Source organism: Variovorax sp. Root318D1 (genome assembly GCF_001424835.1).
Taxonomy (GTDB): Bacteria; Pseudomonadota; Gammaproteobacteria; order Burkholderiales; family Burkholderiaceae_C; genus Variovorax.
In genome coordinates this window covers 281,328-338,998 of sequence record NZ_LMCQ01000012.1, presented here as the reverse complement: position 1 = coordinate 338,998, position 57,671 = coordinate 281,328, and the positions used below count along the sequence as shown (strand labels likewise).

Below are 57,671 nucleotides of genomic sequence, written 5' to 3'. Positions count from 1 at the left end.
CGGCCACGTCGCGCATGCGATCGGCGGCGCCGCGGTCTTGCCCGAGCACCCACGGGTCTTCCTGCGCGAGCAGGCCGGTGAGCACCGTCACTTCGTTCTGGAAGCGCTTGTGATAGCCGTCGTAGGTGAACATGCCCGGCACGCCTTCGGTCAGCGGCTTGCCGCTGATGCGCTCGAACACCAGCGGCGCCGAGGGGCCCGCGGCGGTGGCGATGCTGAAGCCTGGAATGTCCTTGGTGGCGCGCTGGCGCTTGAGGCGGCTGAACACGCGCTGCTCCAGCGGGTAGCTCGCAAGCACGGCGCGCACGCTGCGCACCAGGTTCTCGTCCATCTTGAGCGGCGAGCGCGGCGGGCCCTGGGCGATGAGCACATCGAGCTGGTCTTCCAGCGCCTGGCGCTGGTCTTCGGGAATGCCGCGGTCGAGGCTGCGCGCCCAGTCGAGCGTGATCCAGGCCTTGAGCGCCTCGGCATCGAAGTGCTCAGGCTGGTAGAGCATCAAGTAGCTCTTGAGCGCCTCGTACGTGTATTCGAGGTTGTCCTTCTGCGCGGTGCGCAGCTGGTCTTCGATGCGCTTGGCGATCTGCGGCAGAAAGGCGTCGTTGAGCGCGCGCTGGTGCGTGAGCATGGCGGCGGCGTCGAGCTTGTCGCCCTGGTAGAGGCCGAGCGTCATCGACAGCGGCTCGTCGCCCTGCCGGTTGTCGGGCGTCTTCCAGATGTCGCGCAGGCCCTGCAGCACCGGCGCCACCTCGACCAGGTTCTGCACCCGCGAAGGCAGGGCCGCGAGGTTCTGGCGCGCGGGCTCGACACGCGCCTCGACCGACTTCAAGTAGTTGACGTTCTGCAGCGTGCTGTAGCCCCAGCTCGCGAGCAGCGCGAGCGTGACCAGCGTCATGGCCGCCACGCCGGCCATGCGCAGGGCATGGCGCCGACGCTCGAGCTTCACGTTGGCACCGGCCAGGCGCTGCTCGGGAAACACCACCTCGCGCAGCAGCGCGGTGAGAAAGTAGCTGCGGCCGCTCGACTTCTGCGGCGCGAGCATGGCGCGCTCCAGGCCGAAGCTGCGCGCGAGGCTGCCCATCACGCGGTCGATCGGGCTGCCCTCTTGCGTGCCGCTGGTGAAGTACACGCCGCGCACCCACGGCGGCTGCGCAAAGCGCGAGCCGGTGAACACCTGGTCGAGCAGGTCGGACAGCATCGAGCCGATGGAACCGAACTGCGCCGGAAAGCCGAAGATCGCTGCGCGGCGCGTGCCGTCGGTCTCGCGCTGCATGCGCGCAATGAGCCCGTCGTTGACGCGGTTGTGCAGCAGCGCGAACTCGCGGTTGAAGGCGGTGGAAAGGCCCTTGTCGTCGGCTTGCACGTTCTCGTCGGCCGGCAGCGTAAAGCCGAAGACCTGCGCGCGCTGCTCCTTGCCCAGGTCATCGAAGTAATCGGTGAAGCCGTAGAGCAAGTCGCTCTTGGTGACGAGCACGTACACCGGCAGCCGCGTGGTGAGCTTCGCATCGAGTTCGAGCAAGCGCGCGCGAATCGACGCCGCCAATTGCGTGCGCTGCTCGGGCCCCTGGCTCAACAAGTCGGCCACGCTCACGGTCAGGAACACGCCGTTCAGTGGGCGGCGCGGGCGCGCCTTCTTGAGTAGGCCCAAAAAGCCTTCCCACGCGCTCTTGTCTTCCGACTGGTGGCTGTCCTGCGTGGTGTAGCGGCCGGCGGTGTCGATGAGCACGGCCTCGTCGGTGAACCACCAGTCGCAATTGCGCGTGCCGCCCACGCCGCGAATGGCGCCGGGGCCGAACTTCTCCGCCAGCGGAAACGACAGGCCCGAGTTGACCAGCGCCGTGGTCTTGCCCGCGCCCGGGGCGCCGATGAACACGTACCACGGCAGGTCGTACAGGTAGCTGCCGCCGGAAATGGAGAGCCAGTCGCGCCAGCCCGGCTTCTTGCCGGCCGCATGCAGGCGCATCTGCTTGAGCGTGGCTACGGCTTCGCTGAAGCGCGTGTCCAGGATCTTCTGTTCGCCATTGACCGGTGCGTCGCTCTTGGCGGCCGGCGCCTTCATGAGGCCGTCGGTGAGGTGTTGGCTCGCACGGCGCGCGCGCCAGCGGCGGTAGAGCGCGCGCAGCACCACGATGAGCACGATGGCGCCGATCACCAGCGCGCGCACGAGCTCGCTTTCGAGCGGCGCCCACGCGCCGATCTTCACCAGCGGTCCGATCCACCAGATCAACAGCGAGACGATGACCAGCGCCAGGATGGTCAGCAGCACCGGACTGAACAGGAAGCCGAAGATTTTCTTGATCATTTCGTCACTCCCGCCGAAGCGACCCTGTCCGGCTCGGACAACAGCACGATGTCGACGCGCCGGTTGCGCGCGCGGTTGGCCGGCGTGTCGTTGGCGGCCACGGGCTCGGCGTCGGCCTTGCCGTCGGAGCGCATGCGCGCCGGCTCGACCAGCGTCGTGAGCGAGCCCTTCACCGCGTCGGCACGCGCGGCCGACAGATGCCAGTTGGACGGATAGCGCAGCGAACGGATCGGCTGGTTGTCGGAGTGGCCGGTGATCAGCACCTCGCCTTTCACTTCGGCCAGTGCCTGGCCGATGCGGCGCAGCACCGGCAGCGATGCGGCCATCGGCTCGGCGCTGCCGGAGCCGAAGAAGGAATCGCCGCGCAGGCGCACCACGCTGCGGTCGGCCTCGTCGGTCACGGTGACGAGGCCTTGCTTGATCTCAGGCTCCAGAAAGCGCGCGAGCCGCGGCGTCTTGGCCGGCGCGGCGGGCGGCGCGATCTGGAGGTTGGGCACGCGCAGGCCCGACACCGCGGCATAGGTGGTGTCGGAGCGGTAGTTGAGCGTGAGCCGCAGGCCGAACCAGGCCAGCGCAAGCAGCAGCGCGAAGCCGGCCGCGAACACCCACAGCGGCAGCGATTCGCGCAGCCGCACGGTTCCCGCGCCCTGCCCGCGCCAATGCGGCGAAAGATCCGCTTCGAGCGGCGGGCGGTCCTTGGCGATGAGGTCGGCCAGGCGCTGGCGCACCTGATCGAGCTGGGCGCGGCCGTTGTCGACCACGCGGTAGCGGCCTTCGAAACCGAGTGCGAGTACGCTGTAGATGAGCTCCAGCAGCTGGCGGTGCGTGGGCACGTCCTGCGCGAGCTTGGCGAGCAGCTGGAACACTTTTTCGCCGCCCCAGGTCTCATTGTGGAACTGCACCAAGAGGCTCTGCTTGTTCCAGCCAGCCTGCACGCCCCACGGCGTGTTGGCCACAGCTTCGTCCAGTGCCGTACATAGCACGTAACGCGCGGCCAGCACCGACTCGTTGCTGACGCCGGTGCGGCGCGCGGCGGCATCGAACTGGTTCACCGCGTCGGCCGTGGAGGCGCGCAGGGCCGGCACATTGGGCGGCTGCACCAGGTTGCGCAGCTTGCCGATCAGCACCAACAGCTTGCCCGCCGCCGAAACCAACGGATTGAGCAGCCCGATTTCACCGAGCTCGACCGCGGGCGTCGGATCCGCGCCGCCGAAGAAAGGCGCAGGCGCGGCAGCAGGCGGCGGCGTGCCGGCCGGCGTGCGCGGCTTGGGCTTGATGACCGTGCGCTCCGACTCGAAAGCGGCGAAGGGGTCTGGTGTGGTCATGATGGTGTTCCGTTTCCGTCAGCCCGATGGGGCTAGGAACGAATGGCCCAGAACGCGAGGTCGAGGCCGGGAAAGTCGCCCGCGATGTGCATCGCGATGCCGCCCGATTGCTCCAGCTGGCGCCACAGATCGCTGTTGCGCGTTTCGAGCTCGAAGTAGTTGGCGCCGGTGTGGAACGGAATCTGTCGCGGCGCCACCGGCATCGGCGTGAGCGTGACGCCCGGCAGCGCCAGGTTGACCAGGTCGCGGATGCGCTCGACCGGGCCGATCTTCACCTGCGTGGGGAAGCGCGCGCGCAGCGCTTCGCTCGGCATGTTGGCATTCACCGCGAGCACGAAGGTCGCCTTGCGCTGCAGCTCCACGTCGGTGACCATCGCCACGCGCACACCGTGCTTGCGATCGTGCAGCTCGATGCGGATGGCCGACTGCTCCAGCACCATCGAGAGGCTGCGCCGCAAATCGTCCATCACCGGACGGAAGCTCAACGCCAGATCGTCGTGGATGTAGGGGCCGAACCGCGTGACGCGGCGCGAATCGCGAAAGCTTGCAAGGTCGCCGGCGAGCCCGAGCGCGTGCTCGAAAAAATGCTGCGGGTGCAGCATGGCGCTCTTGGCCAGGTGCGCGAAGACGGCTTCGTTGCGGTTGACCGTCTGCAGCAGCATGAAGTCCGCGATCTCGGCCACGCCGCCGGTGCCGCCCTGCGTCATGCGGCCGGCCAACGCCTCGCCGCGCTGGCGCATAAGGCCCAGCAGTTCGTCGAGCCAGGAACGGATCACGGCATGGCCCGCCACGTCGAGCAGCGGCGGCAGCATGGCGCGGTCGAGCTGCACCTGGTTGTCGACGCGGCGCTCGAGCACCCGGGCGACGCCCAGCGTGGTCCAGGCATCGGTCGCTTCGCTGGCGCGCATCAGGCGGGTATGAAGCTGGCCCAGTTGCAGCATGGCGGTGCGCTCGCCGGCGGTGTTGGAGTCCGGCACTTCGGACTCGAGCACGCGGTGGCGCACCAGCTCTTCGTACTCTTCGGCGTCGGCCTCGCGGGCCCCGGCCCGGCGCACGGGCAGTGCCAGCATCACGGCCTCGTCGCGCATGGTGGGCGGAATGTCGATGGGTTCGGGCAGCGGATCGACCGCCGGCATGTCGAACACCGTGCCGTCGCCGAAGATGCCCACCGCGCGCACCAGCGCCAGCTTGCCCAGTGTGAGCGCGGCCTGATCGATCTCGATCTCCGCGAAGCCCCACGCATAGGGCGTGGTGGAACGCAACAGCACATGCCGCGCATGGTCGCCATGACGCTCGCTCTGCTGCAGGTGCTGGGGCTGCAGCAGCATCCCCTCGCTCCAGACCACTTTTGTTCGCCAACTCATCCGCACTCCGTCAAAGGCAAGGGCTGCCCGAAAGAAGCACGGAGTTTCCAGCGCAGAGGGCCTGCGGCAAATCCGCCTAACGGCCTAGGCGGAGGGATTTGGAGCTACGGCGAAGGGACTAGATGCTCGCTCAGTCCTATCCGAGCGACACGCTCCTGCCTTGACCCTGGCTTTGCTGCGTCTCTTGCCCTAGTCTTTGCTGCAATTTCTGTTCGAACCGTTGGTCCAGCGCTTCGCGCTGCTGCTGGTTCTCGACGAAGGTTTGCGAGCTTTGCGCCAGCGGGGCGTCCATGAACGGCATAACCTCCCCACCGGCCACCTTCGAAAACACCGAGCCCGGCTTGCCCTGGGCCGCAAAGATCTTGCTGCTGTCGGTGCGATCGTTGCCATCGGTGCCCAGGCACACATGGTCGATGCGCGTGATCCCTTCCAGTGCGGCACTCGCCGCCAGGCCGGCGGCCAGCTTGTCGGTGCGCTCCTCGCTGAGGACGACGCCGAGGTTGGCATTGAGTTCGACCAAGCCTCTGCGGGCCTGCTTGAACATGTCGTGGCCGGGATGGCCGGGCTGGTCGATGCGCTCGATCTGCTGAGGTGTCAGGTGGCCGCTCGCGGGCTGCGGCGGTGCAGGCACCTGCTGGCGCGTGGCATTGGGCTCCTCGCGCACAGGGGCTGGGGTGGCATTGGTGACGGCAGCCGGCACCGGGCCGTGTTGCTTCCATCCATGCTGAGCGTAGGCCTCCTGATAGCGCTGGGCGATGCCTTGGGGGCTGTGGGCGGTGTTGTCCGCAATGACGCGCTGGGCCGCTGCGTCCAGTTGCCGGCTCTGCTCCGGGCTGGCCGTGACCGTGCGCTGAGCCGGCATGCCGTGGGTCATGGGCGTGGACGCTTCGGTAGCCTGCCGCGTCCAGGCATGGCTTTGGGGATCGCGTAGCCACGGCTGGCTGGCGCCGATGCCGGGGCGCACCGTTTCGCCGATGCTCTCGGGTGCCTGCTTGTAAGGGTCTTGGGGTGCGCGCGGGTGGGCCAACGCCAGCTCGACGGCCACGTTGCTGGCCTTGTAGTTCAGCTCATCGGCCAGGCGGGGCGGGGCGGGGCGTGCATCAGGTGGTTTTTGTAGCCCGTCCCTTCAGGGGGCCCTTGGGGTCCGAACTCACCGGGGCGAGGCAGACGGGTCCAGCCCTGCGCGGGCTGCCCGGGGTCGAGGTTCCAGTCGTTGTCGTCGCTGCCGCGGTGGGTATAGATGCGCGATTGGTCCACGGCATCCATGATCTTGTTGCCGGCCACGGCACCAACGAGGCCACCGGCCAGGCCCGCGGCAAGGGCCCCGGGCCCGGTCTCGATGCCGGCCGCCGCCGCAGCCGAGCCTACGGCCATGGCACCACCGACCATGCCGAGGTTGCGGCCCGCGAAATGCAGCACCTGTGACTGGGCACCAGTGACATTGCCCTGGTCGAGCAGGTTCTTCGTGTCCAGGCCGGTGGTGACGGCGTCGTGGGCCAGGGCGGCGGTGCCGATGACCTTCAGGCCGAGTGCAACACGAGCGGCCCCGGGGCTCGATGCGAACGCTGCGGTCGACGGCAGTGGTTTCGGTGGCGGTGCGCTCGACTCTGGGCACCACGCCCTGCGCCTGGCGTTCGGGCGGGAGGTTCTTCGCTGTCTCCAAGTTGATCTTGGGGTTGCGTTCGAGGGTGTCGGGCAAGCTTCTATGGAAGTCCTGCTGCTCACGTGCGCGCTCCGCCGTACTGCGCGTGATCTTGGGATCGGCCATGCGGGCCTCGCGCGCCTGCTCCAAAGCGACACTGGGCTCCAAAGGGCTGGTGTGGCTGTCGTACAGCTGCGCGCCTTCGCGGTTGTAAATGCGGATGCGGGCGCCGGTTTGCTCGTGCACCTTGTCGAGGTTAGCTGGCAGGGCCTTGTAGGCGGCGTCATGAAAGTCGCCGGGGACGTGACGGCCATAGCCTCGCCGTTCCAAGTCGGCCGTGAAACGCCGATCGACGCCAATTTCGCTCTCCAGCCGGTGCGTGGCGACGGCGCGCACCTCAACGCTGTAGCCCTTGGCCTGCAATCCTTTGATGGTCTGGATGGCACCGTCTGCATGACCCAATGTGGTGTCGACGATCAGGTTGCGTCTCCCTGCGACGGCCGCATCGCGCAGCTCGCCGGCCCAGCGGCTCGCGTCGTGGCGCGTGTGGCCGGACCAGGTGTAGGGGTAGGTTTCGCGCAACTCCTTGAAGTCAGGGTGAAATTTGCGCTGTGCATCGGGGTCGATGGGGACGATGTTCTTGGAAAACTCTTTCTCTGCGGCATTTACAAGGTTGCCCTTGCCGGCGCCTGGCTGGCCCGCCAGAACGATAGCGTGAGGCTGTGCCTGCGGGGATGTTCTAGGTAGAGCGCTTCCAGGCACCACAGTGTCCGTAAAAATACGGCGGTGGGTCTCGGGATCGAGTTTGCCGGTGGGGTCGCTCATTCGAACATCCCCCTGTAGGTTTCGAAGTAGTTTTGCAGCTCGTCGAAATCGGCTCCTCCTACGTGGTATGCCTCCGACACCGCATCGCCCTTTATCTTGGCCTTGTAAATCGCCTGCGAATCGCCGGTTTGCTCGGCTTCCTTGAGGGCTTCAGAGGCTTCGAAACGGTGGTGGCTGAGAGCACTTTCAAGCTCCTCCGAGACTTCGTTGAAAGGAGTGCCCCACTTTCTCTCAAGATACTTGGCCACGATCTCATTCAGGCCGTCTTGAATGTCCTGAATGATCTCCGGATAGTCCTTGAGCATCTCGCGCAGGAATTGCGGCACGGGAGGCTGGGGAATGGAATGTGTCCAGATCATGGTTTCCCTTTGCTCACTCATTGGCGCGGCTGTTTTATTGATGGATGTGTGACGATCAAGCGTACCTCTGAGAAGACACTGCTCGATCTCATTGCCTGCCCGCCAGTCGCGTTGCGCGGATGGATTTCACGATCACGATCAATCGTTCATTGGCACGAGCAGGTTCCAGACCCCCGATAAGTCCGATGCCGTCAACGGCGCTATCCAGCCAACTACCGCACACCTCGCTCAGCGGGCGGCGGTAGAAGCCGCACGCAATCTCTCGACCTGTTCCTTGTAAGTCTGCTCGACGCGCCGCAGGCGCTGCTCGCGCGCGGCCTCGTTGACCCACGCGGCGGCCATGGCGCGCTGTTTGCCGAGCTGGTATTCGAGCATGGCCTCCGGCAGCAGCGCGCTGTCGTCGGCCGTGGCGTAGCCGTAGGCCGCGCGCAGCGTTTTGAGCACTTCGCGCTCGGCTTCCGCGCGCGGGCCCTTGCCTTGGCCGTAGCCGACAAGGAAGGCTTGCAGCCGGGCCTGGAACTCGGCCGGATAGGCGCGCCGCACCACCATCTGCGCGCCGGGCGGGGGCTCGGACTCCCACACGATGTGAAGCCGTGCGGCCTCGACCGGGAACTGTTCCTTGAAGCGCTCGAAGTCGGTGGTGTTGTTGGTGGCCGCGTCGGCGTCGCCATTGGCCACGGCGAGCGCGGTGGCCTGGTGGTTGCCGACGACCTCGCCGCGAAAGCGTGTCTCCAGCTCGATGTTGCGCGGCAGGAAGAGCTGGCTCTGCGGAATGAGGAAGCCCGTCACCGAGCGGCTGTCGCCGCGCGCGAGCCGCCAGCGCTCGGGTTCCGTCAGCACGGCTTCCAGCGTGTTGGGCACGCCGGTCTTGCGCGTCAGCAGCACCGCGCGATGCGTCGGCATGCCGGGGCGGCGCGCGATCTGGGCCACCACTTTCATGCGCTGCTGCATCACGGCATCGAGCGCCATCTTGGCCGACAGAAAAGCCATGTCGATCTCGTCGCGCTTGATGGCGCGGTCGAGCTCTTCGTAGGACGCTACCGAATAAGCGTTCACTGGCACGCCGATGGCCTGGCTCATGTCGGCCAGGAGCGGCATCCACAAGGCGCGCGATTCGACCGTGCCGCCGAGCGGCAGCACGCCGAAGCGGATCGACGCGACCGGCGCCGCGCCCTTGTGAGCGCCTACCGCACCGCCCTGCGCCAGCGAACCGGCGGCCGCAACGGCCAGCGCCAGCGCCACCGCGAACAGCCGGAGGACGCGCGACAACGCCATGGGCAACATCAGGGCGACAGATCCCGCAAGACGGTGACCTGCTCCGCGTAGCTGGTTTCGATGCGATGCAGCCGCGCCTTGCGCGCCGCGTCGTTGACCCATTGCGCCGTCATGGCGTTCTGCCTGGCCAGCTGGTAGGCGAGCTTGGCGGCCGGCTGCAGCGAGCTGTTGTCCGCGGCCACGAAACCGGCCAGGTCATGCAGCGACTTGAGCACCAGGCGCTCGGCATCGCCACGCGGACCCTTGGCGCGGCCGTAGCTGACAAGAAAGGCCTGCACGCTGCTGCGCAGCTCGGGCGGATATTCGCGCCGCACCACGATCTGCGCATGCGGAATGAGCTCGGATTCCCAGAGCACCTGCAGCCGCTGCGCCTCGGCCGGGAAGCGCAGCTTGAAGCGTTCGAAGTCGGCCGTGTTGTTGGTGGCCACGTCGGCTTCGTTGTTGGCCACGGCCAGCGCGGTGGTCTGGTGGGTGCCCACGATCTCGCTCAGGAAGCGCGTTTCCATCGCGATGTGGTTGGGCAGGAAGAATTGCAGCTGCGGCACGATGAAGCCCGACACCGACTGCCGTTCCCCGCGCGCGAGGCGCCAGCGCTCCGGCTCGCCGAGCAAGCTCTTCTTCGAATTGAAAGGCGGCGTCTTGCGAGTCAGCAGCAACGCGCGGTAGCCGGGCAGCCCGTCGTGCCGCACCACCTGCGCCACGACCTTCATGCGTCGCTGGGTGACGGCGTCGAGCGCCATCTTGCCGGACAGGAATGCCATGTCGACCTCGTCGCGCTGAATGGCCTGCTCGAGCGCTTCATACGAGTTGACCGACAGCACGCTCACCGGTCGTGCAATGGCGCGGCTCAGTTCGGCCAGGAGTGGATCCCAGTCGCTGCGCGACTCGAAGGCGCCGCCGAGCGGCAGGATGCCGAAGCGCACCGGCGCATCCGGCTGCAGTGCGGGCTGGGCCGCGGCCATCAGCGGGAGGACGGCGAGCAGGGTCAACAAGGCGGCGCCGCGGCGCACCACGGCAGCGGCACGACTGAACCTCGCGCAAGGGCGGGAGGCGCGAAACGCGTCAGGAGCGCCGGATGCCTTCCGGACGCTGCGTATGGAGGCCTGCATTTTTTGACACGGAGACATGGGGCCGCTGCGTACCAGCGGGTCTAACATCGGTGAGCGACGCAATTAGATACTAGATACGGGTTATTTTCGTGATGTTTTTCCCATCTTTCGCTCGCGAAGCCAGCCTCCTAAGCTTGACTGCCATGCCGCCAATGCCCCCATGAACTGGAACTTCCACGTCCTGCGGGGGCTCGCCCGCCTCACCTTCGCGCAGCAGTTGATCCTGCTTGCGCTGGTGCCTGCCACTGCGGCCACGCTGGCAGCTATTGCCGTGCTCACCCGCCAGCACCTGGACAACCTGACCGAGCTGATGCGCGCCAATGCCCAGACGGTGGCGCTGCAGGTGGCCACGGCGGCGCAGGCCCCGCTGGTGCGCATGGACCGGCGCATCCTGCAGCGCACCGCCCAGTCGGGCACCTACCAGCCTCACGTGCAGCAGGTGCAGATCTGGTCGGACGACGGCGAGATCGTGGCCAACTCCGAAACCGTCGATCGGGCCCGCAGCGAGGGCCTGCAGGTGGTGGTGCCTATCGTGAGCGAAGAGGGCAAGCAGAACGGCAAGGTGATGGTCGAGATGAGCCTGGACGCCGTGCAGCATGCGCGGCGCTCGGTGTGGCTCAACGTGGTGCTGGTGCTGGCCATCAGCCTGGTGGGCGTGGGCCTGGCGGGCTGGTGGGCGGCGCGGCGCATCAGCGAGCCGATCCGTGCGCTGGGCAAGGCGGTCGACCGCCTGGGCGCCGGCGAGGCCGCGAGCGTGGCCATCGAAGGCACCTCCGAAGTGCGCCATCTGCAGCATGGATTCAACCAGGCGGCGCGCGCGCTGGCCGAAAGCCACCGGCTGCTGCAAAGCCGCATCAGCGAGGCTACGGCCGAACTGGCGCGCAAGAACCAGCAACTCGAAGTTGCGAGCCAGGCCAAGACTCGCCTCTTGGCCGCGGCCAGCCACGACCTGCGCCAGCCGCTGCATGCGCTCACGCTGTTCTCCGACGGCCTGGCCAACGGCGAGACCGATCCCGTGCGCCTGCAGCGAATCGGCCACATTCGCGAATGCGTGGATTCGCTCGACCGGCTGTTCTCGGAACTGCTCAACCTCTCGCAGCTGGATGCCGGCGTGCTGCAGCCGCAGTGGGCCGACTTTCCACTGGACCAGCTGTTCGACGAGATCAGCCGCAACTTCCGCCCTGTGGCCGAGCAGCAGGGCCTGCGCCTGGTGGCGCGCAAGACCGACCTCTGGGTGCGCTGCGACTACGTGATGCTCTCGCGCATTCTCAATAACCTGGTGTCGAACTCGCTGCGCCACACCATCGACGGCGGCGTGCTGATCGGCGCCCGGCGGCGCGGCCGGGGCGTTCGCATCGACGTGGTCGACACCGGCGTGGGCATTGCGGTGCAGCACCAGGCGCGGGTGTTCGAAGAGTTCTATCAGGTGGAAGGCACCGGCCGTCAGGCGCCCCGCGGCCAGCGCGGCATGGGCCTGGGACTGGCCACCGTGCAGCGCCTGGCCGACTTGCTCAACACCCGCGTGGAACTGACCTCCCGGCCGCACAAGGGCACCTGCGTGCGCGTGCTGGTGCGTTCGGCACCGGCCGCCCTGCCCGCGCTCGATGCCGCGCCCACTGTCGGCGCCATCGAGGAGGAGGCCAGCCTCGAGCAGCTGCGCATCCTGGTGATCGACGACGAGCGCACGATTCTCGAAGGCCTCACCGTGGTGCTGACCAACTGGGGCGCCGAGGTCATGGCGGCGCAGACGCGCGCCGAGGCCCTCGCGCTGGCCGACGAGTGGGACGAGCCACCCGACGTAGTGGTGAGCGACCTGCTGCTGCAAGGCGGCGACAACGGGCTCGACGTGATCGCCGCGCTCGAGCGCCATCCGCGCGGCATCGGCTCCGGAACGGCGCGGCTTCTGGTCACGGGCGAGACCAAGCCCGACCGGCTGCGCGAAGTGGCGAGCGCCGGCATCACGGTGCTCTACAAGCCGGTTTCGCCGCGCGTGCTGCGCCAGGCGATCCAGGCGCAACGTGCGGCTGCACTGCTGAACGCCGACGCCTGAGGCGCCGTTCGCGGGGCCCTAGTCCGTCGGACATAGGCCAAGCAGCTGCCGCATTGTGAACTTCGTCACGCTGGCATGCGGTGGCGGGTGCCGACATAAGCCCTCCGCCTTATCGCGCGAAGCAGGGGGCTTCCGTACATTGGGTCCTACTGCCCTTGCTGCGGAAGCAGTCCATGTTTGTCGCCGTGAACCCATTCATCTCGCTTTTCCGGAAACGGCTGCACCGCGGCGCTCTCGCCGCGCTGGCCATGGGCGTCGCGCTGCTCGGCGCCCACATGCCGGCCGCCGGCCTCACGGTGCTGATGGGCGACGAGCTTGCGGCGCACTCGGAGTTCGTTCAGCACCTTCGCGCAGGCCAGGAACCCGGGTCGCGCTTCGAGCTGATGCGGCTTTCACCGGGCGGCGCGGACATGCCGCAAGCCACGGAAACCGCCAGCGCCGATCCCGAACAACGCAGCGCCAATACCGGCGTGCGCACGCGCAGCCTGCGCGCCTCGGCATCGGACGCCAACCTCACGATGGCGGTCGGCCTGCCGGCCGCGCGCGCCGCGCTCGAACGGCCGGGCCAGCAGCCGCTGGTGCTCGCGATGCTGAGCCGGCTCGACTACGAGAATCTTCGCGCCACCAGCCCTGCGCTGCGCCGCGGCGACCGGCGCGTGGGCGTGCTCCTGCGTGACCCGGCCATGGCCGACCAGCTCGCCTTGGTGGGCGCGGTGCTGCCGCACAAGCAGCGCATCGGCATGGTCGCCACGCCCGAATCGGAGCCACTGGTGCGCGAACTGCAGCGCGCCGCGCAGGGCGGCAACCCGCCGTGGGACGTGCAGGTCGAATACGCACCCGACGCCAAGTCGCTGGCCGCCGCGCTGCGCGCAGTGGTGCCGCGCAGCGACGCGCTGATGGTGCTGCCCGACCTGATCGGCGACAGCCAGGCCGCCACGCTCTCGGTGCTGCGCGCGGGGGCGGAGGCGGGTCTGCCGGTGTTCGGCGCCAGCGAAGGGCTGGTGCGCTCCGGCGGCCTTGCCGCGGCGGTGTCGACGCCCGCGCAGTTGGCGCAGCAGGCGCGGCTGCTCGGGCAGAAGCTCGCAGGCAGCGGCGGCGGTGCAAGTCCGCTGGTGGAGTCGGCCACGCCTGCCGCCGTACGCGTCAACGTCACCGTGGCGCGCGGACTCGGCCTGCGCTTGCCGGAGGAGCGGGAACTGGCCGAACGGCTCACGGTCATGCGATGAGCGACAAGCTGTCGCCCGAAGGCACGCGCGCCGACATCAGCTCGCCGCCGCCCCAGCCCGCGCCCAAGCTGGTGGTGCGCGGCAACCTGCAGCGCGACCTGTTCCGGCTCGGCGTGGTGCCGTGCGCCGCAGTCGCCCTCGCGCTCACCGGCTGGTTCACGCACAGCCGGCTGCAAACGCTCGAGGCGGCCTTCGACGCCGAAGGCCAGGCCGTGGCGCGGCAGGTGGCGGCCATGTCCGACCTGAGCCTCTATGCCGGCGACCTGCCGGCGCTGCAGAACGTGGCCAACGCCGCGCTGCGCGGCGGGCAGGTGATGCGGGTCGAGATCAGCAACAGCGCCGGGGTCTACGTGACGGCCGGGCCCAAGGCATCGTCGCTCGCGCAGCTGCGCATGTTCACCTCGCCGGTCACGCTGCGCGAAGCCTCGCGCGCCAGCGCCTTCGCGCCCGCGGGCTCCACCGCGGCGGGTGAAACGCCCATCGGCCTGGTGCAGACCTTTCGCGACACGACCGCCTATGCGCGCGAGCGCAGCCGCTCGCTCATGGCGGGCATCGGCATTGCGCTGGTTGCCCTGCTTGCGGCCTGGGCCTCGGTGCGCCACATGGCGCGTACCGTGGCGCGGCCGCTGCGCCGCGTGTCGCGCACTGTGGCCGCACTGGAGGCCGGGCACTTCGAGGCGCGCTGCGACGTGGTCGAAGGCGATTCGCACAGCGACTCGCCTGCATCCGACAGCGGCAGCTCGCACGAGCTCGCGGTGCTCGCGCGCGACATCGACCGGCTCGCAGAGCGGCTGCAGAGCAATCGCCGCATCAGCGAGGAGCGGGTGCGCGAAGCCACGGCCGTGGCGCTTCAGCGCATGGCCGAGGCCGAGCAGGCAGCGCTGTCGCGCGCACGGTTCCTGGCCGCGGCGAGCCACGACCTGCGCCAGCCGCTGCATGCCATGGGCCTTTTCATCGACGGCCTGCTGCCGGGCGCCAGCCCCGCGCAGCGGCCCGCCGTGCTGCGCCTGCAAGAGAGCACCGAGTTCATGGGCGTGCTGCTCGACGACCTGCTCGAAATCTCCCGCCTCGATGCCCAGGTGCTGACCCCCACGATCACCAAGGTGCCGCTGGCCGCGTTGTTCGACCAGCTCGATGCGCAGCATGCCGCCACCGCGGCGGAGACCCGCGTGCGGCTGCGCTGGAGCGACCGCGGGCTGGCAGTGCGCAGCGATGCGGCGCTGCTGCAGCGCATTGTGGGCAACCTGGTGGCCAACGCGCTGCGCCATGCGCCCGCCGGCGGCACGGTGCTGGTGGCCGCTCGCCGCAGCCGCAAGGACGGCGACAACGTGCGCATCGAGGTGCGCGACGACGGCGTGGGCATTGCGCCCATCCACCAGGGCCGGATCTTCGAAGAGTTCTACCAGGTGGCCAACACCGAGCGCGACCGCCGCCGCGGCTTCGGCCTGGGCCTGGCCATCTGCGCGCGCATTGCCACGCTGCTCGGCACCCGCATCACGGTGCGCTCAGCCCTGCAGGCGGGCAGCACCTTTGCGCTTACCGTGCCCGCTGCCCGTGCCGACGAGGCCACCACGCCCGAGCCCGCGCCCGTGGCGCTCACGCCCCTGGCGGGGCTGCACTGCATGGTGATCGACGACGACCCGGTCATCCTGGACGGCAGCCGCACCCTGCTGGAGCAGTGGGGCTGCGAGGTCGAATGCGTTTCCACCGGTGCCGAGGCCATCGCTCGGCTGGGCACGGGCGACCTGCACTTCGACGCAGTGCTGTGCGATCTGCAACTGGCCGGCGACGACGACGGCATGGACGTAATCACCGCCGCCAAGCGGCTGCAGCCCGATGCGCTCGCGGTGCTGGTCTCCGGCGCCACCGGCCCCGAGGTGCTGCAGCGCCTGCGCCATGGCGGCGTGATGCTGTTGACGAAGCCGGTCGCACCGGCCAAGCTGCGCGCACTGCTCACCACGCGGCGGCACGCGCACGCGGCCTGAGCCCAACCGAGGAACCGCCACCACCGATGCTCGACCTTGCCGCACTGAAAGACATCCGGCCCTTCGTCGCCACGCCGAGCTACAGCGGGGCGCTGGCCTCGATCTACGTGCGCAGTCTGCTCGGCCTCGTGAACCTTGCCTGGACCCACGGCTTCTCGATGCAGACGCGCTTCCTCGACGGCGACAGCCTGATTCCGCGCGCACGCAACCGGCTGGTCGCCGAGTTCATGGCCGACACGCGCTGGACGCATCTGTTCTGGATCGATGCCGACATCGGCTTCGAGCCCACAGCGGCGCTGCGGCTGCTGCTGGCTGGCCGCGACGTGGTGGCCGGCGTCTATCCGCTCAAGGAAGACGGCTGGCCCGCCGGCGGCCTTCGCGAGGCCTTGCCCGCGGGCAGCACTCGCGCCGACTTCGAGGCGCGGCATGCGCGCTTTCCGGCCAACGCATATGTTGGCGCGCGCGCGGTCGACGCCGACGGGTTCGTCGAGGTGCTCGACGCGCCCACGGGTTTCATGCTGATCGCGCGCTCGGTGTTCGAGCGCCTGGCCGAAGCCCGGCCCGACCTGCGCTACACGCCCGAGCCGTCGCGCGATGCCGCGGCGCAAGCGTGGCCGCACTACCGGTTCTTCGACCTGCTGGCCGAGCCCGGCAATGGCCGCTACCTGAGCGAGGACTATGCGTTCTGCCGTCGCTGGCAGGCGCTGGGCGGCAAGGTCCACATCGATGCGCAGTCCGACCTGGCGCACCAGGGCCTGCGCACCTACACGGGCCGCTTCGGCGCTGCGGGCTAGCCCCTAGAAATCGGCGCAGCCGTTGCGCTTTTCGGAGTCGACGCAACTCGTGAGATTGGGCCGCGAGCGCACCCGCGACCATTCGCGCGCCAGCACGTCGTTGCCCTGCGCGCCCCGGTCGCCTTCGAGGGGGCCCGTTGCGAAGCAGATCGGAGGCGGACCCATGTTGCGGTCGTACAGCCAGGTGGTCGGCAGTTCGCGGATCACATCGACCTGCGGAATCTGCGGAAAGCCACCGACCGTGAGCGTCCCCGGCACCACGTTGACCAGATAGCCTTCGGCCGAGGTGAAGCTGCCGTTGATCGCATACGCGCCAGGCGGGCTCGACCGCGTGGCCGTGGTCCCCACTGCACCGTTGAAGCCAGCGCCGCTGTCGCCGAGGATCAGGCCCGTGATGCTCCAGGTGAAGAGCGGATTGTTCAGGCCGGCCTGTCGGGACGCATTGACGATCACGACGGTCGCGGTCGGCCGCTGCGCATAGATGAAGTGGTTGTCGCCCGGCGACACGGTCACGCCGCACAGGCCCAGATAAGCGCAGTTGTAGAGATTCGGCAGCAGGCCCGAGCCGGCGATGCCGCCGCGCGTTTCGCCGATCCAGGTGTCGGCCCACACGCGCCACGGGGCGCCGCTGAGGCTGGCACCACCGACGTTCTGGAAGCGCGCCGCAGCAACCAGGTCGGTGCCCGAAGTGCTGCTCACCGCCGTGCCGAGTTGCAGGTCGCCGCTCAGCGTGCGCACGAACACCGTGTCCGCGGCCATCGAGCCGGCCGACACCACTTGCGGCGCGTTGCCGGCGGCGTCGTAGCCGATGACCGACACGGGGCCGATGCGCAGTTCGTCCACATCCTGGTAGCGGAACGCGCCGGCAGCCCCGCCGCCCAGCGTGTTCGCGCTCACGTTGTTGGCCGCCCGGTCGAGCAGCACGCTGCCGCCGGTGGAAAGAGCCAGCAGCGTGCCGGCCGTGATCGGCGCGGCTGCGGTCTGCGTGATGTTGCCGGCCGACACCAGGCCCACGCGTGGCGCGGTGATGGGTGCCTGCAATGCAATGTTGCCGCCGCCCCCGTTTTGCAGCGAGAGGCCGGAGGCCAGGGCGAGCGGCCCGACGACGTTGATGTCGGCCGCATGCGCATTGCTGCCGGCCACGACGGCGTTGCCGGCCGATATGCGGGAGAACTCGTCGGCCGACACCGCGAAGCCCGTGTTGGCCGTGCCGCCGAGCGTGATCGGCGTCGCAACCTGGTCGAAGGCCGTGCCGTCGGCAGCCACGCCGCCGGGACGAAGGTTGACGACGTTGCCCGCGCTCACGGTGCCGTCGATCACCAGCGCGTCGGTGCCGCCGCCGTTGCTTGCGCGCAGCACCACGTTGCCACCGGCCGACGAGACGGAGACCCCCGCGAGCACCGTGGGGAACAGGCCCGGCACCGGCGCCACCGGGCCGAGGCGCACGCCAGCGCCGCCGCCGTCGGCCTGGCCGGTGAGCTCGATGTTGCCGGTACCGGTGGTCGCAATCCGCGAGCCGTTTCGCAGCAGCACGCCGTCGCCGCCCGTGCCCGGGTCGCCGGCGCCGGACTGGCGCAGGCCGCTCACCGCGATGTTGCCGTCGACCGAGCGAAGCACCGCGTTGTTCAGCACCACGCCATGGCCCGGGATCTCGCTGCTGTTGCCCGTGAAGTTGCCCACGCCGCTCACGTTGATGTTGCCGCTGGTCGTCGAAATGTCGGTCTGCCGGTTCGGAAAGCCTGTGCCCGTGAAGCGCGAGCTGAGCCGCACGCCGCTGGTGTCGGTGCCAATGCCCGTGATGTCGACGTCGCCGGTCGAGGTGGAGATCTGCACGCCGCTGATGTAGACGGCCGCTTCCGTGAAGCCGCCGCCCGAAGGCCCGGTGCTGTTGCCGTTGATCGTCACGGAGCCGCCGGACCCGGCATCGGTGCGACCGACGCGCGTGTCGATGACGTTGCCGTTGAGGCTCACGCTCGGCCCCGCTCCCGCGGCCGACCAGGCGCCGTTCATCACCACATTGCCGCCGTTGGTGTAGATGTCGCCGCTGTAGCTAACCTGCCCGCCGCCGGTTGCGGCACCGCCGCCGTTGACGTCGGTGTTGAACACCACATTGAGCGGCCCGCCAGCGCCCGAGGACTCGATCACCACGTTGTTGTCGCCGCGCACGCTGCGGTGAGCATCGAGCTGGAAGGTCAACGGCCCGTTGGCCGTGTTGTAGTTGATGCGCACGCCGTTGAACATGCGGATGTCGCCGTCCGTCGGCGAACCCGCGCCGGGGTCGCCGGTGGTGATGCGCACGCTGGTGCCGCCGTTGAGGGCGGCGTTGATGTCGCCGTCCTGGATCGTGCTGGCCGCGAGCGGCTCGAAGGGATTGGTCGGCAGCGTGCCGGCTGCGGCACCAGGAACGATGTCGACATTGAACGGGTCGATGAGCCAGGTGCCCGCGGTTCCTGCAGGCGCGGCGGCGTCCACACGCAGCCCGTCGATGCTGAAACCGCCGCCCAGCCCGTCGTCGGGCGCGGCGAAACCTCCGGAAGTTTCGATGAAGCCGCCGTTGCCGCTGCCCGCGCCGCCGCGGGCCGAGATGCTGCCGTAGGCACGCAGGGTGCGCTCGGCGAGTACGCGAACGTCACCGCCGTTGCCGGATGCAACGGCGTCCGCGCGCAGGATCGAACCGGCGCCGAGCGCGATGGCGCCGGTGTCGCCGATTTCGGTCACCGCGTTCGCATAAAGGCGGATGCGCCCGCCGCCCGCGCTGCCGCTCGCGTCGAGGACGCCGCGGTCGTCGTTCCCGGGCGGCGGTGGCGGCGGCTCCACGGGCGCGGAAACGTCGATGATGAGCGGAGGCGTGTAAGGCACCAGCCCGATCGCGAGGCCCTTGATGTCGATGGTGCCGCCCGTGAGGCCAGCACCGTTGCCCGCCGCGGACACCAAGCCGCCCGTCATGCGAACGCCCTCGGACGACAGCCCGCTGTCCAGGATGATTTCGCCGTTGCGCGAAACCATGGAGTCGGCACGCAGCACGCCACGGAAATTGACCACGCCGTTCGATACTTCCGAGCCGCTCGTCGCCACCAGCGCCACGCGGCCGCCGTTTGCCTGCATGGTGCCGCTGTTCGCCACGCCGCTGTAGAGGCCTGGCGTCACCCGAAGCGTGGTGAGCCCATCGCCGGCAAAGTCGAGCGTGACGGTCTCGCCCGACGCCATGGCGGCCGTGCCGCCGTCGGCAACGATGCTGCCGCTGTTGAACACTCGCGATCCGATGAGTGCCGCGGTGCCGCCGCTGCCCACCAGCGTGATGTTGCCCTGGTTGTCCACGGTGCCGAAACTGCCGTCCGGCTGCCTGAACTCGAGCTTGGACGCACCGGCCATGAAATCGGCGTTGCTGGTGGACATGTCCAGTGTCGATGCGACCAGCCCGCCGACGCTGACCGACGAACCCTTCGAGAAGGTCACGCCGGCCGGGTTGACCAGGAAGACGCGTCCGTTTGCGTTGAGCGATCCGGCAATGGTCGAGGCCTCTCCGCCGATCACGCGGTTCAGCAGCACGCTGCTGGCGCTCGGCTGCGCAACGTTGACCGTCGCGCCCGTCGAAATGGAGAAGGTGTTCCATTGCGCGATGGCGCGGGCCGTCGTCTGGTTGATGTTCATCGTCGCGGCGTTCGGCGTCGCGGCGGTCACGCCTCCGGCAATGGCAGAGAACCCCGTGGGCAGGGTTTGGGCCAGCGCGGGCGCCAGGCCCAGGCACACCAGCGCGAGCGCGACCGGACGCAGTTGCAGGCGCGGCTGGAATCGTGGGGAACGGTTGTGCATTGCCATGTCAGAACACCTTTTGCGCCTGCACGTACAAACGCGGGTTGCGGCCGCCGCCATCGGTCTGCGCCGGCCGGGTGCCGTCGCGCCAGGCGATCGTCGCGTTGATCGCAAAGTTGCCGGGCCGGGACCACGAAATGCCGATGCCGAAACCGCGCAGGCTGTGGCGGTTGGGGCCGGTGTCGAATGGGGAGGGATCGCGCACGATCTTTCCGCGCGCGGCGTCGTAGAACACGAAGGGGGTGAGCTCCGAGTTGACGGACCAGCGCCACTCGACGGTGCCGATCGCGCCTTCGTCCACCAGCAGTTCGCCGGATGGGTACGCACGCACCGCGCGCGCTCCGCCGAGCGAGAGCTTCTCGGAGGCGTCGAGGTTCTTGCTGGCCCGCTGGCCGCCGATCGCCACATAGAGCGAATGGTTCGGCACGATGGCCTGCAGCCGCGAGAGCTGGAAGGTCAGCTTGGTGTAGCCGCCCTCGGTGTGATGGCCCGCGATGCTCTGGTCGAATGCGCGGCTCTGCTCGTCACGGATCGACAGGTCGCCGCGGTAGAGCGTGCCCGAGCTGGCCCAGTAGCCGCCGCCGAACACCTCGTCCCGCCGCTCCCAGGCCCAGCCGAGCCCAAAGCCGTGCACGCGCTTCTTCGAAGTCAAATCGACCGCATTCATCTCGTCGGTCAGGTTCTTCACGTCGGCCCCCAGGCGCAGGAACAGGTTCTGCTGGCGCTGGCGGATGAGCGGGTAGTTGAGCGAGAAATCGAGCACGTCGGCCTTGCCCTGCGCCCCGAGCTCGGCGAACTCGCCGCCAAGCTCGTAGTTGACGCGCGCGAGGCCCACGCCAGCGCGCAGGCCGCTGGTTCCGATGGGTGCCTCGTAGGCCACTCGGCCGAACTGCAGCCCGTTGTTGTTGGACACCATCAGCCGCATGTCGAGGTTGTCGCCAATCCCGAAGGGGCTGAGCCAGCGCGCGGTGCCGCCGACGCGGAAGCGGCCCGATTCCTTTGTGCCATGGTTGTCGGCCTCGGCCGTGAAGGCCCAGCGCGGCGCTGCCGCCACCTCGACCGACAGGTCGGTGGTGCCTGGCTGCGTGCCTTCCTGCAAGGCGGACGAAACCTTGATGCCGGGCTGGTCCGACAGCAGCAGCATCGAGCGTTCGTAGGCCGGCGCGCTCACGGCCTCGCCGGGTTGCAGCGGCGCGAGGAAGCCGCGCACGCGCGCCTCGCTGAGAGGTGCATCGGGCGCGACATTGACGTCGACCTTGCCGAGGCGGCCTTCGATGACGCTGATCTCGACAATGCCGTCGCGCACCGTCTGCACCGGCACCACGGCTTGGGCGAGAAAGTAGCCATGCGCCTTGTAGCGGGCTGTGATGGCCTGCGCCAGGCTTTCGAGATCGCCGAGCGTGACGTTGCGGCCGATGTAGGGTGCGGTGATGCCCTGCAGTTCTTCGTTGGTGAGCGCCTTGACGCCGTTCAGGCGCAGGTCGTTGAGCTTGAACGAGGCGGCGGGCGGCTGCGGCGGCGCGGGCAGGCTTTGCGGCGCCACGGTGCCAGTGGCCTGGGCGACGGGCCGGTCGCAGGTGCCGCAGGGGTCTTTGGTGGGCAGAAGCGTCGTGGTATCGGCCTCGGCCGCGTGCGTCCGCTGGGCTGCCACCAGCAGCGCGGCCCCCATCAATGCGGAGACGGCAAGAGCAATTGGCGTCGAGTGTTGACAAGCGCGCATCTCGGTGCTCCACCATGGATTGATTGTTTTGCGAACGCTCATGTCAGCTTCCCACCGTGAGGCGCCAGTTGCCGATCAGGTTGAACGGGGCCCAGAAGAACGGATGCGACATCTTGGGATCCCTCAGCACGGCCAGCTGCCCGGCCTGCATCGCCTTCTGGATGTCGCGGCCCTTCGAAAGCTCGCCGTAGAGCGTGCCCATGAGCACGGCAGTCGCGTCGTCCGACACCGGCCACAGCGAGGCGATCAGGCTGGAGCTGCCGGCCGATAGAAAGGAGCGCGTGAAGCCCAGCACCTCGTCGCCCTGCGCGATGCGCCCGAGGCCCGACTCGCAAGCAGACAGCGTGACCAGCGCCGTGCCGTCCATGGGCAGGCCGAGGATCTCGTGCGCCTCGAGAAAATTCTGCTTGCCGCCTTCGTTCGCCAACAGGATGCGCGAGTAGAGCGGGTCGACCGCATCGGCCTCGGCATGGGCCGCCACGTGCATCAGCGGCGAACGCGCAGACACCTCGCGGAACTGCGTCTTGGTGGCCGCGGCGCCCATGTACACGGTGTTGCGCGGGAACAGTTGCGCGAGCTGCTTCACCTCGATCTCGGCGCCCGGCAGGTCGTACTTGTCTTCGATGCGCGGATTGCCGAAGGCGGTGAGCGTTGCGCTCACGCGCGGCGTGCGCTGCGCCAGCTGCACCGCAATGCTGATGGACGGTGCCACCGCCACCGGATGCGACTCGATCACGTAGCGCGCGTTCAGCCGCAGCGCCTGGAACGGCAAATAGTGCAGCGGCCCATGAGGCACCACGATGAGCCGCTGCCCGGACGCGAGGCCGAGCGGGCCGAGCAATGCGGCGCCCAGCTTGTCGCCATTGGTGATGGCCGCGCGGCGGCCGCGCACGATCGAGTTGCGGAACACCTCGACCAGTTCGGTCAGCTCTTCGCGGCGCACCGCGACGGTGTGGGCCTCGATGCCCGTGGGGCTGACGACCCACGCCAGCAGCCGGTCGGGCAGCGAATGGAACTGCACCACGCGCTCGTCGGGCGCCAGGGCACCCTGCAGCGTCGCCAGGTCGACGGTGCTCGCGGCCCGGTCGCTGATCTTCGCGCGGCCGCGCACCGCATCGAGCAGTGCGCGCGAGCGACTGCGCTCGCTCACCTCGAAGGCCTGGCGCGCATCGCCCGCATCGCTGTAGATCGACACGCCGCGCTCGAACACCGATTGCAGATCCGAGAACAGGCCCATCTTGAATTCTTCGCTTCGGAACTTCGCACGCACCTGGTCAATGCCGCCCAGCGCGCGCGCCATGGCTTCGGCCGCGGCCTGCTTCTGGCCCAGCGCGAGTTCGCTGCGCGCCACGCCGTCCCAAGCCCAGAGGCGGTAGTACTCGGTGTCGGTGCCCACCTGCCGCGCGGTGAGCGCGCGGTACATGTCGCGGGCCTCCGCGGGCTTGTTCTCGGCCAGCAGCAGCCGTGCGCGGGTGCGGTCCAACTGCGCCGTGAGCGGTGCGTCCTTGGGCGGCGCCATGCTGCCGAGCATGTCTCGCGCCCGCACGGCATCGCCCGATTCGATGAGCGCATTGACCAGCGAAGCCTGCACCAGCGGCGCATAGCGCGGCGAGCTGTTGCTCAACGCCTCGTCATAGCTGAGCACGGCACCGGCGAAGTCGCCGCGGCGCGTGCGCACGTCGCCGATGACCTTCTGCACCGGGCCGACCACCAGCTTGGGGTCTCGCGCCGGATGCCTGAGCGCCTCGCGTGCAAACTCCTCGGCCTTGTCGAGCTGGCCCGAATAGCTGTAGACGATGGCCAGGTCGCGGTTGGCCATGGCCATGAGGTTCGGATCGCGCGTGGCATTGGCCAGGTGCAGCGCCTTGCTGGCGGCTCGCACGCTCTGGCGAAACTCACCGGCCTCGGCCAGCGCCACCGCCTGGCTGCAATATTGGTAGCCGGACAGCTTCACGGCGTCCTGCCCGTAGAGCACCGCACCCTCGCTGGTCAGCGCCAGCAAGGTGTCGGTGTCCGCAAGCCGGGCCTGCTCGGCCTTGCTGGCCGCGGCCTCGGCATTGGGCGCCTGTTGCTGCTGCGCCGATGCCAGCGGCCCATGGCCCAGCAGAAGAATGCCAGCCAGCCCGAGGGCACCCGCGGCTCCTGCACGACGTGCCGAGCGCTCCCATCCCGTTCTCGAAAACCACGTCATTGGACCCCCGCGCGCGGCCCGTGTGCCCGCGGTTGCGGGGGTCGACGTCGCGGAAGTGCGCGCCGTTCAGGCCTCGTGGGGAAAGTCTAGAAGCGGCCCCGCGCCCCGCCTATTCGCAAGACGGTCTAGCGCAAAAGGACTATTTCATGCGGGGACCGAATCGATGTCGGTGCGGTCCCAGTGGCGGTGCTTGGCAATGGCGGCGATGAAATCCTGCGCGATCTGCGTGGCCGCGGTGGCGTCGCCGAGATTGGTCACGGGCGTGGCCGCCACCACTACGCCGGGAGGCAGGTTGGCAGGCGGCGCGTCCGCACCGATGCCCAGCGTGGACAGCAGCTGCACCCCCTCGCCCACGGTGCAGATGGCCTTGCAATGCTTGTAGGCCTCGAGCACGAAGTGCACGGCATCGCCCATGCCCGCGAGCGCCGCTGCGCCCAGGCTGCCGCCTGGCACCAGCACGGCGTCGAAAATCACCGAAGGCGCATTGGCAAAGGTCATGTCGATGTCGATCTGCCGCTTCGATGCGCTGGCCACGGTGCCCAGGCGCGGGCCGACCACCTTGCACTTTCCGCCCGCCTGCTCGAGCGCATCGCGGATCGGCTTGAGCGATGCCGAGTCGATGCCGTCCGCCACCAGGATCGCGATCTTGCGCGTGCGGATCGAGCCGTCGCCGGTGTCGGCCATGCTGAGCGCGGGAGACTCCTCGATGGGCAAGGTCATGCGGTGCTCCCGATAGCCCGCGCGTCCGGCTGCTGCCTTGGCATCGGGCGCACCGATGCCCAGAGGCTCGGCCACGCGGCGCGCAAGCTTCTCGTCGACGTGCGCGAGGTTGTCGACCATGCGCTGGCGGATCGCCGGCACGTCCACCTTCGAGAGCTCGAAGCGGAAGCCCGCGACGATGTGCTCCTTCTCGGCTGCGCTCTGGCTGTTGAAGAACAGGCGCGCCTGCGTGAAGTGGTCGTCGAACGATGGGCTGCGCCGGCGCACCTTGGTCCCCTCGACATCGTCGGGGAAGGACTGGAAGCCCACGCTGCCGCCGTCGACCCGGAACTCCTTGCCGTCGCCCAGCGAGTTGGGCTCGTAGGCCACCTGCCCGCGCGCGATGGTCTGGCGGTGCATGCCGTCGCGCTGGAAGTTGTGGAACGGGCACACGCTCTTGTTGATGGGCAGCTCGTGGAAGTTGGCGCCGCCCAGCCGAGATATCTGCGTGTCTGTGTACGAGAACAGCCGGCCCTGCAGCAAGGGATCGTTGCTGAAGTCGATGCCGGGCACCACGTGCCCGGGATGGAACGCCACCTGCTCGGTTTCCGCAAAGAAGTTGTCGGGGTTGCGGTTAAGCACCAGCCGGCCGATGCGCTGTACCGGCACCATCTCTTCGGGAATGAGCTTGGTCGGATCGAGCAGGTCGAAGCCGAGCGACTGCGCCTTGTCCGGCGCGATGAGTTGCACGCCCAGTTCCCATTCGGGGAAGTCGCCGCTCTCGATGGACTCCCACAAGTCTCGGCGATGGAAGTCGGGGTCCTTGCCCGCGATCTTCTGCGCTTCGTCCCACGCGAGGCCATGGATGCCGAGCTTGGGCTTCCAGTGGAACTTCACGAAGTGGCTCTCGCCGCGGTTGTTGACGAAGCGGAAGGTGTGCACGCCAAAGCCTTCCATCATCCGGAAGCTGCGCGGGATGGCGCGGTCCGACATCGCCCACATCAGCATATGGGTGCTCTCGGGCATGAGCGAAACGAAATCCCAGAAGGTGTCGTGCGCGCTCGCGGCCTGCGGCATCTCGTGGTGCGGCTCGGGCTTGACGGCATGGATGAGGTCGGGGAACTTCATCGCGTCCTGGATGAAGAACACCGGCATGTTGTTGCCCACGAGGTCGTAGTTGCCCTCGCGGGTGTAGAACTTGACGGCAAAGCCGCGCACGTCGCGCACCGTGTCGGCCGAGCCGCGCGAACCGGCCACGGTCGAGAAACGCACGAAAACGGGCGTCTTCGCGTCAGGGTCCTGCAGGAAGTCGGCCGCGGTGAACTGCGACATTGACTTGTAGACCTGGAAGAAGCCATGCGCCGCCGCGCCGCGCGCATGCACCGCGCGCTCGGGAATGCGCTCGTGGTCGAAGTGCGTGATCTTCTCGCGCAGGATGAAATCTTCGAGCAGCGTGGGCCCGCGCAACCCGGCCTTGAGCGAGTTGTGGTTGTCTGGAATCTGAAGACCCTGGTTGGTCGTCAGATTGGGCGCATGATCGGTCGCGAAGCCATCGAGTTGCTGCTGCTTGGCATTGCTGCCATCCGTGGCCTTCGACCGGCGTCCGGCGGCGGCCTTGTTCTGAGGCGTCATCGAGGATCTTTCATGGGGGGGTCAACTTCGTTGTCGAGAAAAAGGTCCAGCACGTTCACCAGCGCAATCAAGCAAATGAAGCCCGCCACCGCAGCCACCACCCAGAAAAGGATTTCATCTCCCCAGGCACCAGCGAATGAATCGAACAGCGAAGAAAGCTCCATGATTCGCTCCTGCAGATCAGATTTCAGTGGCTCGATGCTCACGCTGCAGCCTCCATGAAGCCACGAAAACGGTGCTCCGAGGGCGGTTGCAAGCGAATCCAAAGGTTATGGTTTTCTCACACTGTTACCCGTAGTGGCGGCTCGCCCTCGGGTGTGGGAGAGGCGGTGCGCAAGGGGTAGGAGCGCACCGACAACACATGGCCCCCGCCTACGGCGCCTGGCGTATCTGCCCGCATGCCGCAGCAAGGGGCCATCTATAGCATCGGGCACGGGCGGCATGAAGCCTGCTTGGACGACACCGACAACACACATGGTTCACACAGGGAAGAAGCAAATGCAGATCAGGATCGGTTTCGACATCGAGCTCGCCGTCACGGCACCCACGGCGTTGGTCTACATGCTGCAGGTCCATCCCTCGCGCGCGGCGGATCTCCAGAACGGCGAGCACATCACCATCACCCCGCCGCTGCACACCGACTACTACGTGGACGTCTTCGACAACCACTGCGCGCGCGTGCGCATTCCCGAGGGCGTTTCGAGCATTCGGCTGCGCAACCACGCGGTGGTGTTCGATCCCGGCTGGGCCGATCCGGTGGACTACGGCGCCATCCAGCACGCAGTGGCCGACCTGCCGGTATCGGCGCTTCCCTTCCTGCTGCCGAGCCGCTATTGCGAGGTCGACAGTGAACTGCTGCAGTTCGCCTGGGATACCTTCGGCGGCGTGGTGCCGGGCTGGCACCGCGTGCAGGCGATCTGCAATTTCGTGCACGGCCACTTGCGCTTCGACTACCAGACCGCGCGCCCCACCCGCACTGCGCTCGAAGGCTTTCGCGAGGGCACGGGCGTGTGCCGGGACTTTGCCCACCTGGCCATCACGCTGTGCCGCTGCATGAACATTCCGGCGCGCTATGTCACGGGCTATCTCGGCGACATCGGCATTCCACCCGTGCCGTATCCGATGGACTTCAGCGCCTGGTTCGAGGTGTACCTCGGCGACCGCTGGCACACCTTCGATGCGCGCCACAACATGCCGCGCATCGGCCGCATCGTGATTGCACGCGGCCGCGATGCGGCCGACGTGGCGATCACCATGGTGTTCGGCGCCAACTCGCTGCAGCGCTTCGAAGTGACGACCGAAGAAATTCCGCAGTAGGCCCTTCGCTAAGGCAGGTAGCCCAGCAACTGCATTGCGGCGCCCAGCGCCGTGCGGCTGTCTCCCATTGCGTCCCAGGGCGCGTTGCCGACCGACAGGCGCGGGCCGATGTTGGCGACGGTCCAGTGCGCAGCACTGCCCAGGTCCGGCAGCTCTTCCCAGGCCAGCGGCACCGACACGCCCAGGCCCGCACGCGCGCGCACCGACCAGGCGCTGGCGGTGGTGGCTCCGAAGCCATTGCGAAGATAGTCCGGGAAGATCTTGCCGACGCGGTTGCGCGGCCCGCTCTTGGCCACGAAGCGCTGAGGCACCGTGCGCGCCAGGTGCTCGACGATGGCGCGGGAGAAGCCTCGCACCTCGTCCCAGCCGAACTGGCGCCGAAGCGGCACCACCACGTGAAGCCCCTTGCCACCGCTGGTCTTCACGAATGCCGGCAGGCCGAGTTCGTCCAACAGCACATGTACAAGCAGCGCTGCTTCGTGCATCTGCTGCCAGTCGATACCTTCGCCCGGATCGAGGTCGAAAGTCATGCGATCGGGCTTTCCGATGGCGCGGGAGGTGGCGTTCCAGGTGTGCAGCTCGATGGTGTTGAACTGCGCGGCGCCGACCAATGCCCGCGCGGTGTCGATCTGCAGCAGCGGGTCGTGCCCCGGGTCCAGTGCGGGGTCGAGCAGCTTGATTCCGGCAATGTCGCTGTGCTGTGCATGCTTCTGGAAGAACAGCTCGCCGCCCACGCCTTCCGGTGCGCGCACCAGGGCCACGGGCCGGCCCTTGAGGTGGGGCAGGATCAGGGGCGCCACGGTCTGGTAGTAGGCCGCGAGCTCGCCTTTGGTGATGCCGCTCGCGGCGTCGATCACGCGCTCGGGATGTGTGATGCGCTGCGCGGGTGCGTTTTTCGAGACTGCCATGGACACACTCCTTCCGGTATTTTCTCCCTCCCCTCCCGGGGGAGGGCCGGGGTGGGGGCATGCGGCGTGCCCACCGAGCGCTCTGCCCGCCCCCATCCCAGCCTTCCCCCAGAGGGGGAAGGAGCGAAATGCTTCAGGCCAATGGGACGTTGGCGGCGCTTGTCACAGGCCCGAGTACGCGCTCGCTCGGACGCGCAAAGTAGAACCACTCGGCGCCGGGCAACGCCAGCGCATTGGGAAAGACGATGAATCCGTCCTCCGGCGCGCTCACCAGCGTGCCGTCGTGCCGCATGCCGATGGGCTCGCCGCGCTGCACCGGATCGAAGGTGGCCCAGTCGCGCACGAAGCTGTCTTCCTCGTCCAGCCGGTCCGTCACGCTGGCCAGGCGCAGCAGGCGGGGCGGTGCGGGAGGCACGGCCTCCATGCCTTCAGGCAGCGGCGCCATGCCGAGCAGCGCAAGAGCACGGCGAATGGCGCGCCACGCCACCTCGGGCGCCTCGGGGTCCTGGTGCTGGCCGCATTCGAGCGTGACGCCATAACCGCCGCAGTTGCGGATGTACTCGTTGGTGCCGCGGCCGAAGTCGAGCGCGCCGTCGCCCACCGCCGCGCCGGCCGCCCGCTGCGCCAGGCCAGCGGCATAGATGTCGAGCCAACCCTCCACCACGATCGGCGTGCCCAGGTGCAGTGCGAGCAGGCCTTCTTCCCTGGCGCGCGCGAAGGGTTCGAGCGTGCCGTCGTTGTCCCGCGGGCCGATCATCGCGAAAGCCTCGCCCTCGCTCTGGAAGGAATGCAGGTCGAGCAGCACGTCGTGGCGCTCGATCACCTGGCACAGCACGTTGGTGACTTTGCCCTCGTAGTCCGCGGGCTCGGCCATGGGCTTGAACAGGCGGTTGAGGTTGCGCTCGCCTTCCCGCTGCAGGCGCCGCCTTGCAAGCGGGTTGGCCACGGGCACCAGAGTCAGCTGGCCTCTCAGCAGCTGGAACGCGCCGCCGTCGAGTTCGCCCAGCACACGCTCGATGCCCGCCGTGCCGCAGGTTTCGTCGCCGTGCACGCCGCCCATCACGAGCAGCCGGGGACCGGGATTCAGCGAAGCAACGGCATGAATGCGCAGGCTGTCGGTGGCAGCGCCTGCAAAAGGATCGGAGGACATGCGGGCGATTATTGCGGAGGCCTTGCCCTTGGCGCAAAGCTGCTACTCGTTTCATAGCGGCGCAGCCAAGGTGGCCCGACATCGCATCGTCCGGCTCGGCCGCGGAGGGCCTACAGGGCATGACTCGCCTGTCCTACCGGATGCGTTTCCCGGGCCATGCAGGCTTCAGCCTGACCCTATCGAAAAGGAACAGTGCCATGACCAGCAGCAAGCCCCGTCCGAAGGAACCCAGCACCCCGGAAGATCCGGTGCGGGACGCCGGCGGCGGCGACACCAAGATCGAACAGGGCGGCGACTCGGCGCCGCGCCTGCCGCACGAACATGACCAGTCTTCGGACAGCCAGGAAGCACAGGACGGGCAGCCGCCGGAGGTGGGCCGCAGGGGCCATGACGACATCGAGCGCGGCACCGTGGACACGGACCGCGGCCCGGTGATCGACCGTGTCTACAACGACAAGGTCAAGCGCTGAGCCGGATTACTGCTTGCCCACGCCAGCGAGTTGCTCGCGCATCGACGAAATCACCGCGCCGTAGTCCTTGGCATTGAAGATGGCGCTGCCCGCCACGAAGGTGTCGGCACCGGCCGACGCCACGCGCGCAATGTTGTCGGCCTTGATGCCGCCGTCCACCTCGAGGCGGATGTCGCGGCCGCTCTGCTCGATGCGCTTGCGCGCGAGTTCGATCTTGCGCAGCGCCGAATCGATGAAGCTCTGCCCGCCGAAACCGGGGTTCACGGACATGATGAGAATCAGGTCGATGTCGTCGATGGCCCAGTCGAGCGCTTCGAGGCCGAGCCCCGGATTGAAAACCAGCCCCGCCTTGCAGCCCGCGCCCTTGATGGCCTGGATGCTGCGGTTCACGTGCGGCGAGGCATCGGGGTGAAAGCTGATGTAGTCGGCGCCCGCTTCGGCAAAAGACGCGGCCAGCGCGTCGACCGGCTGGATCATCAGGTGCACGTCGATCGGCACCGGCTCGCCGTCGGCCGTCTTGGCGTAGGGCTTCAGGGCCTTGCAGATCATCGGGCCGAAGGTGAGGTTCGGCACGTAATGGTTGTCCATCACGTCGAAATGGATCCAGTCGGCGCCGGCGGCGATGACCTTGGCCAGTTCGTCGCCCAGGTGGGCGAAATCGGCCGAAAGAATGGAGGGGGCGATGCGAAACGGCGTGCTCATGCGCCGATTGTCGCAGCCGGCGCAAAACCCGGAAAGCAGTGCAAGAGAACGCTCCAGTTACCATCGCGCGCATGCCGCAAAGCCCCATCAGTGTCCACGTAGAGCCGCGCTACCTCGCGGAGCAGTCCTCGCCAAAGGACAAGATATACACCTTTGCCTACACCGTCACCGTGACCAACGTGGGCGAAATCAGCGCGCAGCTCATCGCCCGCCACTGGCTCATCAACGACGCCTCGGGCCATGACCAGGAGGTCAAGGGCCTGGGCGTGATCGGCCAGCAGCCGCTGCTGGCACCCGGCGAATCGTTCCGTTACACGAGTGGCTGCCGCCTGCAGGCGCCTAGCGGGACCATGCACGGCAGCTATTTCGTAGTCACTGAAGATGGCGAGCGCTTCGACGTGCCGATTCCGATGTTCGTGCTGGAAGCCGACATCGGCGGCGCCCCGGTTTCAAGGGTATTGCACTAGGTAGCCCCTGTCCTGCGTCACCGCGACTGGGCCATGCGACACTGTTGGCCGGGCAGCCCGCGCTTTGGTAGGGTGGCGTTCATCCCGGAGATGGGCGCGCTCAACGTGCGCGTGAACTTTTGTCTCGCTTTCCGTCTGGCGCTGCGCGCGCGCAGCGTCAACCCCGGTGACCGCATCCGCGGCGCCGCCCAGGCACGCTGGCGCAGCCGGCCCTTCCGCTTTTTTCTACCTGCATGAATCTGACGAGTCTCTTCAACGATCTGCTGGGCTTCTGGTCCGAGTGGCTGCGCCCTTCGGCGGGCCTGCCGACGGTGCTGTGGTCGCTCCTCTTGGCCGCGGCGGCCGCCTCCGGTCACCTGGTGCAACGCTACCTGGGCTTGCCCAAGGTGGTGGGCTATTCGGTGGTCGGCGCGGTGGTCGGCCTGGCCGGCTTCGAAGGCGCCATCTGGCCGCTGCGCGGCATCAGCCTGTTCCTCTTGGAACTGGGCGCCGCCGTGGTGCTGTTCGAGGCCGGCGGTCGGCTGCCGCTGCGCTGGTTCCGCCACAATCCGATGGTGCTGGTGCAAAGCCTCCTCGAAGCCACGCTCACCTACTTCGGCGTGTACTGGATGCTGCAGCTCTTGGGCCTGCCCGATCCGGTGGCCAACCCGATCGCGCTGATGGCCATCGTGGCCTCGCCAGCGGTGCTGAGCCGCGTGATCATCGACACCCGCGCCTCGGGGCCGGTGACCGAGCGCGCCATGACGCTGGCCACGCTCAATACCTTCTATGCGCTGGCGCTCGGCTATGCGCAGGCCGGGTTGATCGAGCGGGCACCGCAAACGCTGCTGCAAAAGCTTTATCCGGTGGCGGTGGTGCTCGGCCTCTCATTCGTGATTGGCGGCATCCTGGCGCTGGGGCTGCGCATGGCGCTGCGCTTCATGAGCCCGACCAGCGAGAACACCTCCATCTTGCTGCTCGCGCTCATCGCGGCCGCCAGCGCCCTTACGGCCCACTTCGGCGGCTCCGCCCCGCTGGCCGCGCTGATCGGCGGTGTGCTGCTCAAGACGCTCAATCCCAAGCCCTGGGCCTGGCAGCGGCAGCTCGGCACGGCCTCGTCTCTGCTCACGATGCTGATGTTCGTGCTGGTGTCCATCGTGGCGGCGCAGGCCGACTGGACCTTGCCCGTGGCCAGCATCGTGCTGGCGGTGATCGGCATTCGCCTGTTCGCCAAGATCGCCGGCGTGGCCATTGCCAACCCTGGCAGCGGCGCGAGCTGGAATCAGGCTTTCTGGGTCGGCTGCGCGATGTCGCCGCTGTCGTCGATTGCACTGCTCATTGCGTCGAACTTCACCACCGCATCGCCCTTGCTCGGCACCATGATCACGCAGGTGGCCCTGCCCTCGATTCTTTTGATGGAAGTGATGGGCGCCGTGCTCGCCACCGTGGCCATCCACGCGGTGGGCGAGAGCTCGGTGCCCTGGGCACCCCAGGCCTTCAGCACCACGGAGGACACGCAGCGATGACCGCGGCCATGCCACTTACCGGCACCCCCCCTCTTTCGATCGACCCGGACAGCGACGACTTCCGCTCCGCGGCGCTTCCCGCCGATCCCGCGAGCCGCGTGGTCAAGCTCGAGCCCTTCAACCACTCCGAAGCGCTGTCGCTCGGCGTGGAACTCGAGCTTCAACTCGTCAACACGCACGACTACGACCTGGCGCCCTATGCGGAAGACATGCTGCGCCTGATGGCGCAGACGCCGCTGCCCGGCAGCGTGGTGCCCGAGATGACCTCGAGCATGATCGAGATCTCGACCGACATCTGCCACTCGGCCCAGGACGTGATCACGCAGCTCTCGCCCATTCGCGAGGCGCTGATCAAGAACGCCGACAAGCTCAACATCGCGGTGGTGGGCGGCGGCACGCATGCGTTCCAGCAATGGCACGAGCGGCGCATCTACGACAAGCCGCGCTTTCGCGAGCTGTCGGAGCTCTACGGCTACCTGAGCAAGCAGTTCACCATCTTCGGGCAGCACGTGCACATCGGCTGCCCCGATGCGGACGCGGCGCTCTTGATGCTGCACCGCATGTCGCGCTACATCCCGCACTTCATTGCGCTGTCTGCCTCGTCGCCGTTCGTGCAGGGGCAGGACACGCAGTTCGACTCGGCCCGGCTCAACTCGGTGTTCGCGTTTCCGCTCTCGGGCCGCGCGCCCTTCACCTTGAGTTGGAAAGAGTTCGAGGCCTATTTCGAGCGCATGACCCGCACCGGCGTCGTGCGCAGCATGAAAGACTTCTATTGGGACATCCGGCCCAAGCCGGAGTTCGGCACCATCGAGATCCGCGTGTTCGACACGCCGCTCACCGTCGAACGCGCGGCCGCGCTCGCGGGCTACGTGCAGTCGCTGGCCGCATGGTTCCTGCAGGAGCAGCCCTTCGAGCCGACGGAAGACGACTACCTCGTCTACACCTACAACCGCTTCCAGGCCTGCCGCTTCGGGCTCGACGCGGTGTACGTGGACCCAGCCAGCGGCCAGCACATGCCGCTGCGCGACCACATCCTCATGACGATGACGCAGCTCGAATGGCACAGCGAGGCGCTCAACGCCACGCAGGCCCTGGGCGAACTGCGCACCAGCGTCGAAGCCAACCGCAACGATGCGCGATGGCTGCGCGAAAAGCAGGGCAAGGAGCGCCTGCTGGCCGAGGTGGTGCGGCAGGCGGCGCTGCGCTTCCGCGGCGCCGCGTAGTTGATCTGATTCAGGCGGCCACGGCCTCCTGCGAGAACTGCCGGCGGTACGCCGTGGGCGAGGTCTTGAACGCGGCGACGAAGTGCTTTCGCAGCGACACCGCCGAGCCGAAACCCGCATCGGTGGCCACCCGTTCCACCGGATGGCCGGTGGTCTCCAGCAGCCGCTGCGCGAGTGCCAATCGCTGGTTCTGCAGCCATTGGCCCACGGTAGTTCCGGTGGCCTCGCGAAAGCGCCGCGTGAAGGTGCGCCGGCTCATCAGCGCGCGCCTGGCAAGGCCGTCCAGCTCATGCGGACTGTGCAGATGGCGGCCCAGCCACTCGATCAGCGGCGCGAGGCGGTCGCTCTCGGCCGCGGCAGGCACCGGCCGCTCGATGTACTGCGCCTGCCCGCCCTCGCGGTGTGGCGCCACCACCATGCGCCGCGCGGCACGGTTCGCCGCCTCAGCACCGTAGCGCACACGCAGCAGGTGAAGGCAGCAGTCGATGCCCGCGGCAGTGCCCGCGGAAGTGAGCACGTCGCCGTCGTCGACATAAAGCACCTCGGGTTGCAGCGTCACCTTCGGGTACTGCCTGGCGAAAGCTTCGGCCAGGTTCCAGTGCGTGGTGGCGGGGCGTCCGTCGAGCAGGCCCGCCTCGGCCAGCACGAAGGCGCCCAGGCACAGTCCGACCACGACGGCGCCGCGGCGATGCGCCGCCTGCAGCGCACGAATGAGCGCGGGCGGCGCGGGCCGCCCGTCGTCGCGCCATGAAGGCACGACCACGATCTGCGCCCGCCGGATGGCTTCGAGCCCGTGCGTCACCACGAGCGTGAAGCCCGCGTTGGTTTGCAGAGGGCCGGGCTCGGTGCCGCAGACTCGCAAGCGAAAACGCGGGACGCCGGCTTCGGTACGGTCTTCGCCAAAGACCATGCAAGGCACGGACAGGTGAAAGGGACTGATGCCATCGAAGGCCACGACGGCGATGGTTTCAACGGGCTTGCTCTTCATGGCCCGATTTTATCGATGAATGGCTTCCGGGCCACTTTCTCGCATGCACCGGAGCGAGAACAATCACCTCATTCCACAACACAACCAACGGAGCAGACAGACCATGAGCAACACCACCGCACCGCGCCGCGCCCTCGTCGTGATCGACGTGCAGAACGAGTATTTCGAAGGCGGCGGATTGCCGATCGAATACCCGCCCGTCGAGCAATCGCTGCCCAACATCGCGCGGGCCATGGATGCAGCCCATGCCGCCGGCACGCCCGTGGTGGTGGTTCGCCACCATGCTCCCAAGGGCGCCCCGGTGTTCCAGGCCGACACCCACAATGGCCAGCTGCACCCTGAGATTGCCAGGCGCCCGCACGACCACCTCGTGACCAAGGCCATGCCGAGCGTCTTCACCGGCACCGACTTCGGCGACTGGCTTGCGCGCCACGAGATCGACACACTGAGCGTGGCCGGCTACATGACCCAGAACTGCGATGCATCGACCGTGTTCGAGGCGATGCACCGCGGGCTGAACGTGGAGTTCCTGTCGGACGCCACCGGCGCGCTGCCTTATTCGAATGCAGCCGGCCAGGTGAGCGCCGAGGAGATCCACCGCGTGTTCAGCGTCGTGTTCCACAGCAATTTCGCGGCCGTGACGAGCACCGACGCGTGGATCGCCGCCATGCAGGCCGGCCAGGCGATCGAGAAGGACAACGTGGTGATGTCGAACCGGCGCGCGCAGGGGTGAGACCGTGCCTGCAGGTCGATCAAACGCTGCTACGAACGCAACGAGACCATTGGGAATGACGATGAGCAGCGGCTCTCCACCCGGGTTGTAGCGGTCGAACCACGGTCGATCGCGGCAATGAGAACCTAAGGCCACATCGCCAGAGCCGAGGGTGTGACATAAGCCGCGTCATCGGCCTGAATCTGTGCGGGCCACAGTTCGTTGACGTTTCCTCTCGCCCCTCGATCCCAGAATTCGCCTTGCTGTCACATGAGCGAACAGGGAAGAGGAACGCGATGAATAAGAATTTTTTTCGGGTGATCTGGAGCGCAGCGCGCGCGATGCGGGTCGTCGTGCATGAGGCCGCCGCCACCACTGGCAAAGGTTCCTCCAAGGCCACCAAGATCACCACGGGCGCGCTCGCCAGCGCAGCAGCCTTTGCACCCATGCTCATGGCCGCCGCGCTCGCGGGTTTGCTGACCGCGCCTTATGCGCATGCCCAGATCGTCGCCAACCCGATGGCCCCCGGCGCTCAGCGTCCCACGGTTCTCGTGGCGCCCAACGGTGTCGGCGTCATCAACATCACGACGCCTTCGGCTGCCGGTGTTTCCAGAAACCAATACATCCAGTTCGACGTTAATGGCCGGGGCGTCATCGTCAACAACTCACGCACCAACGTGCAGTCGGGCATTGGCGGCTGGATCAATGGCAACCCCTATCTGGCCACCGGGCCGGCGAGAGTGATCCTCAATGAGGTGAGCTCCTCCAATCCGTCGTACGTCAACGGCCCGGTGGAGATCGCGGGCCAGCGCGCGGAGTTCATCCTGGCCAATCCAGCCGGTATCGCGGTTTCCGGCGGCACGTTTGTGAATGCATCGCGCGTGACCCTTACGACCGGCACGCCGCAGTTCAATGCTTTCGGCGGCCTGGACGCCTATGTCGTGCGCGGCGGCACGGTCACCGTGGGCGGCAGTGGACTCGATGCGACACGCGCCGATCTGCTCACGCTGATCTCGCGCGGGGTGGTCGTCAACGGCGGCATCTGGGCCAATGACCTCAAGGTGGTGGCTGGGGCGAATGTAGTGAGCGCCGATGCGGTGAACGTCACGCCCACGACTGGCACTGGTCCCGCACCGAGCTACACCATCGACATATCGCAGCTCGGCGGCATGTATTCCGGGCACATCCATCTGCTGGCGAACGAGGCGGGCATCGGTGTGCGCAATGCGGGCGCGATCCAGGCCTCGGCCAGTTCGGGCGTGGCAGGCCTGGCCGGCCTCGGGCAACTCGTCGTGACCTCGGCGGGACGGCTTGAGAACCTCGGCACCATGCAGGCCTCCGCCGATGCAAACCTCTCGGCCGCGAGCCTCGCGAACAGCGGCACCATCAGCAGCGGCAGCAACCTCAGGGTCACGACGCAGGGCAACCTGACCAACGCGTTCAACGGCACGGGCGGCACGCTCGAAGCCCAGGGCGTGCAGCTCGCCAGCACCGGCGGGGACATCGACAACCGGGGCGGCATCATTCGCCAGACTGGCAGCGTGGCCTTGACCATCGCCGCGCCGACCGTGAGCAACACGAGCGGCGGGGTGATCGGTCTCGAGCCCGCACCGGCGCCGACCGCTGGAACGGGCGGCACGACCACTACAGGGACCACCTCGGGCGGCACCACCGGCACGGGCTCGACTTCATCCGGCGGCACCACAGCCACAACCGGCGGAACCACCACCACAAGCGCACCGGCGCCGGCACCGCCCCCCATCGAGCCAGGCGTCATCACCGCCGCCGGGGCGATCTTGAACGACGGCGGCAAGATTTACGCGGGCGGCCCGATCACGCTGCAAAGCGCGAACCTCATCAACAACGGCGGCACGCTGAGCGTCGCCAGCATGGCGCTGAACCAGCCGAGCTTCTCCAACCACGGGGGCACCCTCAACGTCTCCGGCGCTTTCACTGGCAGCCTGGGCACCTTCGACAACTCGGCAGGGACGCTGAACGCGGGCAGCCTGAACATCGCCACCAGCGGCGACTTCGTGAACACCGATGGCGTGCTGACCAGCGCGACCGACGCGAACCTTTCCGTGGGCGGCACGCTCGAGAACACACGAGGAACGATCACCGCGACCGGCGCGCTCACGGCCAATGTGGCCGGCGCGATCCAGAACACCTCGGGCACTCTGGCCTCCGACCAGGCCGTCACGCTTACGGGCCAGTCCCTGAACAACAGCCAGGGGACCATCGAGTCGGCCGGCGGCAACGTCCAGCTCGGCATCGGCCAGCAGCTGCTGAACACGGATGGCCATATCGCCAGCGGCGCGAACCTCGCGATTCAGACCGGCAGCCTCGAGGGCACGAAGGGGTCGCTGCAAAGCACGGGCGACCTGTCCGTCACCGCCGCCCAAGGTCTGACCGCCACCGGCACCACCGTCGCGGGCGGCAACGCCACGCTGCAAGGCGCCTTCGTCGACCTCTCCGGCAGCCAGACCGGTGCCGCCAACCTCGCGATCACCGCCACCCAGGGCAACGTGACCACCAGCGGCGCCACCGTCGCCACCCCCGGTACGCTCGCCGTCACGGCCAATGCACAGCCCGGCCAGACGCTCGTGAACAACGCCGGCACCCTGAATGCCGGCCAGCTGCAGATCAGCGTCTCGAACCTTGCCAACACCAATGGCGGCGAGATCGTCCAGACCGGCACCGGCGCCACCACCCTGGCGACCAGTGGCACGCTAAATAACGACGGCGGACGCATCGCGAGCAACGGGCAGGACCTGACCCTCCAGGCCGCGTCGATCACGAGCACGGGCGGAACGATCGAACACGCAGGCACTGGCACGCTGACCATTGCGGGCGGCAGCTACAGCGGCGCCAACGGCACCATCACCGGCAACGGCGCGTTGAAGGTCGCCATGTCGGGCGACTTCAACCAGGACGGCGGCACCACCACCGCCCAGCAGATCACCATCGACACCGGGTCGTTGAGCAACCGGAACGGCCAGATCACCCAGACCGGCACGGGCGACACCCACATTGCCACGACCGGGGCCCTGGACAACAGCGCGGGCCGCATCGCCAGCAACGGACAGAACCTCGGCCTGCAGGCCGCATCGATCACCAATACCGCCGGCAAGATCGAGCACGCCGGCAGCGGCACGCTCAGCATCGCAGGCGGCAGCTACAGCGGCGCCAACGGCCAGATCACGGCCAACGGCGCGCTGTCGGTCGCCATGTCGGGTGCCTTCAACCAGGACGGCGGAACCACCTACGCCCAGCAGATCGACTTGAGTGCAGCGTCCCTGAGCAATCAGGGCGGCAGCCTCGTGCAGGCCGGCAGCGGCACGACTACGCTGGCCGTGGGCGGGCTGCTGAACAACAACGCCGGCACCATTGCAAGCAACGGCCCCATCGCCGCGAGCGCAGGCTCGATGAGCAACCAGGGCGGAACGCTGCAGGCGGCCGGCGCCTCCGACCTGAGCCTTACGGTCGCCGGTCCACTTGACAACTCGGCCGGCGGCAAGATCCTCGCGGGTGGCAACGCCACCGTCGCGGCCGGCAGCCTGAACAACAACGCCGGCAGCGTGACGGCAGTCGGCGACCTGACCGCCACCATCGGCGGCGCCGCCACCAACTTGGGCGGCACGCTGGCCGCCAACGGGAACACCACGGTCACGGCGGCCAACCTGGACAACAGCGGTGGCACCACCGCGGCCGTCACCGGCAACCTGAGCGTCACGACCTCGGGCACGACGACGAACAACGGTGGCACCCTGCAGGCCGGTGGCGCGATCACCTTGGTCAACGGCGGCCTGGTCAACCAAACGGGCAAAGTCTTCGGCAACAGCCTGTCGGTGAACACCAACGGCAACACCCTGGACAACACGCAAGGCACCCTGGCTGCAACCACCACGGTGGCCATCAGTTCGGGAACGCTGCTGAACGACGCCGGCCTGATCCAGTCGGGCGGGGCGATGACCGTCAACACAAACGGCCAGGGCCTGAGCAACACCAATGCAGCTGCCTACGCCAACGGCCAGGGCGGCATCGCCAGCGGCGACACGCTCGACCTGACCACCGCAGCGCTCGACAACACAGGCGGTTTCATCGGCGCGAAGAATGCACTGGCGGTCCACACGCAGGCGTTCTCGAACACCGCTGGCGGGCAGGTCATCGGACAGGCCGCCGTCACGATCGACACGAACGGCGCAACCTATGACAACAGCGGCGGCCAGACGCAGGCAATCGGCGCGCTCACGATCAATGCCGGCGCCGTCCAGAACACGGGCGGCCTGCTGCGGTCCAGCGACACGACAACGCTGAACGCCGCCTCCGTCGACAACGCCAACACCGGCGGCCTGGACCAGGGCATCGAGGGGATGAACGTCGTCATCCATGCGGCCACCCTCGCGAACCAGGGCGGCTCCGTGCACGCCGCCCAGGACCTGACCGTGACCAGCGGCGGCACCGTGGACAATTCCGCGGGCGGATTGCTCTCGGCGGGTGACGGCCTCAGGATCATCGATCCGAACGCGGCGAATCCCGGCGCCAAGACGCTCAGCGTGATCAACACCGCAGGGACGCTGGTTGCCACCAACGACCTGCAGATCGACGCGGCGAACTTCAGCAACGACGGGAGTTTCACGGCCGGCCGAGACATGTCGATCCTGCTGACGCAGGACATCGTCAACAACCGCGACATCAGCGCGAGCGGCAATCTCACCTACGGCACCACCGGCCAGCTGACCAACAATGCCAAGCTGCTCGCGGGCGACACGCTGACGGTCAACGGCAACGTCGTCGACAACACCGCCACGGGCGAGATGTCGGGCACGGACACCATCGTCAATGCGGCCGCCACCCTGACCAACCGCGGCCTGATCGACAGCCAAGGCGCCACGCAGATCAATGCCGGCACGCTGAACAACATCGGCACGGGCCGCATCTACGGCGACCAGATCTCGATCGGCGTCGGCACGCTCAACAACGACGCCGAGACCGTCAATGGCGTGACCAAGGCAGGAACCATCGCCGCGCGCAGCACGCTGGACATCGGCGCGACCACCGTCAACAACCGCGAACATGCGCTGCTCTTCAGCGCCGGCGACATGTTCATCGGCGGCGCGCTCGCAGGGCGGCACGCTCAACAACCTGAGCGCCACCATCGAATCGCTGGGCAACATGTCGATCTCGATGGGGCAGATCAACAACTGGGACACGCACATCCAGCTGGGGCCCAAGGCCACCACGACCACGCAGACGGTCGCCGTCGCGCCGGTCGGCGGCAGCGGCTTCTACACGCTTGACCAGGTCGTCGTCATCCCCGGCCAGCCCTTCGTGTGGGCGCGCAACCCTGACGGTTCCACAGGCGCTCTGCTGTACAGCAACGGCTACGGCATCTGGACCACCACCGCCACGACCACGGCCGATACCGCCATCAACGCCGACCCGGCCCTCATCTCCTCGGGCGGCGACATGACGCTCGTGGGGGCCGTCTACAACCGCGACAGCCGGATCATCGCCGGCGGCACGCTGACCGCGAGCAACGTCACGAACGAGGCCTTGAAGGGGAATTACCAGACGACCAGCTTTTCGACGGTGGTCAACGACAAGGGACAGCTACAGCCGATTGTTCTCGGGCCCATGGCGAGTGGAACGGTTGACGTCGGCGCGTTCGAGTACGTCCAGCATGTCAACGCCACCAGCGGCTACAACGCCGGAACTGCAGCCACCGGCTCCGCCAGTGCAAATGGCGGTGGGGCGACGGGTGCGGGTGGTGGTACCCGAGTGGGAACTATCGTCGAGGTGGCCGCGAACGTCGGCGGCGTGGCCGGGGCCGCCGGGACGGGTGCCGCAGGTGCCACTGGCACAGGCGCGGGAGCTGCGGGTGGCGCCAGCGACGGCAGTGGCCAGACCATCCCGATGGTGGTGCGCACCAGCACGCCGAACCTGGGTATTCCCACCACCAGCCTTTTCAGCATCCACGGTGGGCCTGGCGGCTACCTGATCGAAACCGATCCGCGCTTTGCCAACTACCGCAACTGGCTCAGCAGCGACTACCTGCTGAACAGCCTCGGGCTCGATCCGAACAACACGCTCAAGCGATTGGGCGACGGGTTCTACGAACAGAAGCTCATTCGCGAGCAGGTGGCGCAGCTCACGGGTTATCGCTATCTCGACGGCTACGCCAACGACGAAGACCAATACATCGCGCTGATGAACGCGGGCGTGACCTTCGCCAAGGAATACGGCCTGCGGCCCGGCATCGCGCTGACGGCTGCGCAGATGGCGCAGCTCACGAGCGACATCGTCTGGCTGGTCGAGCAGACGGTGACCTTGCCCGACGGCAGCACGCAGCGTGTGCTCGTGCCCCAGGTCTATGTGCGGGTGCGGCCCGGCGACATCGACGGTTCGGGGGCGCTCCTGGCCGGCAACCAGGTGCGCATCGACGGCAAGGACAATAACCTGGTCAACACCGGCACCATCGCCGGACGCCAGCTGGTGAGCATCAATGCGAACACCATCGACAACCTGGGCGGCCGCATCAGCGGCGGGCAGGTGGGCCTGAAGGCCCAGGTCGACATCAACAACCTCGGCGGAACCATCGATGCGCGCGACAAGCTGACGCTGGACGCCGGACGGGACATCAACGTGCGCACGACCACGGCTTCGGGTGCCTTTGGCAACCAGAACGTTGACCGGGTGGCTGGCCTGTACGTGACCAACCCGGGCGGAACCTTGGTGGCCAGCGCCGGGCATGACGTCAACCTGGTCGGTGCCGTCATCACCAACCAGGGCGGCGGCCTGACTTCCATCAAGGCCGGAAACGACATCAACCTGGGCACTGTCACCACCTCCTCGACCAGCTGGGCTATTGGTGACAAGGTGAACGGTCATTCGACAACGACCAAGGAACTCGGCACCACGATCACGACCAACGGGACGACGTTGTTCGATGCCGGACAAGACATCAATATCCGGCAGGGCACGGTTGACGCGGGCCAAGGGGCGCTGGGCCTTCGCGCCGGCCGAGACATCAATGTGGAGCCAGGGCGGACGCAAACGTCGATCGACTACACCGTGAATTGGACCGACAAGGGCGTGCTCACCCGCACCACCAATCAGGTGAATGTGCATGCGTCCAGCGACCACTCCGTGGCCAGCCGTCTCACAGGCAACACCGTCGATCTGGATGCCAAGCGTGACGTGACCGTGATCGGCAGCGACATCATCGCCCCTGGTGACATCACCCTCAAGGCAGGGCGTAACGCCAACATCGTGTCCTCGGTCGATACTGATCAGGCTGATGCGCAGCATGACCGCAAGAGAACGATGAGCGCATTGGGCGGCTTGGTCAATCTTGGCGTTGCTGCCGCGTTCTCGGGGGCATCCATGCCTGGCGTCGACGGCAAGGGCAATGCGTCCATCGCCTCGACTAACCAGTACAGCGGCGCCACGAGCACCGAGCGGGCCAGCAACATCACCAGCACCGGCGGCAACGTGAGTGTGACGGGCAAGGAGCAGGTGAACATCTATGCCAGCAACCTCAGTGCGGCCGGCGATTTGAATGTGACCGGCGGCGATGTGACGGTCATGAGCGGTCAGAACCAGAGCAGTTTTGGCATTGGCGATCAGACCCGCACCCGGTCGATGGCGCCCAACCAGGTGCCGCATTCACTGGCAAGTGGTTTGAACACCCGCAACAATGTGACGAGCCGACTGGACCAAACCAGCCTGGCTCCCGCGACGCTGAGCGGGCAACATGTCAACATCACCGCGACCACGGGAGACCTGAACCTCATTGCGCCCACCATCAATGCCGGGCAGAGCGTCACGTTGAGTGCCGTCAACGGCGATCTCAATTTCGGTGTGGTCAACACCGGAACCGAGGTCAGTCAGACCCGTGGCCAGCGCAGCGTCATGTATCAACGAGGTGCCGACTCCGGCACGCATGTTGAAACAGCCAACTACACGCAGATCAACAGTCCAAACCTGAGCGTCGATGCCAGGCACATCAATGTGCAGGTCGGGCAGAACGCAACACCGGTCTTGGACGCGAATGGCCAACCGTCGTTGTATGTGCCGCAGCAGACCCTGCAGCAGGCCTTGCAACAGGTGATCGGAAGCAATCAGCCGGGGACTGAATGGATCAGGCAGTTGCAGAACGACCGATCACTCGACGGCAAGATCAATTGGGAAGGGGTACCGGTCGCGCAGCGCCAGTGGGCCGAAAGTCAGGGCAGCTTGACGCAGACTGGCGCGGCTGTCGTCACGATCGTTGCCTCCGTGCTGACCTGGGGCTATGGCGCGGAATTTGTTGGCGTGGCAGGCAACACGGCAGTGGGCGCGGCTGCCAATGCCGGGTTTTCGGCTCTGGCCAGCCACGCGGCGGTGAGCCTGATCAACAACAACGGCGATATCGGCGCCACGCTGCGGGAGTTGGGCTCCAGCCGCACGATCAAGGACATCCTGGTGGCCATGGCCACAGCGGGGGCGGTGCAGGGTTTGAACATCGGCCTGGGCATACAGGGGTGGACTGCCTCCGGCGCCGCGGCTGGCACTGCGACCTGGCCCCAAGTTCTGGCACGCAACCTGCTCAATGGTGCAACCGCAGGGATCGTCGGCGCGGCGATCAACGGCACCAGCGTGGAGGAGGCGATCAAAAACGGCTTGCTCAACGGCCTGTTGAACACGGCGGCGTCGGGAAGTGCGCAGTGGATTGGCGGAAATCAAGAGGGTTTCGCCAACGCTGTAGCGCACGCTATCGCGGGCTGCCTGGTAGGCGCCGCCAGGGCGGGCGCGGGCTACGGCATGAGCGAAGGCGACGGGTGTTCAGCGGGCGCCATAGGCGCGACCGTCGGCCATTTGGCGGGACAGTTTTACAACCCGACTAACGATCCGAGCCTTACTGCGCAAACGATTCAGTTCGGGCAGTTTATTGCAGGGATCGCTGGCGCGTTGATAGGAGGTGATCAGGCGAGTGCTGATATTGCGTCGGCTGCTGGCGGCAATGCTGTTGAATACAACCAGATGGGGCCGCGCGGACCATTGCAACCTGGTTTCGGATACGAGTACTCCGCAGACACGGACTATCCGTTTGGGCCCACCGCTGAATTTAAAGCAAGGTTCTTTGGGTCAGAGGCGGAGCGACTTGTGTGGTTCCGGACACAAGAAATCATGGCGGGAACTGCGACGACGCGAGAATGGTTAAGCTTTAATGATCCGAAGGTGGAACTGCCACGTAGCGGAGGCCCGCTTTATGAAATATTCGACTTGGGGCTAAGTGATGCGGGTGCAGTACGAATCGCGTATTCACCAAAATTTCCCAACACCTTTTATGTATCGTTGGATCATTATGCAGCAACAACTGCCCAGCCATTGCGTTGGACCAGATTCGATGCCGGCCCGCCAAAACGCTAAATTGGAGAAATAAATGCGTGGATATAGCGATACCATCAGATCAACAACCTGCGCTGTTCACTTTATCGAGGCAATCAAGGTCGATGAAGAGGTGGTTGATTTAAAGGCCGAATTGGACAGTGCGGGGATACGATGCGCCTATATAGATTGCAGGCCGATTGCAGTGAACCCTCTTGCTGCTTGCGATGCTGTCGCTGTCGCGATCGGTGCGTCACATGCTCCGTACGGAGAGGAGCATTGGATCCGATTGCTCGACGACATGATTTCCTTGTCAACGAGTCTTCCTGGCTTGATTATTGTTATGGATCATGCAGACGAGCTTTTCGAGGCTGATCGTACGAAGGTATTCGATTTGATCGAATCGTTCCTAATTCAGCTGCACCACTGGCTGGGTAAAAAGAAGCCATGCCACCTGTGTTTTCAGATGTCCCCTCATCCAATAATCGAGAAGACATTTAATTCGTCGTTATAAACAGATTTCCAAGACGAGCTTCGATTTGTCGCCAATTTTTGCTCGAGTTTAAAAAGAATTAAGCTTCAAAGGAAATCTATATTTGGCGCTTTATTGATTTCCACATTCTTGTTGTATGGGTGTGGTGTTGCGCGAGGCGTGACGGCAAACGATTTGGACCGGAATCCATCAAAATTTATCGCAGATCAATGTCCTGATTTAAGTGGCGGCTACACATATATGATCGCCCGCTTACCCAATGGGGGTTACGCAACAGATATGCTTAAGACTTATGCGGGTTCCATATATTGCTTTGGAGAACCGCGAAAGTTGTTCTTGGTACCAGCCGACCTCAACAACCAACTCACCATTGATGATCTTCCGGATTTCCAGTCTTACTCTTGAGGTGCCTTAAAAAAGAACAAGGGAAGTCGCAACAACAAAATTCTTCATATTGAGCAAACAAAAGATAAATTCATTCAAGGCGAGATTACCAAATCCAGAACTGTTACGCGACTGGGTACTGAAATGTCGGGCTGTGATAAACGGCGGGCAGGAATTCGTTCCACGTACTGTTTCCTGTGGGGAGTTTGAAACTAGAAGAATACTAGCGGAGCATTAAAAATTAGCAGCGAAAACGCCAAAGATCAATTTCCTCTTCAACCGGTCTGCTCGGAGACCCTAAGGAATTGCCTTCGGTGACTCGTACTTATCCGCCGTTTAGATTCTAGAAAAAACCTCCGTAGGCCTTGATCTGCGGCAACGCGATTTCGGATGCAGCCGGATGACTGGCTTGAGAAAAAAGAAAAGAGGGAGTTGACTTGAAACGCAACCTGTTAACGGCCGCCATGGCCGCCTGTCCGTTGTTGGCAACGGCTCAGCAGACGCCGACGACGCCACAACCCATCGTCGAACAACAGCGCCAGCAGGAACGCGAACGCGCCCTGCGCGAGCAGAACGAGCGCAGCGTCGACCAGCGACTGCAGGCGGCACCGCCCGCGCCCACCCAGCGCATCCCGGCTTCGGAAGCCCCGTGCTTTCGGATCGATCGCGTGCTCTTGGTCGGCGAGCAGTCCGAATCGTTCCAGTGGGCGGTCTCTGATCTTTCCGGTCCCGAAGGCAACGATTCGCCGATCGGCCGCTGCCTGGGCACCGCAGGCGTGAACGTGGTCCTGGCCCGCGCCCAGCAGGCCGTCATCGCGCGCGGCTTCGTCACCACCCGCGTGCTGGCCGCGCCGCAGGACCTGTCCGCCGGCACCTTGACCCTGTCGCTGGTCCCCGGGCGCATCGCCGCCATCCGCACCACGCCCGATTCCTCGGCCACGCTGCTGGGCAGCGGCGCCTTGCTGGGTTCCGCCATTCCCGCCCGGCCCGGCGATCTCTTGAACCTGCGCGACATCGAGCAGGGCCTGGAGAACCTCAAGCGCGCGCCCACGGCCGAGGCCGACATTCAGATCGAACCCTCGACGGCCGCGAACGCCCGGCCCGGCGACAGCGACCTGGTGGTCAAGTACGTTCAATCCAAGAAATGGCGTGTCACCCTGAGCCTGGACGACAGCGGCACCGAGGCCACCGGCCGCTACCAGGCCGGCGCCACCGTCTCCATCGACAACCCCTTCGGGCTGAACGACCTGTTCTACGCCAGCGCCAACCACAACCTCAACGGCCATGTCTTCAGCGACCCCGCCAAGGGCACCGAGGGCCAAACGGTGCACTACTCGCTGCCCTACGGCTACTGGATGCTGGGCTTCACCGCCTCCAACAGCCGGTACCACCAGCGCGTGGCCGGTCTGAGCCAGGACTATGTCTATGCGGGCAAGACCAACAACGCCGAAGTCAAGCTCTCGCGCCTGCTGTACCGCGACCAGCGCCGCAAGACGACCTTGGCGCTGAAGGGCTTCCGCAGGGAATCGCGCAACTTCGTGGACGACACCGAGATCGAGGTGCAGCACCGCGTCGTGGGCGGCTGGGAGCTCGGGCTGAACCACAAGGAGTTCATCGGCGACGCGACGCTGGAAGGCACGCTGGCCTACAAGCACGGCACGGGCGGCTTCGGGGCCATCGCCGCGCCGGAGGAGCAGTTCGGCGAGGGCACGTCGCGCTTGCGGCTGTACACGGCCGAGGTGAGCCTGAACGCACCGTTCAAGCTGGGCGAAGAGAAGCTGCGCTACTCGGGCCTGGTGCGTGCGCAGTGGAACCGCACGCCGCTCACGCCGCAGGACCGCTTCGCCATCGGCGGGCGCTACACGGTGCGCGGCTTCGATGGCGAGACGAGCCTGATGGGCGAGCGCGGCTGGCTGATTCGCAATGACATCGGATGGGCCATGGGACAGAGCGGGGCGGAGCTCTATGTCGGGGCCGACTACGGGCATGTTGGTGGGCGGTCGACCGCGGACCTGCTGGGCCGCAACCTGGCAGGGGCGGTGCTCGGCGTGCGCGGCCAGTGGAGCAAGCTCAGCTATGACTTCTTCATGGGGGCGCCGATCAGCAAGCCGGAGGGGTACCGGACGGCCAAGACCACCTTCGGGTTCAATCTCAATGCGAGCTTTTGATGATGATCGCTTCTCCTCATTCTGATACTCCCAATACGCCATCGGTGAACTCCAACTCACCGCCAGTCACTCCTGCATCGTGGTGGCCGCTGCCTGCAAGACGGCTTTGGCTGACCATCGCTGAGCTTCCCCTAGGAAATTTTGTACTTTTTGCGGCCGCAATTGGGCTCCTGGCGACATTGCGGTATTTCAGCGATATCGCATATCCATTGTCGGATATAGGTGCCCTTCTGACGGCCGCCGGCCTGGTTACCGCCACCGCGGTCGCTGTGGCTGTCAGCCTTGCGACTTCGCTGTGGACGCCATTGTTGATGCTCCAGATGAACGAAGGAATTCGCCCCCGATGGAGCGATATCGCGTGGGCGCAGATCATTGCTGCTGCCCTCCTCTGGGGTGGAATATTCCTGGCTCTCAGTTGGCATGAACTTGGAGCGCTGTGGACGCTGGGCATCGTGGTCTTCGCGGCGATTGCGCTGGCGGCACTCGTTGTTTGGCTCGACCTGTGGGGACGCACAAAGGCCACGCCGCCACGCGAGCGCATGAACTACGCACGGGTGTTCTTCCTTTGCGTGGTGGGCTCTGTGATGCTGATTCCGACCGTGGATCTTCTGATCCGGCTGACGGGCGGTGCATCCGTGCTCACCGCGGACCAACGCGGCTTCACGTTCCTGGCTTTGCACTTCGTTGTCATCCTACTGATCTCGGGGTTGTCGAAGATCAAGCCGAGCAGCTCTTTCATGGTCATCTTGACTGTCGTCATCGTTGCCCTTTTTGCCGGCTCCATCGGAACTGCGCAGCTGCCCAAGATGCTCGCGACCAGTGCCGGCATCAGGCTAAAGGACACGGCGGATCTGATCATCTCCAAGGAGACCTGTGCACGCGCTCAAATGCTGGCCAAGGCAGAAGCTCAAGAGCGCAAGGAGGACTGGAAAGGGCGCGAATGTGTCGAAAGCGGAGCGCTCCTGCGCGCGGAAGTTCAGGTTCACTCGGGTGGTCGCTGGCTACTTCTGGCACGCACTCTGGATGGCGTTGAAATGCCGAGCACGATGACGCGCTTCACGGCTCCAGACGCTGCGATCGAGCTGGTACTCCCAGCACAAAACCCACGTCATGAGTAGCTTCGTGCTTATGACAGGCGAAGTCGGTGAGATGTCGGCATCGCATCGCCTCCAGAGAGAACGCTGCTGGCGTTTGCCCGTCGAACCATTCGTACGGCTTGTCCACCAGGCTTGCGCCTCTTCGCCGAACACCTGAGCAGCAAAGGCCAGCACGTCTTGTCATGACCAAAATCACCTTCGTCATTCATTTGGGCAATCACTGGCGCATGTTTGCGAATGCGCGTGACGACTTGACGTTCCTCGGCACCGTCCAGCACGGTGTCGCGGCCATCGGTGCCCTCGCAAGAACCCAGGATGGCGGCTATGTACAGGTCAACGGCGATGTCGTGACAGCGCTCCACGCCCGAAAAATCGAAAGTGCGCTGCGTATGCGGTGGGGCAAGGCGCCGCCGTGCGCGAACCGGCCATTGGACGACCGCCTGCTCGCTGACCCTGCACGATTGCCGGAGCCCATTCTAGAACCGGGCAACCCAACGCCGGCTCCTGCGCCCGCGCCGGTGATCACGGTGAAGAAGCGACGCGTGGCGGTGCGTGCGACCACCGAAGCAGCCCATCGAAACAATCGACGCGCGCCAGACGCAACTCGGCAAGAAGACGCAACTTCAGGCGAATCCCTCAGCCTGATGGAACCGTTGGCCGATCTCCAACATCAACCTTGACGAGAGCTTGTGATGCTCGAAACCATGCTTAAACCCAAACGACCCTTTGCCTGTTGCCTTCTTGCCGTGGCCGCGCTCGCCGGTTGCGGTGGCAGCAATCTGAACGCGCCGCCTGCACCCATCGCCAGCACTGCGTCATTGAACGGCGCCCGATTGGCATTGGCTGTTCCGGAGTCGCCAAGTTTCACCGCGCGTGTGCCTCCCGACTGGAAAGACGCCACGGCTGCCGCATTCGGTGGGGTGATCGGCGCCGTTGCGCGCGCCTCTATCCGGGACGGTGATGGCGACCGCATGGCCAAAGAGTTCGGTGTTGTCGATCCGGCGCTTGCGGTTGGCCAAGGGCTGGCGAGACGGTTGCGCATGAGCCACCGTATGAGCGAAGCCCCGGCCACGGCCACGCCGGTTGCACAAACCGTTGATGCCGTGGTCGCGGCGGCCCCGGAGGCCGACATGATCCTCGACGTCCGAAGCCAGGTCTTCGGCTTTAACTACTTGTCGAAAGAGCCGACGAAGTTCTTTGTCATGAACATCACATGGGCTCGGCTGATCGACGCGCGGTCCAAGGCCGTGCTCGCGGAGGCACGTTGCATTCCGCTCAAGGCACCGCCGATGCAAAAGTTCGAGCAGCTTGTCGGGAACAACGGCGAAGGCATCAAGGCCGGGCTAACCGCGTATGTCGATCCCTGCATCGAGCAACTGGCCGAAAAGATGAAGCTTTGAACTCCATGGTCCGGTCCTCCAACCCAAGTTTCTGATCGGCTTCCCAAGCTTGTCAGCCTCATCTCCAAAAACTCTCTGAACAAAACACCATGCCTCCATTGCTTGTCAAAACCTTCGGCGGGCTGTCCCGTGCCTACTATCTCCGTCAGCTCGTATTCAGCCTGTGCTTTGCCGCGTTCTTCTTTTTCGTGGCTAGCCGCTCCCCTCACGCGATGACGATCAGCATGGTGATCTTCCTGGTCGTCAACACGCTGCTTTACCCCTATGCGCGCTTTGTCTACGAGGGCGTGGTTGGTTTCGTGTTGGGCGAGAACACGTTCTACGTGAACGCCATTCTCATGCTCTTCGTCAAAGCACTCACGATGCTGTTGTGCTGGACCTTCGCCCTCTTCATCGCGCCGGTTGGCCTGATCTACCTTTACGTTCATCACAGCAGAGCCGCGCGCCAGCACTGAGCCATTCCGCGCGCTTTATCCACCATCGCAGCCCCCCATGCCCAGAGGAACCGCAAACCCGCCGTCGCTTCGCTGCCTCGTGCGCTCCCCCGACGGATGGTGGGTGCAGTTGACACGCAACGGCATCGAGCACCGCCACCAATTCAAGTTCGGGGCGTTCCGCAGCGAAGCCGCGGCTTTGGCACTGGCCCGGGCGCGGCGCGACCAGCTCATGCGGGAACATCCGGAGATCCCTCGCTGGCGCATCATCGAGCGCGCGATCTGCCGCGGCCAGCCCGGCGGCGTCGCCTATGTGGCGGGGCCGGACAAACAAGCCAGCTGCTGGTGTGCCCAGACCCCCATGGTGGACGGCACGCTCATGCGCGAGAACTTCGGCATCGCGCGCTTTCCAAAGACGGCCAGGCAGATGGCCATCGCTGAACGCGAGCGGCAGTTGAACTTGATGGTTGAGGGCTTCGCAGCCAAAGCCGAGCGAGATGCGGCGAGCAACCGGTTGGGCAACGGCCAGAAGGACGCTTCCATGTATGGCATCGTCCGCCAGAAGACCTACTGGCAGGTCAAGCTGGAACGCAGCCGCAAGCGCTTCGGCAAGACGTTCTCGTTCGCCCAATTGGGCGGCATCCAAGACGCGTTGGCGCAGGCGCAGGCCTGGCGTGATGACATCGTCCGGCAGCATCCGCCGGTGATGCGGCAGCAAAGAGCCAACAAACTGCGCCGCAACAACAAGACCGGCATCGTCGGCGTCACCTGCGTACTGTGGCCCGACGGCCGGCCGCGCCAATGGTCGGCGCACACCTATATCGCACCCGGCAAGATGCTGCAAAAGGCGTTCAGCGTCTACCGCTACGGCGAGGATGCGCAGCGGTTGGCCATCGCCGAGCGGCAGAAGCAGTTGGAGCAAATGGAAGGCCGGGCGCGGTTGCATCCCGTCGAAGAGCAGGTGCGGCGTTCTTCGGCAAAGAAGACGTCGAAGCGGTCCGCAGGGTCCGATGGCCGATCGAATGAAAGCGCCCCATAGGGTGCCCCGGCTTCAGTTGTCCGTCAGGCTGCAGCCAAGTAACGCTGAGCCACGCTGCACTCTCCATTCAAACTTGGGCGAATCTGAGGCACGTTGTCGGATCGAAGACCTGCCGTGCGAAGCACGAAGGTCATCCAGGGACGTAGTAGCGCTTATGCTCGCCCCATGGGTGAATTCGACCTGATCGCACGCTACTTCAAACGCCCCGCCAAGCGCTCCCCGCTGGGCGTCGGCGACGACTGCGCATTGCTGGCACCGGCACCCGGCATGCAGCTGGCCGTGTCCTCCGACATGCTGGTCGAAGGGCGGCACTTTCTCTCGACCGTCGATGCGGCGCGGCTCGGCCACAAGGCGCTGGCGGTGAACCTCAGCGACCTGGCGGCTTGCGGTGCCAAGCCTCTGGCCTTCACGCTCGCACTCGCGTTGCCGGGTGTCGACGAGTCGTGGCTCGAAGGCTTTTCGCGCGGGCTTTTTGCGCTGGCCGACGAACACGGCTGCGAGCTCGTGGGCGGCGACACCACGCGCGGGCCACTCAACATCTGCATCACGGTGTTCGGCGAAGTGCCGACCGGCGCGGCGCTGCTGCGATCGGGCGCGCGCGTCGACGACGACATCTGGGTCAGCGGCACGCTCGGCGATGCGCGGCTCGCGCTCGAAGTGTTTCGCGGCACGCTCGCACTGCCGGCCGATGTGTTCACCATGGCTCGGCAACGCATGGAACAGCCCACGCCGCGCGTGGCGCTGGGCCTGGCGCTGCGCGGCACAGCGTCCTCGGCCGTGGACGTGAGCGACGGGCTGGTCGGCGACCTGGGCCACATCCTCGCCTCGAGCCGCGTGGGCGCCACGCTCGATGCCGATGCAGCCGTTTCGGTTGTGTCGGCCGCAGCATCCTCCGGCCTCGGCTCCGACGTGCTGCGCACCTGCGCTTTGTCAGGCGGCGACGACTACGAGCTGGTCTTCACCGCGGCACCCTCCGCACGGGCCGCGGTCGAACAGGCCGGCAAAGAAAGCGCCACGCGCGTCACGCGCATCGGCCGCATCGAGGCCGATGCCGGGCTGCGCATCGTGGACGCGAGCGGCACGCCGGTGGCGCAGCGCTTCGGCTCCTTCGACCACTTCGGCTGATCAGGACCCGCGGACCATCGCCTGCATCTTTGATTGCGCGGCGTTGATGGCCTTCGAGTGGCCATTGAGGTCCTGCAGCATCTTGTTGAGCTCGGCCTGCACGGCCGGATCGCTCACGGTCATGGATGCGCCCGACACCTGGATCTTCGACTTGTTCTTTTCGAGATAGTCACCCACCGCGAGCGCGCCGTCGAACACGGAATCGAGCGCGGGGAACACCTCCTTGAAGGTGGCGGCCGGCGTGGCGACGGTCTTTTCATAAGCCTTGCCGTAGACCTGCTTCAGGTCGTCCGGCTGCTTGAGGCCGGCACGCGCGGCGTCGGCCTTGGCCAGCTCCTTGTCGAGCGCGGTGCGCAGGCCGCCCAGGCCATCCTTGGCAGCCTTCAGGTCGTCGCGCCGCGATGCCAAATCGGCCACCGACCGGAGCGCACCCTTGGCCATCACCTGGCTCATCGGTTGGCCGACCGACTTGTTCATGCCTTCGTTGAAATCGGCAATCACCGCGTAGTGCTGCGCATAGTCGCCGAAAGAGGCTTTCTCTTCGGTCGTGAGCGTGGGCACGCGCAGGCCCGGCTTGTCGAGCACGCGGGTCTGCAGGAAGCCGATGAAGGCGGTGCGCTGCTCCGCCTCCTTGTTGCCGCAGGCCGCGAGCAGCACACTGAACGCAAGGCACAGCCAAAAGGCGCTGAAACGGATTGGGGTTCTTTTCATGATGACCATCCCTTCTTTTGAAATCGAGCCGCCGAGCATACGACGGCCATTGGCGCCGGCGAATACATCGGACGGCCTGCAACGCCTACGGCGATCGCCTGACCACCTCGGCGACACCGCGCGGCGCGGGGCAGCGCCCGAATGCGCGACACTCTGACCTTGATGCAAGCCGCTTCTCCCCCTTCTCCCGCCCCCTCTGCTTCTTCCGCAGGCGCCATGCCGCAAGCCACGCCCCACCGTCCGACGATCGGCTTTCTGCTCTCCCACCCGGCCCACTTCATCGCCCTGGGCTTTGGTTCCGGGCTGCCCCGCACCGCGCCCGGCACCGTCGGCACGCTGTGGGCCTGGGCGGCCTTCGTCGTGATGCAGCTATGGCTCACGCCCGCCACCATCGGCTGGGTCATCCTGGCCTCGCTGGCCATCGGCTGGTGGGCCTGCAGCGTCACGGCACGCGACATGGGCGTGGCGGACCCAGGCAGCATCGTGTGGGACGAGGTGATCGCGTTCTGGATCGTGCTGTGGCTGGTCACGCCGGCGGGCCTGCTCGCGCAGGTCATCGCGTTCGGCCTGTTCCGCTTCTTCGATGCGGCCAAGCCCGGTCCGGTGGCCTGGGCCGATGGCTTGTTCAAGCAACGCGACGCCTCCAATGTGCGCTGGTGGCGCGCCGGTTTCGGCATCATCCTGGACGACCTGGTGGCAGCGTTCTGCACGCTCCTGGTCATTGCGCTCTGGCGCGCATGGTGAAGAACTTCATGGAACCGTCCTCCCCGTCGAACTTTCTTGCCGACCAGGCCACGCCCGCGCTGGTGGCGGCCACCGCCGATCTGCTGCTGAAGAAGGGCTGGATGATGGCCACGGCCGAAAGCTGCACCGGCGGCCTCATTGCGGGCGCGTGCACCGATCTCGCAGGCTCCAGCGCATGGTTCGAGCGCGGCTTCGTCACCTATTCCAACGCAGCCAAGATCGAGCTGCTGGGCGTCGATGCGGCGCTGATCGACACCCACGGCGCGGTCAGCGAAGCCGTGGCGCGCGCCATGGCCGAAGGCGCCATCGCGCGATCGGCGGCCCAGGCGGCAGTGGCCGTGACCGGCGTGGCCGGCCCGACCGGCGGCAGCCCCGAGAAGCCGGTCGGCACCGTGTGGTTCGGCTGGTCGGTCGGCGGGCAGGTTCGCACCGAGCGCCGCCGCTTCGAGGGCGACCGCGCCGCCGTGCGCGCGGCCACGGTGCACTACGCGCTCCAGACATTGGTGGGCCTGCTCGGCCCGCATTCAAACACAACAAAAGAGGCCCCATGACATGACAGCAGCAGCCAACGCCCAGACCATCGAGCGCTTCTACCAAGCCTTTTCAAGGCTCGACGGCCCCGCCATGGCGGCCTGCTATGCCAGCGATGCGGCATTCGACGACGAGGCATTTTCGCTGCGCGGCCGGCGCCAGGTGGGCGGCATGTGGCGCATGCTGTGCGATGCCACCCGGGCCAAGGGCGCCGACGTCTGGCGGCTGACGTGGCGCGACGTGCACGCCGACGACACCAGCGGCCAGGCCCACTGGGACGCGCACTACCGCTTCAGCGCCACCGGCCGGCTGGTCGACAACAGCATCGATTCGCGCTTCAGCTTCACGCCCGACGGGCTGATTGCCACGCAGCGCGACAGCTTTGCCTTCTGGACCTGGTCGCGCCAAGCCCTGGGAACGCCCGGCCTTCTGCTTGGCTGGACGCCGATGCTGCGCAACAAGGTACGCGCCACCGCGGCCGCCAATCTCGCCACCTATCTCGCACGCCAACCATGAGCAACAGCAACCTCGTCATCACCAACAACGAAGCCCAGCACCGCTACGAAGCCGCGCTCGAGGGCCAGCTCGCGGCCTACGCCGAATACAACCTGCTGACCGACGCCATCATGTTCACCCACACCGAGGTGCTGCCCGAGCACGAAGGCAAGGGCGTGGGCTCGGGCATTGCACGGCATGTGCTCGACGAGGCGCGCGCCAAAGGCCTGCACGTGATTCCGGTGTGCCAGTTCATTGCAGGCTACATCCGCAAGCACCGCGAATACGCCGACCTGGTGCGGCCCGACATCCAGCGCGCCTTCAAGATCTGAGGGCTGCGGCCTTGGGCGCGGGCAGCCACGCGAAGCCCGCGATACCCAGCAACAGCAGCAGGGCGATGGTGGCCAGCACGGCCGTGAGCGGATCGCCGCCATGCGCCGCGGCCACCGAGGCCGCCACGCCGGTGCCCCATTGCATGAGCGCCACGCCGAGGAACATCGCCATGGTGAACACCGCCATCGCGCGGCCCGTGAGCGTGACTGGGTAGGCCACGCGCACGTCGGCGTATTGCCAGACGATGAAGCCTGAGAGCATGCCGATGAGCACCATGCCGCCGATGTCCAGCCATGCCGAGTGCGTGAAGGCGATGAGCGCGAACAGGCCCGCATAGCCGAGTGCGCAGGCCACGATCCAGCGGCGGCGCGCAGGACCGTCGCGGTCCAGGCGCCCGAACAGCGGCGCACCGAAGAGCGAGATCACCGACACCGCCAGCGCGACGTTGCCGCTTTGCACCAGCGAATAGCCGTGGCGCTCCATCATGAGCGGACCGAGCCAGAGGCCGCGCAGCGAGATGAACGCGGCATAGGTCACGGCGCCGAGCAGCACGATGCCCAGCGTGTGCGGCATGGCCAGCAGCGCACCGAATTGGCGGATCGCCTCGGGAATGGACTCGTTCACCTTCGGCACGGCCGACGCGGGCTCGTGCACCCAGTGCCAGATCGCGAGCCAAGCCAGCGCCGAGGCCACGGCCAGCACCAGGAACCCGGCGCGCCAGGAATACGCCTGCACCAGCCACGCGAGCGGCGTGCCTGTCACCAGCATGCCGACGCCGCCGATGGCCAGCACCAGGCCCGACACGGTGGCAAAGCGCGCCGCCGGAAAGTGCCGCGCGATGAACACGGTACACACCAGGAAGGCCGGCGCGCAGCCGATGCCGATCAGCGCCTGCCCCGCCACCAGCACCAGGTAGCTGGGCGCCACCGCCGACAGCAGCGCGCCCGCAATGGCGATCGGAAAGGCGACGAGCACCGTGCGCCGCACGCCGTGCAGGTCGATGCCGATGCCCATGAAGAGCTGCATCGCGCCAAAGGCGAAATGGAATGCCCCCGAGAAAATGCCGAGTGCCTGGGCCGAGAGCCTGAAGTCGGCCTGCAGCGGGCTCGCCATGATGGCGCCCACGGTGCGAAAGGCCTGGCTCAGCGCCACCCCGGCGCAAAGCGCCAGCACCATGGCCCACGCCGCGCGCGGTGTCAGCGCTGCGCTGGCCGGCCCGGTGTCAGGCACCGTGGCACTTCTTGTATTTTTTTCCGCTGCCGCAGGGGCAGGGATCGTTGCGGCCGGGGGTCGCTTCCTTGCGGATGGTCTCTACCTTCGGACCCAGGCTCTTCCAGAGCTGGCGCAGGTCGTACACGGCCCAGATGGCGGCGCCGAAATCGTCCAGGCGCTGCTGGCTCACGCTGGGCGGGCCGTCGTCGCTGAACATCGAGAGCGTGGGCTTGGCCTTGTCGTCCTCGGTCAGCGCGACGATGTTGTCGAGTGCGTCGTCGAGCATCTGCGCGGCTTCCTTGTCGCGCGGCGTGGCCCAGTCCTCGGGCCAGTTTTCGACCGCATACATGAAGCCCAGCGCCCAGACCTGCGCGAAGGAGGGA

45 protein-coding genes and 1 pseudogene (2 of these 46 cut by a window edge) are annotated in these 57,671 nt (G+C 66.6%); 25 read left to right on the top strand and 21 right to left on the bottom strand.

The annotated features are described in order from the left end of the window. From tssM to phnD (ASC78_RS11700), 9 genes and pseudogenes are all read right to left on the bottom strand, one after another. Nucleotides 1-2,299: the 5' portion of a type VI secretion system membrane subunit TssM gene (gene tssM / locus ASC78_RS11740; RefSeq protein WP_055801027.1), read on the bottom strand. Its footprint begins 1,301 nt before the window's first position; the window shows 2,299 of its 3,600 coding nt (coding positions 1-2,299); it begins with the start codon at nucleotides 2,297-2,299; the stop codon falls past the left edge of the window. Then, nucleotides 2,296-3,624 carry a DotU family type VI secretion system protein gene (locus ASC78_RS11735; RefSeq protein ID WP_055801024.1) on the bottom strand — a complete coding sequence of 443 codons (1,329 nt, stop codon included), beginning with the start codon at nucleotides 3,622-3,624 and terminating at the stop codon, nucleotides 2,296-2,298. The genes tssM and ASC78_RS11735 overlap by 4 nt, the downstream gene beginning before the upstream one ends. A gap of 32 nt (nucleotides 3,625-3,656) precedes the next feature. Further along, complete coding sequence (gene tssK, locus ASC78_RS11730) at nucleotides 3,657-4,988, bottom strand: type VI secretion system baseplate subunit TssK (protein WP_055801021.1); 1,332 nt, start codon at nucleotides 4,986-4,988, stop codon at nucleotides 3,657-3,659. Between the two features lie 136 nt (nucleotides 4,989-5,124). Beyond that, complete coding sequence (locus tag ASC78_RS11725; RefSeq protein WP_055801018.1) at nucleotides 5,125-6,033, bottom strand: XVIPCD domain-containing protein; 909 nt, start codon at nucleotides 6,031-6,033, stop codon at nucleotides 5,125-5,127. Between the two features lie 17 nt (nucleotides 6,034-6,050). Further along, nucleotides 6,051-6,407 carry a hypothetical protein gene (locus tag ASC78_RS27975; protein ID WP_055801015.1) on the bottom strand — a complete coding sequence of 119 codons (357 nt, stop codon included), beginning with the start codon at nucleotides 6,405-6,407 and terminating at the stop codon, nucleotides 6,051-6,053. Nucleotides 6,408-6,864: 457 nt separating this feature from the next. Next, nucleotides 6,865-7,455, bottom strand: a pseudogene (locus tag ASC78_RS28350) (zeta toxin family protein); the annotation flags it as partial. Next, nucleotides 7,452-7,814, bottom strand: coding sequence for a hypothetical protein (locus ASC78_RS11710; protein ID WP_157634435.1), 363 nt, complete (start codon nucleotides 7,812-7,814; stop codon nucleotides 7,452-7,454). The gene ASC78_RS11710 and the pseudogene ASC78_RS28350, both read right to left, overlap by 4 nt. 228 nt (nucleotides 7,815-8,042) lie before the next feature. Continuing rightward, nucleotides 8,043-9,098 (bottom strand): phosphate/phosphite/phosphonate ABC transporter substrate-binding protein, encoded by a 1,056-nt coding sequence (gene phnD / locus ASC78_RS11705; protein ID WP_200934299.1) that lies wholly within the window; start codon nucleotides 9,096-9,098, stop codon nucleotides 8,043-8,045. Beyond that, nucleotides 9,098-10,102, bottom strand: a complete 1,005-nt coding sequence (gene phnD, locus ASC78_RS11700) for a phosphate/phosphite/phosphonate ABC transporter substrate-binding protein (protein ID WP_055801007.1) — start codon at nucleotides 10,100-10,102, stop codon at nucleotides 9,098-9,100. The genes phnD (ASC78_RS11705) and phnD (ASC78_RS11700) overlap by 1 nt, the downstream gene beginning before the upstream one ends. 256 nt (nucleotides 10,103-10,358) lie before the next feature. Between phnD (ASC78_RS11700) and ASC78_RS11695 the strand changes: the two genes are divergently transcribed. The 4 genes from ASC78_RS11695 (at nucleotide 10,359) to ASC78_RS11680 (ending at nucleotide 16,253) form a co-directional block, all read left to right on the top strand. Beyond that, the gene (locus tag ASC78_RS11695) at nucleotides 10,359-12,248 is read left to right on the top strand and encodes an ATP-binding response regulator (RefSeq protein WP_055801004.1); all 1,890 of its coding nucleotides are present in this window, start codon (nucleotides 10,359-10,361) and stop codon (nucleotides 12,246-12,248) included. A 173-nt stretch (nucleotides 12,249-12,421) separates the two neighbouring features. Further along, nucleotides 12,422-13,474: an ABC transporter substrate-binding protein gene (locus ASC78_RS11690; RefSeq protein WP_082517523.1), complete on the top strand. Its 1,053-nt coding sequence runs from the start codon at nucleotides 12,422-12,424 to the stop codon at nucleotides 13,472-13,474. Continuing rightward, the gene (locus ASC78_RS11685; protein ID WP_055801001.1) at nucleotides 13,471-15,459 is read left to right on the top strand and encodes a hybrid sensor histidine kinase/response regulator; all 1,989 of its coding nucleotides are present in this window, start codon (nucleotides 13,471-13,473) and stop codon (nucleotides 15,457-15,459) included. The genes ASC78_RS11690 and ASC78_RS11685 overlap by 4 nt, the downstream gene beginning before the upstream one ends. Nucleotides 15,460-15,485: 26 nt before the next feature. Further along, nucleotides 15,486-16,253, top strand: a complete 768-nt coding sequence (locus tag ASC78_RS11680; RefSeq protein ID WP_055800998.1) for a hypothetical protein — start codon at nucleotides 15,486-15,488, stop codon at nucleotides 16,251-16,253. A 3-nt stretch (nucleotides 16,254-16,256) separates the two neighbouring features. Here the strand turns inward: ASC78_RS11680 and ASC78_RS11675 are convergent, their stop codons facing one another. The 5 genes from ASC78_RS11675 to ASC78_RS11655 form a co-directional block, all read right to left on the bottom strand. Continuing rightward, nucleotides 16,257-20,072 carry a beta strand repeat-containing protein gene (locus ASC78_RS11675; protein ID WP_055800996.1) on the bottom strand — a complete coding sequence of 1,272 codons (3,816 nt, stop codon included), beginning with the start codon at nucleotides 20,070-20,072 and terminating at the stop codon, nucleotides 16,257-16,259. Between the two features lies 1 nt (nucleotide 20,073). After that, nucleotides 20,074-21,828, bottom strand: coding sequence for a ShlB/FhaC/HecB family hemolysin secretion/activation protein (locus tag ASC78_RS11670; protein WP_235505062.1), 1,755 nt, complete (start codon nucleotides 21,826-21,828; stop codon nucleotides 20,074-20,076). A gap of 1 nt (nucleotide 21,829) precedes the next feature. Continuing rightward, nucleotides 21,830-23,977 carry a CHAT domain-containing protein gene (locus ASC78_RS11665; RefSeq protein WP_055800989.1) on the bottom strand — a complete coding sequence of 716 codons (2,148 nt, stop codon included), beginning with the start codon at nucleotides 23,975-23,977 and terminating at the stop codon, nucleotides 21,830-21,832. 144 nt (nucleotides 23,978-24,121) lie between these two features. After that, entirely contained in the window at nucleotides 24,122-26,308 is a 2,187-nt protein-coding gene (gene katE, locus ASC78_RS11660; RefSeq protein ID WP_055800986.1) for a catalase HPII, read from the bottom strand. Further along, nucleotides 26,305-26,514: a hypothetical protein gene (locus tag ASC78_RS11655; protein ID WP_055800983.1), complete on the bottom strand. Its 210-nt coding sequence runs from the start codon at nucleotides 26,512-26,514 to the stop codon at nucleotides 26,305-26,307. The genes katE and ASC78_RS11655 overlap by 4 nt, the downstream gene beginning before the upstream one ends. Nucleotides 26,515-26,806: 292 nt before the next feature. Here ASC78_RS11655 and ASC78_RS11650 point away from each other — a divergent pair, with 292 nt between their 5' ends. After that, nucleotides 26,807-27,625, top strand: a complete 819-nt coding sequence (locus ASC78_RS11650) for a transglutaminase-like domain-containing protein (protein WP_055800980.1) — start codon at nucleotides 26,807-26,809, stop codon at nucleotides 27,623-27,625. An 8-nt stretch (nucleotides 27,626-27,633) separates the two neighbouring features. On the opposite strand, the gene ligD is transcribed toward ASC78_RS11650, so the two are convergent. Together ligD and ASC78_RS11640 are read right to left on the bottom strand one after the other, a co-directional pair. Continuing rightward, nucleotides 27,634-28,533 carry a non-homologous end-joining DNA ligase gene (gene ligD, locus ASC78_RS11645; RefSeq protein WP_082517506.1) on the bottom strand — a complete coding sequence of 300 codons (900 nt, stop codon included), beginning with the start codon at nucleotides 28,531-28,533 and terminating at the stop codon, nucleotides 27,634-27,636. A 133-nt stretch (nucleotides 28,534-28,666) separates the two neighbouring features. Beyond that, on the bottom strand, nucleotides 28,667-29,683 hold the full coding sequence (locus tag ASC78_RS11640; RefSeq protein ID WP_055800976.1) for a succinylglutamate desuccinylase/aspartoacylase family protein: 1,017 nt from the start codon (nucleotides 29,681-29,683) through the stop codon (nucleotides 28,667-28,669). Nucleotides 29,684-29,880: 197 nt separating this feature from the next. Here ASC78_RS11640 and ASC78_RS11635 point away from each other — a divergent pair, with 197 nt between their 5' ends. After that, nucleotides 29,881-30,153, top strand: a complete 273-nt coding sequence (locus ASC78_RS11635; RefSeq protein WP_055800974.1) for a hypothetical protein — start codon at nucleotides 29,881-29,883, stop codon at nucleotides 30,151-30,153. 6 nt (nucleotides 30,154-30,159) lie between these two features. Here ASC78_RS11635 and rpe read toward each other — a convergent pair whose 3' ends face one another. Next, nucleotides 30,160-30,855, bottom strand: coding sequence for a ribulose-phosphate 3-epimerase (gene rpe / locus ASC78_RS11630; RefSeq protein ID WP_055800971.1), 696 nt, complete (start codon nucleotides 30,853-30,855; stop codon nucleotides 30,160-30,162). Nucleotides 30,856-30,926: 71 nt separating this feature from the next. Here rpe and apaG point away from each other — a divergent pair, with 71 nt between their 5' ends. From apaG to ASC78_RS11615, 4 genes are read left to right on the top strand one after another with little or no spacing between them, the layout of a single operon-like run. Beyond that, on the top strand, nucleotides 30,927-31,322 hold the full coding sequence (gene apaG / locus ASC78_RS11625) for a Co2+/Mg2+ efflux protein ApaG (RefSeq protein ID WP_055800968.1): 396 nt from the start codon (nucleotides 30,927-30,929) through the stop codon (nucleotides 31,320-31,322). A 33-nt stretch (nucleotides 31,323-31,355) separates the two neighbouring features. After that, a complete protein-coding gene (locus ASC78_RS27015; protein WP_443082713.1) occupies nucleotides 31,356-31,559 on the top strand; it encodes a hypothetical protein in 204 nt (67 codons plus the stop codon). Then, nucleotides 31,556-32,827, top strand: a complete 1,272-nt coding sequence (locus ASC78_RS11620) for a cation:proton antiporter (RefSeq protein ID WP_055800965.1) — start codon at nucleotides 31,556-31,558, stop codon at nucleotides 32,825-32,827. Before ASC78_RS27015 ends, ASC78_RS11620 begins: the two co-directional genes overlap by 4 nt. Beyond that, complete coding sequence (locus ASC78_RS11615) at nucleotides 32,824-34,050, top strand: YbdK family carboxylate-amine ligase (protein WP_235505061.1); 1,227 nt, start codon at nucleotides 32,824-32,826, stop codon at nucleotides 34,048-34,050. Before ASC78_RS11620 ends, ASC78_RS11615 begins: the two co-directional genes overlap by 4 nt. A gap of 10 nt (nucleotides 34,051-34,060) precedes the next feature. On the opposite strand, the gene ASC78_RS11610 is transcribed toward ASC78_RS11615, so the two are convergent. Further along, the gene (locus ASC78_RS11610; RefSeq protein WP_055800963.1) at nucleotides 34,061-35,038 is read right to left on the bottom strand and encodes a GlxA family transcriptional regulator; all 978 of its coding nucleotides are present in this window, start codon (nucleotides 35,036-35,038) and stop codon (nucleotides 34,061-34,063) included. Between the two features lie 103 nt (nucleotides 35,039-35,141). Between ASC78_RS11610 and ASC78_RS11605 the strand changes: the two genes are divergently transcribed. The 11 genes from ASC78_RS11605 (at nucleotide 35,142) to thiL (ending at nucleotide 53,262) form a co-directional block, all read left to right on the top strand. Next, nucleotides 35,142-35,771 carry an isochorismatase family protein gene (locus ASC78_RS11605; protein ID WP_055800960.1) on the top strand — a complete coding sequence of 210 codons (630 nt, stop codon included), beginning with the start codon at nucleotides 35,142-35,144 and terminating at the stop codon, nucleotides 35,769-35,771. Nucleotides 35,772-36,046: 275 nt separating this feature from the next. Further along, nucleotides 36,047-41,050, top strand: a complete 5,004-nt coding sequence (locus ASC78_RS27965) for a two-partner secretion domain-containing protein (protein WP_235505060.1) — start codon at nucleotides 36,047-36,049, stop codon at nucleotides 41,048-41,050. After that, on the top strand, nucleotides 40,932-45,164 hold the full coding sequence (locus tag ASC78_RS27960; protein ID WP_235505085.1) for a DUF637 domain-containing protein: 4,233 nt from the start codon (nucleotides 40,932-40,934) through the stop codon (nucleotides 45,162-45,164). Before ASC78_RS27965 ends, ASC78_RS27960 begins: the two co-directional genes overlap by 119 nt. Before the next feature lie 13 nt (nucleotides 45,165-45,177). Further along, nucleotides 45,178-45,636, top strand: coding sequence for a hypothetical protein (locus tag ASC78_RS27440; protein ID WP_157634433.1), 459 nt, complete (start codon nucleotides 45,178-45,180; stop codon nucleotides 45,634-45,636). A gap of 827 nt (nucleotides 45,637-46,463) precedes the next feature. Further along, nucleotides 46,464-48,167 carry a ShlB/FhaC/HecB family hemolysin secretion/activation protein gene (locus ASC78_RS11595; protein WP_055800955.1) on the top strand — a complete coding sequence of 568 codons (1,704 nt, stop codon included), beginning with the start codon at nucleotides 46,464-46,466 and terminating at the stop codon, nucleotides 48,165-48,167. Then, on the top strand, nucleotides 48,167-49,285 hold the full coding sequence (locus ASC78_RS11590) for a hypothetical protein (RefSeq protein WP_157634432.1): 1,119 nt from the start codon (nucleotides 48,167-48,169) through the stop codon (nucleotides 49,283-49,285). Before ASC78_RS11595 ends, ASC78_RS11590 begins: the two co-directional genes overlap by 1 nt. 161 nt (nucleotides 49,286-49,446) lie before the next feature. Next, nucleotides 49,447-49,944, top strand: a complete 498-nt coding sequence (locus ASC78_RS11585; RefSeq protein WP_055800951.1) for a hypothetical protein — start codon at nucleotides 49,447-49,449, stop codon at nucleotides 49,942-49,944. A 12-nt stretch (nucleotides 49,945-49,956) separates the two neighbouring features. Next, nucleotides 49,957-50,664 carry a hypothetical protein gene (locus tag ASC78_RS27435; RefSeq protein ID WP_157634431.1) on the top strand — a complete coding sequence of 236 codons (708 nt, stop codon included), beginning with the start codon at nucleotides 49,957-49,959 and terminating at the stop codon, nucleotides 50,662-50,664. An 89-nt stretch (nucleotides 50,665-50,753) separates the two neighbouring features. After that, entirely contained in the window at nucleotides 50,754-51,119 is a 366-nt protein-coding gene (locus ASC78_RS11575) for a hypothetical protein (RefSeq protein ID WP_055800946.1), read from the top strand. 109 nt (nucleotides 51,120-51,228) lie between these two features. Then, nucleotides 51,229-52,137 (top strand): hypothetical protein, encoded by a 909-nt coding sequence (locus tag ASC78_RS11570; protein WP_162246097.1) that lies wholly within the window; start codon nucleotides 51,229-51,231, stop codon nucleotides 52,135-52,137. A gap of 165 nt (nucleotides 52,138-52,302) precedes the next feature. Next, nucleotides 52,303-53,262, top strand: a complete 960-nt coding sequence (gene thiL / locus ASC78_RS11565) for a thiamine-phosphate kinase (RefSeq protein ID WP_055800941.1) — start codon at nucleotides 52,303-52,305, stop codon at nucleotides 53,260-53,262. Here thiL and ASC78_RS11560 read toward each other — a convergent pair whose 3' ends face one another. Then, the gene (locus ASC78_RS11560; protein WP_082517522.1) at nucleotides 53,263-53,973 is read right to left on the bottom strand and encodes a DUF3053 domain-containing protein; all 711 of its coding nucleotides are present in this window, start codon (nucleotides 53,971-53,973) and stop codon (nucleotides 53,263-53,265) included. Between the two features lie 216 nt (nucleotides 53,974-54,189). Between ASC78_RS11560 and ASC78_RS11555 the strand changes: the two genes are divergently transcribed. Genes ASC78_RS11555 through ASC78_RS11540 form a run of 4 tightly spaced genes read left to right on the top strand, consistent with a single transcriptional unit; the run spans nucleotide 54,190 to nucleotide 56,075 of the window. Beyond that, nucleotides 54,190-54,717 carry a phosphatidylglycerophosphatase A family protein gene (locus ASC78_RS11555; RefSeq protein ID WP_055800935.1) on the top strand — a complete coding sequence of 176 codons (528 nt, stop codon included), beginning with the start codon at nucleotides 54,190-54,192 and terminating at the stop codon, nucleotides 54,715-54,717. 8 nt (nucleotides 54,718-54,725) lie between these two features. Then, on the top strand, nucleotides 54,726-55,268 hold the full coding sequence (locus ASC78_RS11550) for a CinA family protein (protein WP_235505059.1): 543 nt from the start codon (nucleotides 54,726-54,728) through the stop codon (nucleotides 55,266-55,268). 1 nt (nucleotide 55,269) lies between these two features. Beyond that, entirely contained in the window at nucleotides 55,270-55,764 is a 495-nt protein-coding gene (locus tag ASC78_RS11545; protein ID WP_055800932.1) for a nuclear transport factor 2 family protein, read from the top strand. Further along, nucleotides 55,761-56,075 (top strand): GNAT family N-acetyltransferase, encoded by a 315-nt coding sequence (locus ASC78_RS11540; RefSeq protein ID WP_055800929.1) that lies wholly within the window; start codon nucleotides 55,761-55,763, stop codon nucleotides 56,073-56,075. Before ASC78_RS11545 ends, ASC78_RS11540 begins: the two co-directional genes overlap by 4 nt. Here the strand turns inward: ASC78_RS11540 and ASC78_RS11535 are convergent. Next, nucleotides 56,065-57,252 (bottom strand): MFS transporter, encoded by a 1,188-nt coding sequence (locus tag ASC78_RS11535; protein WP_055800926.1) that lies wholly within the window; start codon nucleotides 57,250-57,252, stop codon nucleotides 56,065-56,067. The genes ASC78_RS11540 and ASC78_RS11535 overlap by 11 nt on opposite strands. A 46-nt stretch (nucleotides 57,253-57,298) precedes the next feature. Next, nucleotides 57,299-57,671: the 3' portion of a UPF0149 family protein gene (locus ASC78_RS11530; protein WP_055802100.1), read on the bottom strand. Its footprint extends 410 nt past the window's final position; 373 of the gene's 783 nt are visible here — the last part of the coding sequence; its start codon lies beyond the right edge, outside the window; its stop codon occupies nucleotides 57,299-57,301.

Excerpts from the sequence above, each read along its gene's own strand:
- ASC78_RS11735 (WP_055801024.1), bottom strand. The coding sequence starts at position 3,624 with ATGACCACACCAGACCCCTTCGCCGCTTTCGAGTCGGAGCGCACGGTC.
- tssK (WP_055801021.1), bottom strand. The coding sequence starts at position 4,988 with ATGAGTTGGCGAACAAAAGTGGTCTGGAGCGAGGGGATGCTGCTGCAG.
- ASC78_RS11710 (WP_157634435.1), bottom strand. The coding sequence starts at position 7,814 with ATGATCTGGACACATTCCATTCCCCAGCCTCCCGTGCCGCAATTCCTG.
- phnD (WP_200934299.1), bottom strand. The coding sequence starts at position 9,098 with ATGTTGCCCATGGCGTTGTCGCGCGTCCTCCGGCTGTTCGCGGTGGCG.
- ASC78_RS11695 (WP_055801004.1), top strand. The coding sequence starts at position 10,359 with ATGAACTGGAACTTCCACGTCCTGCGGGGGCTCGCCCGCCTCACCTTC.
- ASC78_RS11690 (WP_082517523.1), top strand. The coding sequence starts at position 12,422 with ATGTTTGTCGCCGTGAACCCATTCATCTCGCTTTTCCGGAAACGGCTG.
- ASC78_RS11685 (WP_055801001.1), top strand. The coding sequence starts at position 13,471 with ATGAGCGACAAGCTGTCGCCCGAAGGCACGCGCGCCGACATCAGCTCG.
- ASC78_RS11680 (WP_055800998.1), top strand. The coding sequence starts at position 15,486 with ATGCTCGACCTTGCCGCACTGAAAGACATCCGGCCCTTCGTCGCCACG.
- ASC78_RS11675 (WP_055800996.1), bottom strand. The coding sequence starts at position 20,072 with ATGGCAATGCACAACCGTTCCCCACGATTCCAGCCGCGCCTGCAACTG.
- ASC78_RS11670 (WP_235505062.1), bottom strand. The coding sequence starts at position 21,828 with ATGAGCGTTCGCAAAACAATCAATCCATGGTGGAGCACCGAGATGCGC.
- ASC78_RS11665 (WP_055800989.1), bottom strand. The coding sequence starts at position 23,977 with ATGACGTGGTTTTCGAGAACGGGATGGGAGCGCTCGGCACGTCGTGCA.
- katE (WP_055800986.1), bottom strand. The coding sequence starts at position 26,308 with ATGACGCCTCAGAACAAGGCCGCCGCCGGACGCCGGTCGAAGGCCACG.
- ASC78_RS11650 (WP_055800980.1), top strand. The coding sequence starts at position 26,807 with ATGCAGATCAGGATCGGTTTCGACATCGAGCTCGCCGTCACGGCACCC.
- ligD (WP_082517506.1), bottom strand. The coding sequence starts at position 28,533 with ATGGCAGTCTCGAAAAACGCACCCGCGCAGCGCATCACACATCCCGAG.
- ASC78_RS11640 (WP_055800976.1), bottom strand. The coding sequence starts at position 29,683 with ATGTCCTCCGATCCTTTTGCAGGCGCTGCCACCGACAGCCTGCGCATT.
- ASC78_RS11635 (WP_055800974.1), top strand. The coding sequence starts at position 29,881 with ATGACCAGCAGCAAGCCCCGTCCGAAGGAACCCAGCACCCCGGAAGAT.
- rpe (WP_055800971.1), bottom strand. The coding sequence starts at position 30,855 with ATGAGCACGCCGTTTCGCATCGCCCCCTCCATTCTTTCGGCCGATTTC.
- apaG (WP_055800968.1), top strand. The coding sequence starts at position 30,927 with ATGCCGCAAAGCCCCATCAGTGTCCACGTAGAGCCGCGCTACCTCGCG.
- ASC78_RS27015 (WP_443082713.1), top strand. The coding sequence starts at position 31,356 with ATGCGACACTGTTGGCCGGGCAGCCCGCGCTTTGGTAGGGTGGCGTTC.
- ASC78_RS11620 (WP_055800965.1), top strand. The coding sequence starts at position 31,556 with ATGAATCTGACGAGTCTCTTCAACGATCTGCTGGGCTTCTGGTCCGAG.
- ASC78_RS11615 (WP_235505061.1), top strand. The coding sequence starts at position 32,824 with ATGACCGCGGCCATGCCACTTACCGGCACCCCCCCTCTTTCGATCGAC.
- ASC78_RS11610 (WP_055800963.1), bottom strand. The coding sequence starts at position 35,038 with ATGAAGAGCAAGCCCGTTGAAACCATCGCCGTCGTGGCCTTCGATGGC.
- ASC78_RS11605 (WP_055800960.1), top strand. The coding sequence starts at position 35,142 with ATGAGCAACACCACCGCACCGCGCCGCGCCCTCGTCGTGATCGACGTG.
- ASC78_RS27965 (WP_235505060.1), top strand. The coding sequence starts at position 36,047 with ATGAATAAGAATTTTTTTCGGGTGATCTGGAGCGCAGCGCGCGCGATG.
- ASC78_RS27440 (WP_157634433.1), top strand. The coding sequence starts at position 45,178 with ATGCGTGGATATAGCGATACCATCAGATCAACAACCTGCGCTGTTCAC.
- ASC78_RS11595 (WP_055800955.1), top strand. The coding sequence starts at position 46,464 with ATGGCCGCCTGTCCGTTGTTGGCAACGGCTCAGCAGACGCCGACGACG.
- ASC78_RS11590 (WP_157634432.1), top strand. The coding sequence starts at position 48,167 with ATGATGATCGCTTCTCCTCATTCTGATACTCCCAATACGCCATCGGTG.
- ASC78_RS11585 (WP_055800951.1), top strand. The coding sequence starts at position 49,447 with ATGACCAAAATCACCTTCGTCATTCATTTGGGCAATCACTGGCGCATG.
- ASC78_RS27435 (WP_157634431.1), top strand. The coding sequence starts at position 49,957 with ATGCTCGAAACCATGCTTAAACCCAAACGACCCTTTGCCTGTTGCCTT.
- ASC78_RS11575 (WP_055800946.1), top strand. The coding sequence starts at position 50,754 with ATGCCTCCATTGCTTGTCAAAACCTTCGGCGGGCTGTCCCGTGCCTAC.
- thiL (WP_055800941.1), top strand. The coding sequence starts at position 52,303 with ATGGGTGAATTCGACCTGATCGCACGCTACTTCAAACGCCCCGCCAAG.
- ASC78_RS11560 (WP_082517522.1), bottom strand. The coding sequence starts at position 53,973 with ATGAAAAGAACCCCAATCCGTTTCAGCGCCTTTTGGCTGTGCCTTGCG.
- ASC78_RS11555 (WP_055800935.1), top strand. The coding sequence starts at position 54,190 with ATGCCGCAAGCCACGCCCCACCGTCCGACGATCGGCTTTCTGCTCTCC.
- ASC78_RS11550 (WP_235505059.1), top strand. The coding sequence starts at position 54,726 with ATGGAACCGTCCTCCCCGTCGAACTTTCTTGCCGACCAGGCCACGCCC.
- ASC78_RS11545 (WP_055800932.1), top strand. The coding sequence starts at position 55,270 with ATGACAGCAGCAGCCAACGCCCAGACCATCGAGCGCTTCTACCAAGCC.
- ASC78_RS11540 (WP_055800929.1), top strand. The coding sequence starts at position 55,761 with ATGAGCAACAGCAACCTCGTCATCACCAACAACGAAGCCCAGCACCGC.
- ASC78_RS11535 (WP_055800926.1), bottom strand. The coding sequence starts at position 57,252 with ATGGTGCTGGCGCTTTGCGCCGGGGTGGCGCTGAGCCAGGCCTTTCGC.